Source organism: Maridesulfovibrio sp., assembly GCF_963677005.1.
Lineage (GTDB): Bacteria > Desulfobacterota > Desulfovibrionia > Desulfovibrionales > Desulfovibrionaceae > Maridesulfovibrio.
Genome location: NZ_OY781616.1, coordinates 858185 through 915223, shown reverse-complemented (window position 1 = coordinate 915223; position 57039 = coordinate 858185). Strand labels below are relative to the sequence as shown.

Annotated in this window: 56 protein-coding genes, 3 tRNA genes and 1 other RNA gene (2 of these 60 only partly in view); 17 read left to right on the top strand and 43 right to left on the bottom strand. The window is 47.7% G+C overall.

Going from position 1 to position 57039, the window contains the following annotated elements; genetic code table 11:
* Positions 1 to 647: the 3' portion of a tetratricopeptide repeat protein gene (locus ACKU4E_RS04185; protein ID WP_320169830.1), read on the top strand. The gene continues 3433 nt to the left of window position 1, outside the view; only the last 647 of its 4080 coding nucleotides appear in the window; its start codon lies off the left edge, out of view; its stop codon occupies positions 645 to 647.
* A 204-nt stretch (positions 648 to 851) separates the two neighbouring features.
* Here ACKU4E_RS04185 and ACKU4E_RS04180 read toward each other — a convergent pair whose 3' ends face one another.
* Positions 852 to 1676: an AbiJ-NTD4 domain-containing protein gene (locus tag ACKU4E_RS04180; RefSeq protein WP_320169829.1), complete on the bottom strand. Its 825-nt coding sequence runs from the start codon at positions 1674 to 1676 to the stop codon at positions 852 to 854.
* Positions 1677 to 1900: 224 nt separating this feature from the next.
* On the opposite strand from ACKU4E_RS04180, the gene ACKU4E_RS04175 reads away from it, so the two are divergent.
* From ACKU4E_RS04175 to ACKU4E_RS04155, 5 genes are all read left to right on the top strand, one after another.
* Positions 1901 to 3370, top strand: a complete 1470-nt coding sequence (locus ACKU4E_RS04175; RefSeq protein ID WP_320169828.1) for an N-6 DNA methylase — start codon at positions 1901 to 1903, stop codon at positions 3368 to 3370.
* Positions 3367 to 4605 carry a restriction endonuclease subunit S gene (locus tag ACKU4E_RS04170; RefSeq protein ID WP_320169827.1) on the top strand — a complete coding sequence of 413 codons (1239 nt, stop codon included), beginning with the start codon at positions 3367 to 3369 and terminating at the stop codon, positions 4603 to 4605. The genes ACKU4E_RS04175 and ACKU4E_RS04170 overlap by 4 nt, the downstream gene beginning before the upstream one ends.
* Complete coding sequence (gene hsdR, locus ACKU4E_RS04165) at positions 4605 to 6998, top strand: EcoAI/FtnUII family type I restriction enzme subunit R (protein ID WP_320169826.1); 2394 nt, start codon at positions 4605 to 4607, stop codon at positions 6996 to 6998. The genes ACKU4E_RS04170 and hsdR overlap by 1 nt, the downstream gene beginning before the upstream one ends.
* Before the next feature lie 56 nt (positions 6999 to 7054).
* On the top strand, positions 7055 to 7975 hold the full coding sequence (locus tag ACKU4E_RS04160; RefSeq protein ID WP_320169825.1) for a restriction endonuclease: 921 nt from the start codon (positions 7055 to 7057) through the stop codon (positions 7973 to 7975).
* 75 nt (positions 7976 to 8050) lie between these two features.
* Positions 8051 to 8482 carry a hypothetical protein gene (locus ACKU4E_RS04155; RefSeq protein WP_320169824.1) on the top strand — a complete coding sequence of 144 codons (432 nt, stop codon included), beginning with the start codon at positions 8051 to 8053 and terminating at the stop codon, positions 8480 to 8482.
* A gap of 163 nt (positions 8483 to 8645) precedes the next feature.
* Here the strand turns inward: ACKU4E_RS04155 and ACKU4E_RS04150 are convergent, their stop codons facing one another.
* The 12 genes from ACKU4E_RS04150 to ACKU4E_RS04095 form a co-directional block, all read right to left on the bottom strand.
* A complete protein-coding gene (locus tag ACKU4E_RS04150; protein WP_320169823.1) occupies positions 8646 to 9284 on the bottom strand; it encodes a hypothetical protein in 639 nt (212 codons plus the stop codon).
* 22 nt (positions 9285 to 9306) lie between these two features.
* Positions 9307 to 9585, bottom strand: a complete 279-nt coding sequence (locus ACKU4E_RS04145) for a type II toxin-antitoxin system RelE/ParE family toxin (protein ID WP_320169822.1) — start codon at positions 9583 to 9585, stop codon at positions 9307 to 9309.
* The gene (locus ACKU4E_RS04140) at positions 9572 to 9817 is read right to left on the bottom strand and encodes a ribbon-helix-helix protein, CopG family (RefSeq protein WP_320169821.1); all 246 of its coding nucleotides are present in this window, start codon (positions 9815 to 9817) and stop codon (positions 9572 to 9574) included. The genes ACKU4E_RS04145 and ACKU4E_RS04140 overlap by 14 nt, the downstream gene beginning before the upstream one ends.
* 72 nt (positions 9818 to 9889) lie before the next feature.
* Positions 9890 to 10642 (bottom strand): ankyrin repeat domain-containing protein, encoded by a 753-nt coding sequence (locus tag ACKU4E_RS04135; protein ID WP_320169820.1) that lies wholly within the window; start codon positions 10640 to 10642, stop codon positions 9890 to 9892.
* Between the two features lie 12 nt (positions 10643 to 10654).
* Positions 10655 to 12175 (bottom strand): relaxase/mobilization nuclease domain-containing protein, encoded by a 1521-nt coding sequence (locus ACKU4E_RS04130; RefSeq protein ID WP_320169819.1) that lies wholly within the window; start codon positions 12173 to 12175, stop codon positions 10655 to 10657.
* Positions 12166 to 12471 (bottom strand): plasmid mobilization protein, encoded by a 306-nt coding sequence (locus ACKU4E_RS04125; RefSeq protein WP_051249765.1) that lies wholly within the window; start codon positions 12469 to 12471, stop codon positions 12166 to 12168. The genes ACKU4E_RS04130 and ACKU4E_RS04125 overlap by 10 nt, the downstream gene beginning before the upstream one ends.
* A 267-nt stretch (positions 12472 to 12738) precedes the next feature.
* Positions 12739 to 14358 (bottom strand): DUF3987 domain-containing protein, encoded by a 1620-nt coding sequence (locus ACKU4E_RS04120; protein WP_320169818.1) that lies wholly within the window; start codon positions 14356 to 14358, stop codon positions 12739 to 12741.
* 1 nt (position 14359) lies between these two features.
* A complete protein-coding gene (locus ACKU4E_RS04115) occupies positions 14360 to 14584 on the bottom strand; it encodes an AlpA family phage regulatory protein (protein ID WP_320169817.1) in 225 nt (74 codons plus the stop codon).
* A 191-nt stretch (positions 14585 to 14775) separates the two neighbouring features.
* Positions 14776 to 15426 carry a hypothetical protein gene (locus ACKU4E_RS04110; protein WP_320169816.1) on the bottom strand — a complete coding sequence of 217 codons (651 nt, stop codon included), beginning with the start codon at positions 15424 to 15426 and terminating at the stop codon, positions 14776 to 14778.
* An 11-nt stretch (positions 15427 to 15437) separates the two neighbouring features.
* Entirely contained in the window at positions 15438 to 16634 is a 1197-nt protein-coding gene (locus ACKU4E_RS04105) for a phage integrase central domain-containing protein (RefSeq protein ID WP_320169815.1), read from the bottom strand.
* A 204-nt stretch (positions 16635 to 16838) separates the two neighbouring features.
* Positions 16839 to 17198: a transfer-messenger RNA gene (gene ssrA / locus ACKU4E_RS04100) on the bottom strand.
* A gap of 135 nt (positions 17199 to 17333) precedes the next feature.
* Positions 17334 to 17663 (bottom strand): hypothetical protein, encoded by a 330-nt coding sequence (locus ACKU4E_RS04095; RefSeq protein WP_320169814.1) that lies wholly within the window; start codon positions 17661 to 17663, stop codon positions 17334 to 17336.
* Positions 17664 to 17791: 128 nt separating this feature from the next.
* Between ACKU4E_RS04095 and ACKU4E_RS04090 the strand changes: the two genes are divergently transcribed.
* Positions 17792 to 17995: a hypothetical protein gene (locus ACKU4E_RS04090; protein WP_320169813.1), complete on the top strand. Its 204-nt coding sequence runs from the start codon at positions 17792 to 17794 to the stop codon at positions 17993 to 17995.
* Here the strand turns inward: ACKU4E_RS04090 and ACKU4E_RS04085 are convergent.
* The 10 genes from ACKU4E_RS04085 to ACKU4E_RS04040 all read right to left on the bottom strand — a co-directional run bounded on the left by ACKU4E_RS04085 (position 17940) and on the right by ACKU4E_RS04040 (position 27724).
* Positions 17940 to 19367 carry a response regulator gene (locus ACKU4E_RS04085; protein WP_320169812.1) on the bottom strand — a complete coding sequence of 476 codons (1428 nt, stop codon included), beginning with the start codon at positions 19365 to 19367 and terminating at the stop codon, positions 17940 to 17942. The two genes, ACKU4E_RS04090 and ACKU4E_RS04085, sit on opposite strands and share 56 nt — an antisense overlap.
* A gap of 147 nt (positions 19368 to 19514) precedes the next feature.
* Complete coding sequence (locus ACKU4E_RS04080) at positions 19515 to 20276, bottom strand: DUF4198 domain-containing protein (protein ID WP_320169811.1); 762 nt, start codon at positions 20274 to 20276, stop codon at positions 19515 to 19517.
* A gap of 28 nt (positions 20277 to 20304) precedes the next feature.
* Entirely contained in the window at positions 20305 to 20931 is a 627-nt protein-coding gene (locus ACKU4E_RS04075) for a hypothetical protein (RefSeq protein WP_320169810.1), read from the bottom strand.
* Positions 20932 to 21117: 186 nt separating this feature from the next.
* On the bottom strand, positions 21118 to 22548 hold the full coding sequence (locus ACKU4E_RS04070; RefSeq protein WP_320169809.1) for a hypothetical protein: 1431 nt from the start codon (positions 22546 to 22548) through the stop codon (positions 21118 to 21120).
* Positions 22549 to 22779: 231 nt separating this feature from the next.
* Positions 22780 to 23451: an adenylate kinase gene (locus ACKU4E_RS04065; RefSeq protein ID WP_320169808.1), complete on the bottom strand. Its 672-nt coding sequence runs from the start codon at positions 23449 to 23451 to the stop codon at positions 22780 to 22782.
* A 42-nt stretch (positions 23452 to 23493) separates the two neighbouring features.
* Positions 23494 to 24549: a tRNA lysidine(34) synthetase TilS gene (gene tilS, locus ACKU4E_RS04060; RefSeq protein ID WP_320169807.1), complete on the bottom strand. Its 1056-nt coding sequence runs from the start codon at positions 24547 to 24549 to the stop codon at positions 23494 to 23496.
* Positions 24550 to 24558: 9 nt separating this feature from the next.
* Positions 24559 to 24894, bottom strand: a complete 336-nt coding sequence (locus ACKU4E_RS04055; protein ID WP_320169806.1) for a hypothetical protein — start codon at positions 24892 to 24894, stop codon at positions 24559 to 24561.
* Positions 24895 to 24909: 15 nt separating this feature from the next.
* Positions 24910 to 26229, bottom strand: coding sequence for a glutamyl-tRNA reductase (gene hemA, locus ACKU4E_RS04050; RefSeq protein WP_320169805.1), 1320 nt, complete (start codon positions 26227 to 26229; stop codon positions 24910 to 24912).
* A gap of 3 nt (positions 26230 to 26232) precedes the next feature.
* Entirely contained in the window at positions 26233 to 27060 is an 828-nt protein-coding gene (locus ACKU4E_RS04045) for a cytochrome c biogenesis protein CcsA (RefSeq protein WP_320169804.1), read from the bottom strand.
* Positions 27047 to 27724 (bottom strand): bifunctional precorrin-2 dehydrogenase/sirohydrochlorin ferrochelatase, encoded by a 678-nt coding sequence (locus ACKU4E_RS04040; protein ID WP_320169803.1) that lies wholly within the window; start codon positions 27722 to 27724, stop codon positions 27047 to 27049. The genes ACKU4E_RS04045 and ACKU4E_RS04040 overlap by 14 nt, the downstream gene beginning before the upstream one ends.
* A 125-nt stretch (positions 27725 to 27849) precedes the next feature.
* On the opposite strand from ACKU4E_RS04040, the gene ACKU4E_RS04035 reads away from it, so the two are divergent.
* The 4 genes from ACKU4E_RS04035 to ACKU4E_RS04020 all read left to right on the top strand — a co-directional run bounded on the left by ACKU4E_RS04035 (position 27850) and on the right by ACKU4E_RS04020 (position 32753).
* A complete protein-coding gene (locus ACKU4E_RS04035) occupies positions 27850 to 29046 on the top strand; it encodes a glycosyltransferase family 9 protein (protein WP_320169802.1) in 1197 nt (398 codons plus the stop codon).
* Between the two features lie 178 nt (positions 29047 to 29224).
* Positions 29225 to 30499, top strand: coding sequence for a glycosyltransferase (locus ACKU4E_RS04030; RefSeq protein WP_320169801.1), 1275 nt, complete (start codon positions 29225 to 29227; stop codon positions 30497 to 30499).
* A gap of 131 nt (positions 30500 to 30630) precedes the next feature.
* Positions 30631 to 31527, top strand: a complete 897-nt coding sequence (locus tag ACKU4E_RS04025) for a protein-glutamate O-methyltransferase CheR (RefSeq protein ID WP_320169800.1) — start codon at positions 30631 to 30633, stop codon at positions 31525 to 31527.
* Positions 31528 to 31535: 8 nt separating this feature from the next.
* On the top strand, positions 31536 to 32753 hold the full coding sequence (locus tag ACKU4E_RS04020) for an HDOD domain-containing protein (protein ID WP_320169799.1): 1218 nt from the start codon (positions 31536 to 31538) through the stop codon (positions 32751 to 32753).
* Between the two features lie 8 nt (positions 32754 to 32761).
* On the opposite strand, the gene ACKU4E_RS04015 is transcribed toward ACKU4E_RS04020, so the two are convergent.
* The 11 genes from ACKU4E_RS04015 to xerD all read right to left on the bottom strand — a co-directional run bounded on the left by ACKU4E_RS04015 (position 32762) and on the right by xerD (position 46338).
* Positions 32762 to 33880, bottom strand: a complete 1119-nt coding sequence (locus tag ACKU4E_RS04015; RefSeq protein ID WP_320169798.1) for an ATP-binding protein — start codon at positions 33878 to 33880, stop codon at positions 32762 to 32764.
* An 87-nt stretch (positions 33881 to 33967) separates the two neighbouring features.
* On the bottom strand, positions 33968 to 35233 hold the full coding sequence (locus ACKU4E_RS04010; protein WP_320169797.1) for a replication-associated recombination protein A: 1266 nt from the start codon (positions 35231 to 35233) through the stop codon (positions 33968 to 33970).
* On the bottom strand, positions 35230 to 35970 hold the full coding sequence (locus ACKU4E_RS04005) for a 16S rRNA (uracil(1498)-N(3))-methyltransferase (RefSeq protein ID WP_320169796.1): 741 nt from the start codon (positions 35968 to 35970) through the stop codon (positions 35230 to 35232). The genes ACKU4E_RS04010 and ACKU4E_RS04005 overlap by 4 nt, the downstream gene beginning before the upstream one ends.
* 61 nt (positions 35971 to 36031) lie before the next feature.
* Positions 36032 to 37270, bottom strand: coding sequence for a diaminopimelate decarboxylase (gene lysA / locus ACKU4E_RS04000; protein ID WP_320169795.1), 1239 nt, complete (start codon positions 37268 to 37270; stop codon positions 36032 to 36034).
* Between the two features lie 23 nt (positions 37271 to 37293).
* Positions 37294 to 37740 (bottom strand): hypothetical protein, encoded by a 447-nt coding sequence (locus ACKU4E_RS03995; protein ID WP_320169794.1) that lies wholly within the window; start codon positions 37738 to 37740, stop codon positions 37294 to 37296.
* A complete protein-coding gene (gene mutS, locus ACKU4E_RS03990) occupies positions 37740 to 40373 on the bottom strand; it encodes a DNA mismatch repair protein MutS (RefSeq protein WP_320172613.1) in 2634 nt (877 codons plus the stop codon). Before mutS ends, ACKU4E_RS03995 begins: the two co-directional genes overlap by 1 nt.
* Before the next feature lie 41 nt (positions 40374 to 40414).
* Positions 40415 to 41458, bottom strand: coding sequence for a tetratricopeptide repeat protein (locus tag ACKU4E_RS03985; RefSeq protein WP_320169793.1), 1044 nt, complete (start codon positions 41456 to 41458; stop codon positions 40415 to 40417).
* A 123-nt stretch (positions 41459 to 41581) separates the two neighbouring features.
* The gene (locus ACKU4E_RS03980; RefSeq protein ID WP_320169792.1) at positions 41582 to 41941 is read right to left on the bottom strand and encodes a LapA family protein; all 360 of its coding nucleotides are present in this window, start codon (positions 41939 to 41941) and stop codon (positions 41582 to 41584) included.
* Positions 41942 to 41957: 16 nt separating this feature from the next.
* A complete protein-coding gene (locus ACKU4E_RS03975) occupies positions 41958 to 42449 on the bottom strand; it encodes an HIT domain-containing protein (RefSeq protein ID WP_320169791.1) in 492 nt (163 codons plus the stop codon).
* A gap of 306 nt (positions 42450 to 42755) precedes the next feature.
* Positions 42756 to 45413 carry a CBS domain-containing protein gene (locus ACKU4E_RS03970; protein WP_320169790.1) on the bottom strand — a complete coding sequence of 886 codons (2658 nt, stop codon included), beginning with the start codon at positions 45411 to 45413 and terminating at the stop codon, positions 42756 to 42758.
* Positions 45414 to 45423: 10 nt separating this feature from the next.
* Positions 45424 to 46338 (bottom strand): site-specific tyrosine recombinase XerD, encoded by a 915-nt coding sequence (gene xerD, locus ACKU4E_RS03965; RefSeq protein ID WP_320169789.1) that lies wholly within the window; start codon positions 46336 to 46338, stop codon positions 45424 to 45426.
* 116 nt (positions 46339 to 46454) lie between these two features.
* On the opposite strand from xerD, the gene ACKU4E_RS03960 reads away from it, so the two are divergent.
* From ACKU4E_RS03960 to ACKU4E_RS03940, 5 genes are all read left to right on the top strand, one after another.
* The gene (locus ACKU4E_RS03960; protein WP_320169788.1) at positions 46455 to 47621 is read left to right on the top strand and encodes an LL-diaminopimelate aminotransferase; all 1167 of its coding nucleotides are present in this window, start codon (positions 46455 to 46457) and stop codon (positions 47619 to 47621) included.
* Positions 47600 to 48115, top strand: a complete 516-nt coding sequence (gene folK, locus ACKU4E_RS03955; protein WP_320172612.1) for a 2-amino-4-hydroxy-6-hydroxymethyldihydropteridine diphosphokinase — start codon at positions 47600 to 47602, stop codon at positions 48113 to 48115. Before ACKU4E_RS03960 ends, folK begins: the two co-directional genes overlap by 22 nt.
* A 57-nt stretch (positions 48116 to 48172) precedes the next feature.
* Positions 48173 to 48439: a transcriptional regulator gene (locus ACKU4E_RS03950; protein WP_320169787.1), complete on the top strand. Its 267-nt coding sequence runs from the start codon at positions 48173 to 48175 to the stop codon at positions 48437 to 48439.
* A gap of 86 nt (positions 48440 to 48525) precedes the next feature.
* Entirely contained in the window at positions 48526 to 49107 is a 582-nt protein-coding gene (locus tag ACKU4E_RS03945) for a transaldolase family protein (protein ID WP_320169786.1), read from the top strand.
* Between the two features lie 643 nt (positions 49108 to 49750).
* Complete coding sequence (locus ACKU4E_RS03940) at positions 49751 to 51826, top strand: tetratricopeptide repeat protein (protein ID WP_320169785.1); 2076 nt, start codon at positions 49751 to 49753, stop codon at positions 51824 to 51826.
* A 218-nt stretch (positions 51827 to 52044) separates the two neighbouring features.
* On the opposite strand, the gene ACKU4E_RS03935 is transcribed toward ACKU4E_RS03940, so the two are convergent.
* Positions 52045 to 52233 (bottom strand): hypothetical protein, encoded by a 189-nt coding sequence (locus ACKU4E_RS03935; RefSeq protein WP_320169784.1) that lies wholly within the window; start codon positions 52231 to 52233, stop codon positions 52045 to 52047.
* A 132-nt stretch (positions 52234 to 52365) separates the two neighbouring features.
* On the opposite strand from ACKU4E_RS03935, the gene ACKU4E_RS03930 reads away from it, so the two are divergent.
* Positions 52366 to 52716 carry a DsrE family protein gene (locus tag ACKU4E_RS03930; protein WP_320169783.1) on the top strand — a complete coding sequence of 117 codons (351 nt, stop codon included), beginning with the start codon at positions 52366 to 52368 and terminating at the stop codon, positions 52714 to 52716.
* 66 nt (positions 52717 to 52782) lie between these two features.
* Here ACKU4E_RS03930 and ACKU4E_RS03925 read toward each other — a convergent pair whose 3' ends face one another.
* The 8 genes from ACKU4E_RS03925 to rimI all read right to left on the bottom strand — a co-directional run.
* Positions 52783 to 53262, bottom strand: a complete 480-nt coding sequence (locus tag ACKU4E_RS03925; protein ID WP_320169782.1) for a thermonuclease family protein — start codon at positions 53260 to 53262, stop codon at positions 52783 to 52785.
* A gap of 202 nt (positions 53263 to 53464) precedes the next feature.
* Positions 53465 to 53551: transfer RNA gene (locus ACKU4E_RS03920), tRNA-Leu, on the bottom strand.
* Between the two features lie 558 nt (positions 53552 to 54109).
* Positions 54110 to 54196 (bottom strand) — tRNA-Leu (locus ACKU4E_RS03915).
* A gap of 134 nt (positions 54197 to 54330) precedes the next feature.
* Positions 54331 to 54417, bottom strand: a tRNA-Leu gene (locus tag ACKU4E_RS03910).
* 61 nt (positions 54418 to 54478) lie between these two features.
* The gene (gene secG / locus ACKU4E_RS03905) at positions 54479 to 54832 is read right to left on the bottom strand and encodes a preprotein translocase subunit SecG (protein ID WP_320169781.1); all 354 of its coding nucleotides are present in this window, start codon (positions 54830 to 54832) and stop codon (positions 54479 to 54481) included.
* A gap of 42 nt (positions 54833 to 54874) precedes the next feature.
* Positions 54875 to 55630 carry a triose-phosphate isomerase gene (gene tpiA, locus ACKU4E_RS03900; RefSeq protein WP_320169780.1) on the bottom strand — a complete coding sequence of 252 codons (756 nt, stop codon included), beginning with the start codon at positions 55628 to 55630 and terminating at the stop codon, positions 54875 to 54877.
* Positions 55630 to 56820, bottom strand: a complete 1191-nt coding sequence (locus tag ACKU4E_RS03895; protein WP_320169779.1) for a phosphoglycerate kinase — start codon at positions 56818 to 56820, stop codon at positions 55630 to 55632. Before ACKU4E_RS03895 ends, tpiA begins: the two co-directional genes overlap by 1 nt.
* A gap of 38 nt (positions 56821 to 56858) precedes the next feature.
* Positions 56859 to 57039, bottom strand: the final stretch of a protein-coding gene (gene rimI / locus ACKU4E_RS03890; RefSeq protein ID WP_320169778.1) for a ribosomal protein S18-alanine N-acetyltransferase. The gene runs 257 nt beyond the window's last position; 181 of the gene's 438 nt are visible here — the last part of the coding sequence; its start codon lies beyond the right edge, outside the window — the gene reads right to left on this strand; it ends in the stop codon at positions 56859 to 56861.

Sequence of the window (57039 nt, the reverse complement as noted above, 5' to 3'; positions counted from 1 at the left end):
TTGGGGACATTGCAAGAATTTATACCGATAAGGGGAAAATTGAACAAGCTCTGGAATTGATGAACGAGGCTAAACTCATATTTGAGCAGCTTGGAGATACTAGATCAAGAGCCGTTACCCTTGGGGACATTGCAAGAATTTATAAAAATAAGGGGAAAATAGAACAAGCTCTGGAATTGCATCGTGAAAGACTCAAAGTATATGAGCAGCTTGGAGATACTAGAGAGAGAGCCGTTACCCTTGGGGACATTGCAAGAATTTATAAAAATAAGGGGAAAATTGAACAAGCTCTGGAATTGATGAACGAGGCTAAACTCATATATGAGCAGCTTGGAAATTTGGAAGGAATAGCTGCGACAAAATTTGATATTGCGCAGATCCATCTTGCCAGAGAAGAAGAGATACAGCCCTTGCCTTTGCTGAAAAGCTCATTTGAATTGTTTCTATCCATAGGGCGTGTTGATGGAATTTTAGCAGTAGGCCGGCGTTATGCCGATGTACTGTTTCATAGGAATGAATATGAACAGGCTCTGCCTGTACTTGATAACCTTGCAAAAGTTTATCAATCTCTGGGACAAACAGAAGAATCACAACAGCTCATGGGTGTAGCAGAGCAGATTCGTAAGGCTCTCCAACTGAACAGTTAAAAAAACGACCTGCCCGGAGCTTTATCACTGAACAAAAAATACCCCCCGTGCAATTTCATGAATTGCACGGGGGGTATTTTTTATAGAAAAATGGGGCTTATGGTGGAGGCGGGGGACATCGAATTGATGGTGTATGGTGTCGGGATTGTATGATTTTTTAGATTGGGGAAATTGGTGTACTCGTGTGGGTACTCGTGCTGAAAATTATTTTTTAAATTTTGCCGTAATAAAGTTGATTACAGCTGAGTTGGTAACGATAGCGAATTTAGCAGTGTCAAAATCAACGGGTGAATTCGAATCTTTGAGTGCATGCCTGATTCCTGCATCGTCATTAGTCCATCCGTAAAATTGGCTGATGGCTCCAGCGAGAGCTTTGTGTAAATCAAGTTGTTTTACAAGTTGTCCAAGTTTACCATTATCTTGTCCTGTAAGATGTCTTGCTAATGCTTCGACTGCGCTAATGCTTTCTTTAACTGCATTGGCATAGTCTGGATTATCTCTGTCGGAAAAAAGAACAACAGCCTTATTCATATGCAGTTTTACCGTTTCATAATTATTGTTTTGGGCTTCTTCTACTTCTTCTAGTTCTTTTTTATTTGTAATACGAACTAGCAAGCACTTTTTGTTCATTCTGTATCCTGAATTTTCTTGTTCAAGAATTTTATTCAGAATGATAATAAAAGCAATTTGTTCTTCAATTTTAGAAAAAGAAGATACTAAGATTTCTATAATGCTGTAACGTTGGTGCCATTCTAGATTTTTAAAAAAAGTACGAAAATTGTTGTGCATAAAGCTATAATATTCATCTAGTCTATGCATCTCGGTGTTAGTGAATGAAAAGGTTCCATATTCTTTTTTTAAAACGTGATGCATACGTTTTTCTATTGTTAATAATTTGTTGGTATTCAAGTATGTAAGATTATCAACACAAAGGTTGGCGAGTAAGCAACGAAGCTCATCGGTCATCCCATCTAGTTGCAAGAATTCAGGTGGGGCGGCATAACCCATGCGTTCTGAAAAAGAAGTCATAATTAAGTATCCTAATGCTTATCTGATTTGTTCGTGAAATTTTCTATAATCACTTTACCCACATAACACAACACCACCCCGCATAATCCTTCCCCGAACATTAAATCTTGCACTTTCCGGCCATGTGTACGAAATCTTCTGACGCAGCGTGTATTAATTCGGTTCTGATTATAGACACTGCTGTTATATTGTTATAAATACTAGCAAAACCAATAAGGATTTCAATGTTTGAGCAGACTTTTAAAAATATAGATGACGTTCTCTGGAAGGAAGCTGGTTGTTCCTCAGAGCTTGATTATACCGAGCAGACTTCGTGGATGCTGTTCCTTAAATATCTTGATGATCTTGAGCAGGATCGCGCCATGCAGGCTGAATTGCGTGGAGAAAGCTACGAGTTCATCATTGATGAAAAGCATCGCTGGTCCGTATGGGCTGCGCCTAAGAATGCTGACGGCAGTTTTGATCACGATACAGCCCTTACCGGTGATGACCTGATTTCATACGTTGATGAAGAGCTGTTCCCCTATCTGAAAGGATTCAAGCAGCGTGCTTCTTCGTCCGACACCATTGAATACAAGATCGGTGAAATTTTTGGGGAGATCAAAAACAAGTTTCAGTCCGGCTATTCCCTGCGGGATGCTCTGGAGCTGATGGATAAGCTTCAGTTCAAGTCCCAGAAGGAGAAGCACGAGCTTTCCCATCTGTACGAAACCAAGATCAAGAACATGGGCAACGCGGGCCGTAACGGTGGTGAGTACTACACCCCCAGACCGCTTATCCGGGCCATGATCAATGTGGTTAACCCGACCATTGGTGAAACCATTTATGACGGTGCTTGCGGTTCTGCGGGCTTCCTCTGTGAAAGTTTCGATTACCTGCGATATGGCGCGGACGGCAAAGGTGTTGATCTGAGTACCGGACAGCTTAAAGCTTTGCAGACCGCAACTTTCTACGGCAAAGAGAAAAAGTCACTCGCATACGTCATTGCCATCATGAACTTGATTCTACACGGCATTGATACCCCCAACATTTTGCATATCAATACCCTTGCCGAAAACCTTGCTGATGTTCAGGAAAAGGACCGTTATGACATTATCCTTGCCAACCCGCCATTCGGGGGCAAAGAGCGAAAGGAGATTCAGCAGAACTTCTCCATCAAGACCGGGGAAACCGCTTTTCTGTTCCTGCAGCATTTTATCAAGTACCTGAAAGCAGGCGGCAGGGCAGCTGTTGTTATCAAGAATACCTTTCTCTCCAACTCTGATAATGCATCCAAGGCATTACGGCAGGAACTTCTTGAGAGCTGCAACTTGCATACTGTCCTTGATTGTCCCGGCGGAACCTTCCTCGGTGCTGGAGTAAAAACCGTAGTGCTGTTCTTTGAAAAGGGCGCACCTACCCGCAAGACATGGTATTACCAGCTTGATCCCGGAAGGAGTCTTGGCAAGACCAATCCTCTGAATGACGATGATTTGAAAGAGTTTGTCGAGTTTCAGAAGAGTGGGAAAGAGTCTGAAAAGTCATGGACTGTTGATATCAAGGATGTTGATCAGGATTCATTTGATCTTTCTGTGAAGAATCCCAATGCGCCGGAAGAGGCTCCTTTGCGTTCGCCGGAAGAGATACTTGCGGAGATGGTGGAGCTGGATAAGGAGACCGCTGATATTTTGGGTGTTGTGCGGGGGATGTTGTGAGTTCATCAGGTAAGACACAACAGCTTGGTTCGGTATGTGAGCTTATTTCAGGTCAACATATTGCAGCAAAAGACTACAATACTTCCCGTGAAGGTATTGGATATTTGACTGGTCCATCTGATTTTGGCCACCTGAATCCTATGATTTCAAAATGGACAGAACACCCAAAAAAGACTGCTCTGGAAGGTGACATATTAATAACAGTAAAAGGCTCTGGGGTAGGCAAAACAAATGTCCTTAATCATAAAGAGGTTGCTATTAGTCGTCAGCTAGTGGCTGTTCGTGTGATTTCTGCAAATCCAAGTTATGTCTATGCGTATCTGCTGTCATGTTTTGACCATTTACAAGATTTAGCAACTGGCGCAGCTATTCCCGGATTATCTCGAAATCAAATTTTATCGCTGCCCATTGTACTCCCTCCACTCCAGGAACAAAAACGCATAGTGGCTATTTTCGACAAAGCTTTTGCGGCCATTGATAAAGCTATTGCCAATACTGAGAAGAATCTCGCTAATGCTCGGGAGTTGTTTGAGAGCTATTTGAATGGTGTTTTTGCGGAGCCGGGTGATGATTGGGAAGAAAAAAAACTTGATGAGTTAATTAAGATTACCCATGGGCATGCATTTAAAAGCAAAGATTTTGAAGTTAGTGACGATAATTCAAAACCAATTGTTTTAACACCGGGTAATTACTCCGAAGATGCTAAGTTAAAATTTAACAGCAAAAATACGAAAAGATTAATTTCTTCAATACCAGAAGGTTATTTATTCACAAAAGGCGATCTAACTGTGGTCATGACTGATTTATCCTCCAAAATGAAAATATTAGGGAAGCCTGCCATTATCGATACCAATAACATCCTTCATAATCAACGAATAGGAAAAATAATATTCAGTGAAGATAGACTGAAAAAACGTTTTTTATTTTATTTCCTTCAGTCACGCATCTTTTCAGACTCAATAAAAGCTACAGCAACAGGGACCATGGTTCGTCATACTGCTCCCAAACGAATATTGGCTAATAAAATTTGTTTTCCTAAAGATAAACAGGAACAACAAAAAATCATTGTCGAATTAGAGGAATTAAAAGCTAACGCTCAACAACTTGTATCTATCTACCAACAAAAACTAACCAACCTCCAAGACCTAAAACAATCCATCCTGCAAAAAGCCTTTGCGGGTGAACTTACCGCTTCTGCCGCGGCGGAAATGGTTGATCAACAAATGGAGAACTGATGCACCAGAACCTCAATGAAGCTGAAACCCGTGCTGAGTTGATTGATCCTGTCCTTGCTGCTTGCGGCTGGGGTAAGATTGATGAAAGCCGTGTTAAACGTGAAGTCATTACCCAAGGCCGCTTAGTTGGTGGGGGGAAGCGTGGAGATAGGGACATTGCTGATTATGTCCTTGTTTATCGCGGACAGAAGCTGGCTGTCATTGAGGCGAAGAAAGCATCTTTAGCTGATACTGAGGGCGTTGCGCAGGCCAAGCGGTATGCTGATAAACTGCAGGCTCGGTTTGCTTACTCCACTAACGGAATAGGTATCTACCGTATAGATATGGAAACCGGCGAGGAAGGTAATGTTGATTGCTTTCCTACGCCGGAAGAATTGTGGAACGATACCTTTGCGGAGGAAAACCGCTGGCGTGACCGTTTCGCGGCGGTTCCTTTTGAGGATAAGGGCGGTAGCTGGGAAGCGCGCTACTATCAGCATAATGCTATCAACCGTGCGCTTGAGGCCGTTGCAGCAGGGAATGACCGTATCCTGCTGACCCTTGCTACCGGAACAGGTAAGACCTTTATTGCGTTTCAGCTCTCGTGGAAGCTGTTCTATAGCCGCTGGAATATAAAAGAATGGCGGGACGGGGAAGAGATTACCCGCAGACCTCGGATTCTGTTTCTTGCGGATCGCAATATTCTGGCTGATCAGGCTTACAACTCATTCTCAGCTTTCCCGGAAGATGCGCTGGTACGTATTTCGCCGGATGCTATCCGTAAAAAAGGGATGGTCCCGAAGAATGGTAATATTTTCTTTACAATATTCCAGACCTTCATGAGCGGTAGGGACGCGGATGGTAATCCCGCTCCTAATTTCGGAGACTACCCGCCGGACTTCTTTGATTTTATCATCATCGATGAGTGCCACCGGGGCGGAGCTAGGGACGAAAGCAACTGGCGCGGTATTCTGGAATACTTTTCGCCTGCCGTCCAACTTGGACTGACCGCCACGCCGAAGCGCAAAGGTAACGTTGATACCTATGCTTACTTTGGTGAGCCGGTGTACATCTATTCCCTGAAAGATGGCATTAATGATGGCTTCCTTACTCCATTCAAGGTCGTTCAGATTGCTACTACGTTGGATGACTACGTTTATACCCCTGATGATTCGATTATTGAGGGCGAACCGGAAGAGGGTAAGCGTTATGGCGAGAATGATTTCAACCGTAAAATTGAGATCAGGGAACGTGAGAGCAACCGTGTGAATATCTTTATGGACTCCATTGACCAAAGCCAGAAGACGATAGTTTTCGGAGCTACTCAGGGCCATGCACGGGTGATCCGGGATCTTGTTAATCAGTGCAAATGTAGTACTGACCCGAACTATTGCGTACGCGTCGCCGCTGATGATGGTGCCGCCGGGGAGGCTTTCCTTCGTAAATTTCAGGATAACGATAAAACAATCCCGACCATTCTCACTACCTCGCAAAAGCTTTCCACTGGAGTTGATGCCCGTAACGTTCGCAACATTGTTCTGATGCGTCCGGTTAACTCCATGATCGAATTTAAGCAGATAGTAGGGCGCGGAACCCGCCTATTTGACGGGAAGGACTATTTTACTATCTATGATTTCGTAAAAGCATACGAGCATTTCAGCGATCCTGAATGGGATGGCGAACCGGTCGAGCCCGAACTGGGCACAGAAGGTCCGGGAATAGATATTAATCCTGCACGATGCTCAGTATGTGGCCATCGTCCTTGCATATGTGAGAAACCTAAATCTCCTTGCCCTAAATGCGGTGAAAATCCTTGTGTGTGCAAGAAAAAAGCAAAGATTAAGATCAAGCTTGCAGATGGCAAAGAGCGAATGATTCAGCACATGATGGCTACATCCTTCTGGAGTACTTCGGGTAAGCCGATCTCGGCGGCTCAGTTCATAGAACAGATGTATGGAGATTTGCCGGAACTGTTCAAAGATGAAGATGAACTCTGCGCACTCTGGGGCAAGCCGGATACCCGCAAGAAGCTCCTCGCTGGCCTTGAGGAAAAAGGATATGGGCAAGAACAGCTTAGAGAACTAAGCAAGATGATCAACGCTGAGAAGAGCGATCTTTTCGACGTCCTCGCATATGTTGCATTCTCCTTAGCTCCAATTAGCCGTGAAGAGCGGGTAGAAAGCCGCAAGGATCTAATTTTCCGGGAATACAATGACAAACAACAGCAGTTCCTGTCCTTCGTGCTCGCTCATTACGTATTTGAGGGCGTAAACGAGCTGGATCAGGATAAACTGCCCGACCTACTCGAACTGAAATACCAGTCTATTGGTGATGCCGTAGCAGAACTGGGAACAATTGCCGCAATCCGTGATGTTTTTGTTGGGTTTCAGGAGCGGTTGTACGTATCGATGTAGGGTTTAATTTATTCCGGCTATTGAATTTTGAAATGTTTATATAAGGGGTGAACTTCGTGGCTATTCCAGATTATCAAACATTGATGCTGCCTGTATTGAAAGTTGCGTCAGACCGAAAGGAACATAAGTTCAGAGATGCTGTAGAGTTGTTGGCAGACGAATTCTCTTTGTCTTCTGAAGAAAGAAACGAACTCCTTCCAAGTGGTAATCAGCCTTTATTCAATAACCGTGTTGGCTGGGCAAGATCATATTTAAAACAAGCAGGACTCTTAGCCGCACCAAAGCGTGGATTTTTCACCATAACTGAGCGGGGACTTGAGCTTTTAGCAACAAATCCAAGTGAGATTAATACTGAAACATTAAGTCAGTATCCCGAATTTCTTGAATTTAGAAATAGAAGAAAACCCAGTAAAGAAAAGGGGGATTCTGGGGAGTCCGAAAAGGCTGCCGAGTCTCTGCATACCCCTGAAGATGCTCTGGCATCAGCATATCAGAAGCTACGTAAAAGTCTTGAATCAGAACTGCTTACGATTGTTAAAGAAGCATCTCCATCATTTTTTGAAAAGCTGGTCGTCGATCTACTCGTAAATATGGGGTATGGCGGTAACCGTCAGGATGCAGGCAAAGCATTAGGGAAAAGTGGAGATGGCGGTATTGATGGAATTATCAATGAAGATAGGCTTGGATTAGATGTTATATTCATTCAGGCTAAACGCTGGGAAGGTCCGGTAGGTAGGCCCGAAATTCAAAAATTTGCCGGAGCACTTCAAGGCCAGCGCGCTAAAAAAGGCGTTTTCATTACAAGTTCCTCATTTACCAAAGCCGCTGAAGAATATGTCTCATTGATCGATACAAGGATCATTCTTATCGATGGAGAAAGGCTAGGCCGTCTCATGGTTGATCATAACGTAGGTGTTTCGACCGTAGGCAAGTATGAAGTCAAAAAGGTTGATTCCGACTATTTTGATAATGAGTAACGTTTTGCTTTGCGGTAATTAATGAGTTTATTCACCGCAAATAAAGACAAAAGTCATCTGTAGGGATATCTTGTTTTGGAAATAGGTTCGAATCATATTACATTGTTTATCTCGGTTATTAGTTTAGTCGTTATGTTGATTTTAGCATGGAGAGATAGGCCTAGACTCATGGTTTCCTCTGAAGCTTCAAAGGATGAAGGTGGTGATTATATCTGGTTTACAGTTCGCGCAACCAATAAAGGTAGGCGTCCTATAACTTTATTGACTCTTGTAGGGATATACTCCAATGGAGAACATCAAGGATTTTATTTGTCAGAAAAAGGGATAAAGATTGATGAAGGTGGTTTTTATGAAATTGAAGTTGGTGAAAGAATAGATGTTTTGTATACCACAAGTGTTGATGATTTTAGTGATATAACATTAAAAGATGTTTATTTTGAAAGTGCGTGTGGTAAAAAAATTAACATAAAAAATGCAAAGCATAATATAGCAAAATTAAATCTGTAAGATGTTTGGTTGACTAAAAAATTTTATTTCTTATCTTTTGTCATATTTGCCAACTATTTTATAATCACCGCAAAGTCTGCGGCAAATAGCACCTCGTTTCACCGCAAATTGTGCGGCGAATAGATCCTTTAGTTTAGTTGATGAAATGTATAAATTTTTGAAATCAAATATTTAGTTTTAAATAATCTTGCAATTTGATCAGCACATATATTAAGCCAATGTTGCCAAAGCTAAGTAAAGGGATAATCGGTTTGAATTTTTTGAAAAGAGTAATATTGCCCTTGCATACTATGGCGATACATTTTGTATAGCAAAAAATAGAAATAGGTAATTTGTTCTTAAATGCAAGCTTCAAAGAATAGTCACAAAAGTATAATATTCCAAAAAATATTAATGAGACTAAAAGTCTAGCCACAACAGACGCACTCCATCCTTCCTCAAATAAAAGTCGAATTGGTACATATAACATGAAGCCTGAGACTGTTGCACAGGATAGAATAGCATAGTTATACAATTCAATAATAAAAAAATTGTTGCATCTTATTAGATGGCCTAGCTTATATTGCTTTAAAAGTTCTTTCAAGAAGCGACAAAAACCATGGAGTAGGTATGGGATAACGAAGAAAAGAATTACATTTTCCATGCCTATGGAATCAACAATTGTATTTGAGATCGAAATTAAATTAAGCCTTAGCGATGTCTCTATTAATAAAGGCGGAATAAGAGCCCAAAATAAAATCTGTTCTAATTTTACAGGGGCAGCTTCTATCTGCTTTATGTATCTATAAATTTTAGTCAGCATAAGTTTTGCTGTTTTTTAATTATCAAATCTTCTGAGAAGAATGAAAAATATTAAGAATATCCACAGCATCACCCTGAATACGGTAGGGGATAATGTAAGGTGAGATAACAACTTCTCGTGTCATTGGAACTCGACCGGGACGGCCACTTTCTGGGAATTGTTTTAACCGCTGGCAGCCGTCCCATATGCGTTTCGCTTCGGACTCCATTACTTCTTCATCAGCTTGCTCGGCTAAATAGCGGCGGATAGAATTAAGATCTCTGATTGCGTTCTTTGTCCAATTGATTCTAGTCAGCTTCAACCTTTAATCCCCACTTTCCGAAAGCTTCTTCAACTTCGGATGCTGTCGCGAATTCGCCTCTATCGGCCTGCTCAAGGCTTTCAACCGTCTGGGCTATCTGCCATGCCTGTTCTTCAAGAAAACGCTCCAGCGCGCTTGCAACAAGAAAGGACTTGCTGCGATTTGTAGCCTTGGCAAGGGCATCAAGCTTTGATGCGGTTTCATCTGAAACTCGTGCGGTAACTGTGCTCATAGTTAACTCCTTTTAGACAATGTAGACATTGTATACATTGTAGTCAACTTCCGGCTAGAGAGCTCTTTTGCCCTAATTGTTAAGCTCTTCCTTTAGTCGCGCGGTTTCAATCAATTGCTTTTCAAATTCCTCAAGTAAAGGATTAACTTTTTGTTCTGCTTCGGTGGACTGACTGTTGGCTGCTTTCCGTCGCTCTTTGACCATTTCCTTAAAGGCTTCAAAGTCTCTACCGTTCTCGTCTTTGAGGGTAGGATCTGCTCCAAGCTTTAGAAGTAGCTTGACCGCTTCAAGTCTCTCACTCCCGTAAGCATAGTGAAGCAGGGGATGTCCCTCTATGCCGTTAACACTGAAGCCCATTGAGATGAACGCCAGCAACATTGCTTTGCAGTTCTCCGAAAGAAAGCTGTTATATACTGCCGGTAATCCTCCTTCTGAAGGCTCAGCATAAATATCAGCACCGAGAGCGACCATGGTCGTTACTGCTTCCACGGACAGACCGCAGGCCGCACGGTGTAGGGGAGGGCCGTAATTGCCATCTTCAACGGTTAAAGACGCGCCGTATTCATGCAGCATGATGATTGTTTCAGCTTTGCTCGCGTAGCATATGGGGGTGAGGTCTTCGGCGTTACGGGTATTAGGGTCTACGCCGACATCAAGCAGCAGCTTTGTGGCGTCGGTGTTATCATTTAACGCTGCGATATGGAGCAGTGAGTCTCCGTATTCAGTGATATGGCGGGGATTGCCGCCATGCTCCAGCCATTTCCATACGGCTTCTATGTCGTGTTTGCTGAGCGCATCTTCTATATTTCCTTCGTAATGATTCATTTACTGACTCCTTTACCTGCTCAATAGTTTATTAATTCCAGCTTTTAAAGTCTTTTTGCGGCTTCTGGGGTTCATAATCTTTTGGACTAGAGCTGAGCTAATTTTTCCAATTCGCTCAAAACTCGCTCCAATTCGCTCTGCAAGTCCCGGCAGCCCTGTATTTCCTTTTCCAGCTCGGTTATCTTTTGATCTTGTTCGTCCAGACGGCGTGCTTGTTCCTCTTCGATTCGGCTCAGCGCGTCCAATAAGCTCTTCTGTAATTCGTTCATGGCTTAATCCTTGAGTAAAATGGCGGGACGGTTTCCTGATTGCCAATTCTGATTCAGGCTTGTTCCGGCTGGTAGAACTATGAATCTGCGGTTGTTGTCCAGAAGGGGCGTTACTCCCCAGCTCACGAGCTTTTTCTCTATTGCCCTCTGGTGTTCTATCTTCTGGGAAAGTTCTGCTAGGTTTGTTCCCTGAAGATCTATCCAGAATAGAGTCCCCCCCACTAGGACCAGACAGCAAACGATTGTCACCGCTAATGATACTGCGACTGGGATCTTCAAGGATCGGTGCATGTCGCGGATTAAGGTTTGTTGAATTTTTGAGAGTTCTGCGGTCTCTGTTTTTATAGCGGTTTCGATGGTACTCAGCTCGTGTTTGGCGGATTTTAGAAACGCTTTTCTCAAGCTCTGCAATCCTTCTTGAATTATCAGCTTGGAGCTTTGCACTTGCTCTTCCATCTGCTCCTTCATTTTCTCGGCTAAGCTCAGCGCGTTGTTTGAATTGCTCGGCTGTCCATGAGCTTGCATAAAGTACTCCTTTTAGCCTAATGCGGCGGTTTTTTCGTTTCTGGGAAACAGTGCTGTTGTCGTTTTCTGGTAGTTCAATAGTTATATATTCTTTGCCTTGGCGCGGTACACCAAAGCCGAATTCCTCAAGAGTTCTGACGATGTCTTGCCGGTTATGAATAAGACCGGCTTCCACACCTTGAACGATCGCTTCAGTTACGGTCCGTCTTACCTCTGAAGCATTGCCGAACTTATAGCTCTGTATTGAGCTGCCCGGACTGACCAACCTTGCGCGTTTCATTTCATCAGGGCGTGCCCAGTTGTGACGACGATTGTGAAGTTCACACCATGGATTATATTGCTTCTCCCATCCCGGCGGGCAGGGATTAAGAGCTTTGTCTGATCGTAGTTCTGTGCGCGGAATTACAAAATGCATCTCATGATGGCCAGCATGGCTGTGACGCACCCAAAGGATTGAATATTGATCCGCTTCAAGTCCTGCAAAAGCGTATGATTCAAAGCTGTCCATGAGCTTTCTTTCGTCTTCAGGCGTGACCTTGTCCTCCGGAGCCCATGAGAGAACTCCGGAAGTGTATCGCCATTTACGGGTAGTGGTATCGATAAGGTCTGAGGTTAAGTCTGGATCTCCACGCAGTACTTCAGGTGGATTCTCCTTTCTTTTGGAGTCCTTTTTACCCGTCACATATTCAACGACCTTCGCCCCGCGTCCGACTCCGTGTCGGAATACTTTCATAAGCATTTGAGCTGCTCCTTTATTTCGAGGAGAGCTAGAACCACCTGTGCAGCTTCAGCATTTTTCTTATAAGTATTTGCCCAACGAGCTATTTGGTTCATGTTGTTGCCGATGCGGGCCAAGTGGATGACTTTTTGTCTTTCTGCTTTTGTTTTCCTGACTCGTGGGCGATTCAGTTTCTCGCGCACATAATCGCCTAGACTCATGTCTTCGGCTTCAGCCTGAAGCTTGAGTATTTTCTTTTCCGAAGGAGTGACACGTGTGTTCACGAACTCGGTGCGTTTCTCTTCATTATTCTTCATGGAGTCCAAACCTCGCAGAGAGTGGAGTGCTTGCACGGCTCTTAATCTTACGTGGGATCGAAGGGAGAGAATCTCCCTCGCCAGTTCCCAGTGTGCAACATTGGGTAAACTGGCTTGGACAGCTACAGCACATTACTATGTACGAATCTTGGTCTATCGTGCTGGCGCGAAATTGGGCTGCAGGTTTAACTCCATGAAGAAATGTGAGAGCCCTTGGACCCAAATAAGTATTGAACCCTAAAATACGTGTCATAGGTGTCATAGCCGTCATTCCTGTTGTAGGTCCTTGTTTTCATGACCATTTTTAGTAGTGACGCCTGATGACACCTGAAAAATAGGTGTCACCTTAGATGTCACTTGGTTATCACCCTGAAATTCTAAACTTTTATTGTTCCCAGTGACATCTGTGACGCCTATGACACCTTTTTCTACTGGGAAGTATCTTGAAAGCGTTTCGATGATTTCCGGGGTCAGTTTAGCGCCACGTTCTTTGCTGCTACGTCCGGTTTCGATGCCTAATTTTTTGTATGTTTTGCCAACTGCATCCGGCTTGATGTGAAATGATTCTGGCAATTCACGATTAAGGAATTCAACAATACGTGAGGTGGGAAGCAGAGCCTGATTTAGCTCTTTGGAAAGAGCAACAATTGCTTGCGCAACTCTCCGTTCAATGGCTGAAGCTTCCTGAAATTTATTCCCGGCAGAAAGTAGGGTCCAGACTTGTCTTTGTTGTTCCTGAAGCCATTCCATTAAAACAATGGTTCGCTGAATTGATTCATGATGAACAGGGCTCATCTCAGATTTGCCTGTGCTCCAGCAGTCCAACATGTGAATAATCAGGCAGATTTTGAAGAAAGCACCGCGTAACTTAGGTGCAAGAGATTCGAATTGTTCAAGCTCCGGTTGATACCAATGAGATAGAACCTGATTGTCGTACCAGTCTTTGACTTTGTGTTTGGCCGCATCGGATAGCTTTATTATTTCAGGGGAGTTCTCCGGACCAAAATTCAAGTCTAATGCCTGATGAATGAATCCATGGATATGCTCAGCCGGTTCTCCATCAAAACTTTCTGATGTCCATAGGGGCGGAGCTTCTTGCTCACAACGAATGAAAAGGAATCGAGGCAGGAAGCCGGAAACGGTATCCTTATGCTTGAAGAGTGATGGAAGCAGATCCGGCTGGACTGTCCCGAAGATAGAAACGCAGGCGTGCGGTATGTGAAGGGCATCTTTAGTGCTGCGAGATACTTTCCATGCACCACAATCGTATGCGGAAAGCAGACGAGCCTTGTCGCCTCCGTCACTGCCTTTATTGTCGTAGCGGCCTAGATCGGCCAGCAGGCCGGAAAGTTCATCACGGTACCAGAGAATGCCACGGGGATTATTGGACAGAATTGATCCCACGGCCTGCGTGGTACTGTCCTCAACGTAAATTTGCTCCCAAGTAGGGTAGATGGGTTTGTCTGGAAGTGTGTCGTTTTTGCGTTGAGCGCGAGCAAAAGAGCTTTGCCATTCCCTTAATTCCAGCTCGTATGCTTCTAACTCTCGCTTATGCTCTTTAAATGCAGCATTTTCTTGCTCATGAATTGGTTTCAATATGGCATTTGAGCACGGACTTTTACCCATGCCTGACCGCGCTACAAGGGCCCAGTATAGATTTGGGTGCGTGATCCAGCTTGGTTTAACTTCAAGGCCTCTGGTTCTTCCGACGGCTGCACCGATCACAGCAAGAAAGGTTACGGCAGGAACGGCAAAAGGAACCGTAAAAGCTGAAGCCGCTACAGATAGCGAGTCTTCAACACTGGCCGGAAGAACTCCTTGCGGGAAAGAGGTTGGCGAGGGGAGCAGGTTACTCCCCTCAAAAGCCATGGACGCCATATTAGACATGTTAGGCTTCGCTCTGATTTGGGAGTTCTTCAATCAGTCTACGAATATCACAAACACGCCATGCTGTTGTGCGCTCAGTGAGTTTGACCGGCTTCGGGAATCTTCCGGTCTGGATACCTTTCCACCATGTTGTTTTAGATACCGGGATGACCTTCAGGACATCTACAAGTCTCACAAAGCCCGTATTAGGCAAGTGGTATGAAGTCTGGTTTGATTCGGTTCTCATAAGCTTTCCTCCGTTTTTTGACGTTTGAGGAAAGCCTACAAGAATCGAATTTGTTTGCTAGACGGGTTGAAGGGGTAAAAGGGGTAAAAAATAAATGTTTTTTTCTAATATACTAAAAAGTTGGATCTTTTTTTGAGAGAAACAGTTTTATAATTTGGGTTTAAATTGAAATTTTTATCCGTATTATGCTGTCAGTCGTCGAGTTTTACCCCTTTTGGCATACAACTCCATGCTTCAGATAAAGCTGATCCAAATGGTTTACCCTTTAGATTTTTATAGTCGGGGTAGTGAGAAATTACACGAGCATAAAAGTCTTTTTGTTTGACTATGACACGGTCAGCCCTATGTGTAGTATTCTCTCTAATCGTATCAGCCATAGCTTTACACGCAGGATTAAACCACTTTTTCCAATTGTTTTTATTTATTGTTTCATGTGCTTCCTCAAGCTCGGCTCTTAATGATTCGACATGCTGCTCTAAGGCATTAATATATTCGTCTGTTGTTAAACCTTTTTCATGAAGTTGTGTTGCTATTTTTTCTTCTGACTCAATCTTTTGAGCATTAATGATACTTTTTCGTTCAAGCAATCTTCCTTCAATAACCTGTTCTAATGTTCTATGTAGCCATGCTTTTTCGTATGTAGTATGCGTGTACTTGCATGAGTAATAAAATAGAAGCATACTAAATATAATTATTGCTACCTGTGCTGTCGTGCTGATATCGATATATATAGCGTCAAGCATGGAAAGAGTAAAAAGCTGACCTAAGAGAATCATTACTTCAAAGATTATAAAAGTTAAAGCCGTCATTCTCAATGCTGTGCGTGTCAATTTAGCTATCATAGTTGATCTCCTTAAATGCTGGGTATCTCATCCTCATTCTTCAAAGCATCTAAATAATCAGCCCACCATTGCATCATCTTACGCCGTTCCGGGAGATAATCGGCATGGTTATAAGCTGCACGCACGCTGTTGCCTTCAACGTGAGCAAGCTGTCTTTCAATCACGTCTGGCTTCCAACCGTTTTCATTAAGGTTGGTTGAAGCCATGGAGCGGAAACCGTGTCCTGTGAGTTCTTCTTTGGTGTAGCCAAGGCGGCGCAACGCTCCGTTGACAGTGTTTTCACTCATGGGCGTTAGCTTGCTGCGTACACTTGGAAATAGAAACTCACCATCACCGGTCAGTGGTTTTAGTTCATATAAAATTTCTAAGGCTTGCCTGGATAATGGAACGATATGTGGGCGACGGGCTTTCATTTTACCCGCAGGGATTCGCCATTCTGCGGCTTCAAGGTCAACTTCACTCCATAAGCCGTGCCTCAGTTCTCCGGGACGGACGAAAACTAACGGAGCTAGTTGCAAAGCGCACTTGGTTATGTGTCTGCCTTCATATTCATCAATACTGTTGAGAAGGGGGCCGATTTGTTTAGGATCGGTTATTGTCGCCATGTGTTTGTGCTTCACTGGCGGAAGAGCACCTTTAAGGTCTGAAGTAGCGTCACGGGTGGCGCGGCCGGTGGCTACGGCATAACGTAAAACCTGACCGAGAATGCTGCGTACACGGTGGGCTGTTTCAAGCGCACCCCGGCTTTCAATTCTTCTGAGGACTTTTAAGATATCCGGCGGTTCAATCTCACTGACAATCATTTTGCCGATCCAAGGGAAACAGTTTAGTTCAAGACGGCTGAGAATAGTTTGGGCGTGTCCTACGGTCCATGTGTTTTTGAATTTGGTGTGCCATTCGCGGGCAATTGATTCAAATTCATTTTCTCCACTTGCCGCTGCTTGCTGGTCTTTTTTGTATTCGGAGGGGTTTATACCTCGTTCTAGAATTTTACGTTGTTCATCTCGCTTATCTCGTGCTTCTTTGAGGCTAGTCGCAGGGAATGAGCCTATGGCCATCATTTTTTCTTTGCCGTTAAAACGATACCGGTATCTCCATAATTTTGTGCCTGAGGGGGTGACTTCAAGACACAGTCCGTTTGAATCCCCAAGGCGGTACAATTTCTTTTTGGGTTTTGCGGCTTGAATCTGCTTTACGGTAAGAGCCATGCGGGTTCCTCCTTTTTGCGGGTAGATTGGATGAGTATTTGCGATATACTCGATCGTCTACCCATATCAAACCACGGATGTCAACGGGGTTAAGCGAACTATAACGAACGTAGAAGAAACGAAAAAAACCCTTGCTATTCGTATGAATAACAAGGGTTTAGCGTTCTTTGTGAAACTGTATGGGACAGCATGAAATCAATGAAATGGTGGAGGCGGGGGGAATCGAACCCCCGTCCGAGAATGCTCCACCAAGATGTCTACAGGTTTAGTTCAAGTATTGAATCTCGCCCACATGAACGCCCCTGAACAGGCAACACATGGACCAGCGCGTGCTGGGTTCTTACCTCCTTCTGGACGTGCAACAGAAGAATGGCCAGCCTGATGGGGTTGTTGTCAAAGCTAATATCAGACATCAAAGCTATGACATGGTCAGCTTAATTAAGCTGCCATTGCGTAATCGTAATTGTCGTTGGCAATTATGATTGTGCCGCTTTTTACGTGGCCAGCGGCGCCACGACCTGCAATCTTGGCTTCTTTCACCCCCGTCGAAACCAGTGCGCCCCCATTTCAAAGAACCTTTCACTGACTATATGATAATACAGCCTGAAAATGATGCAAGGGTGTCGGATCAAAAGAAACTGCCCCTGCAAGGTGAAGGAAGTTGTGATTATCCCATTGCCTGCCTGTTGGCAAGCTCTTTTACTTTATTTGTTTCCACCCGGCCTTGCAGGCCCCGCAAAGACGCTCGCACAACGAAGTTGAAAGAGGATCAAATCCTCCGGTGCGGACCTCTCCGGTCATCTCGTTGCGGCAGGAGTATTCGGCCTCATATTCGCACACCCAGGAAGCATTCATGGTTCCGACAGCATCGGTGCAGCGGATCTGGACAGTACCGAAATTGACCCGCTCGTCAATACAGCTGCCGGACTCTCCGCAGCGGTATATCGTGGTGCCGGCAAACGCCGATAGACACATAAGCTGCATCAGAAAAACAAGCATAAGCATTGCGGAAAAAAAACCGGACTTCATGACAACTCCTTGAAACATTCCGATTCAGGGTTCAGTATTTTGAAAATGTTACAGCAATACCCCTTCCTTGTCATTGCGCAAAGTGCTAGAAAAACCAAACAATAATTCATAAGAACAAGGGGAAAACAATGCAGAATCCTTTCAAATTCTATCTGTACGAAGACAACGCCTATATTTATGACACCAACCAGCAGAGGCTTTTTCAGATGGGAGTGGAAGAGAGCGGTGATGTTGACTGTGATATGGAAAAAACAATCCTCGCCGAGGCGGAAGAGATCAGCAAGGAGAAAGCGTGGGAAGTTTCCGGCCTGGACAAACTGCAGCCATGCTGATCCGCTTGACCGTTTCCGGTTGAAAATCACTCATAACGGCCTGAAAAGCTCTTGTGCATTCAGGGCATAATTCATTATCAGCCTTATCCTCAATAAATTCCATGGCCGCCTTGTGGGTAAAAGCCTTCTTGTAGGGCCGGTCTGTCGTCAGGGCATCGTACACGTCGGATACGGATATGATTCTGGCCCACAGGGGTATTTCTGTTGTTGTCAGCCCGTGCGGATAACCGCTTCCGTTCATCTTTTCATGATGATGCAGCACAGCAGGGATAATGTCTTCCATGCTTGGAATTGGCTTCAGTATTTCAGCACCAAGAATAGGGTGCTTTTTGATTACAGAAAATTCCTGCTCGCTGAGCGGCCCGTTTTTCAACAGGATATCGTCACGTATTCCTATTTTCCCAAGATCGTGCAGCTTTGCCGCAAACTCGATGCGCTCCACGTCCTTTTCCGGCAATCTCAGCTTTTCAGCAGTCTTTACGGATAGGAAAGAGACTGTATCCGAATGGCCGCGTGTATAGGAATCCCTTGCTTCCAGTGCCTGAACAAGACTGGTTATACTGCCCATGAGCAGGGTGCGCTCTTTCTTCAAAAGCTCGCGCTGCTGCAGGAGAATCCGGAAGTGATCGCTTAAAAGCTTTTCCGCGGTTATCACCAACTGGTCAATGTTGAACGGTTTTACCAGAAAAGCGGCTGCGCCTTTGTGCAGCAGTTCGCGCATTGTTCTGCGGTCGGAGCCCGAACTCATTATGACAAACGGAATATGCGAAAGATCGGGATGGTTCTGCACTTTCTCGCAGAACTCTATGCCGTCCATAACCGGCATACAGATATCGGACAGAATAAGGTCGGGAGCTACCTGGCTGACAATTTCAAATGCCTCGGCTCCATTGGACGCCGTAACCACCTTGAACCCGGCCGCAGAGAGACCTGCATCAACTATTTTAAGTATGTACTTGGAGTCATCAACAACCAGAACAAGACGGTCCCGCAGAATCTTGGACCGATTCAGAATTTCCTGAATATACGGAATCAGTTCCTGCCGGGCGTTGTTCTTGGTCACATATGCAGCCGCCCCGACTTCAAAACCTTTTTCGATATGTTCATTTTTTTCATTACTGGAAAGGATGATGACAGGAGTGGACTGGGTATCCGGGTTGTTTTTGATTTCAGAGCACAGCTGGTAGCCGTTGATGCCCGGCATGGTAATATCGGTAATGACCAGATCGTAGTGATTTTCACGGGTAAGGGCAAGCCCCTCAAGACCGTCCACAGCTTCCGTTACATCTATGGAATGGCGCTTGAGTTGGGAACAGATAACCGAGCGTATGGTTTTGCTGTCATCGACTATAAGGACCTGCGGGTTGCGCATCCAAACTCCGTGTTGTAACCGCCTGATCCAGCAGTTTTTACCCCAAAATAGATATCCTGATAACTGATCAATAAGGTTAGAAAGCGCAAATGTAAAGGCCGAAGCAAATGCCCCGGCCTTTACACTTAAATCGGTTTATAAATAGAACTATTTGGTTTTATAAGGAATCATTTCAATCCAAAGGACTGCGCCGAGTTCAACATCTTTACCTTTTATTTTGTAGTCGGCGTCATTGAGTCCGGCAAATCCCCACCAGCCTGCTTTCGGGCATACAAAGGTGAACACACCGTTGGCATCGCACAGAACTTCCTGGGTAACCATGCACTCGAAAGGAGCTACGTATTTGGAATCCTTGTTGTAGTATTCCACTTCAACGCGGGTATAAGGAGCGGGTTTGCCGTCCAGCATGACTACCCCCTGAAATACGTTTCCGGCATAGTTGCCCCAGGGACGGGTCAAAGGAATGATTTCAGTCTTCACGCCGAGAGGTTTGTTCCAGTCTTCACCTTCGTTGAACGCGGAGACAACGGTTTTGGTGTAATGAATGATGTAGTTGTCTTCAGCCGGTTCGGGGTAGGGGGTCGGTTCCATGAAAAATGTGTACATGCCCGGACGTTTGAACTTGTACTCCACTTTGAATGCATCATGATCCATGATTTTGGTTTTCTTCAAAGCAGAAAGAAGATCGGTTTCCTGACCATCATAATATACACTGAATTTTTTAGGGGTTACAAGATTCATTCCGTGCCCTTCAAAAGGATGTGAAAATGAAAGCTCAAGCCCGGCCGATTTTTTAGCAGGCAGGACAATGGAACTTTCGGGAATCAGCATACCGAAATGAGCCAGCGCGGAACCGCTGAAAGCCAGAACAAGTAAAGAAGCCACAAACAGCACAGTCAATTTACGCATCTACGCACTCCATTTGGTTTTAATATTTCTACGCCCTTTTTCGCGATGAGAAAAAAGCCGCAATTCCGAAAAGGCCGAGAATGTAGCCTATTCCGGAAATTATTTCATGAAATCCCGGTCCTTTTTCCTGCTGCTCAATAAGAAGATGCTTCACGGTATCCACCTTGGCATTGAGTTCTTTCAGCCTGGAATTCAGTTCGGAAAGTTCAGTGGAAGAGATAGAACTCTGAGCCTTTGATGCCGAACTTCCAGAAGAGGACGCTTCCGACTGAGATGCGGGCTCAACACTTTCTTCAGCTGCTTCCGAAGCCGGATAGAGCTCATCAGGAGCCAGCGTCCATTCACCGCGATGCCCCTCCGATGCATGAAGAACCAGATGCAGGCCGCATTTTGTCTTCTCAGCTTCTTCGGGAATGGCGAAATCGAATTTTCCGTCATCATCCGTTACTCCCGAGAGCAGCAGCTTGTCGTCCGCAGTACTGAAAACTTCTACCTTGCCCTGATGTACCCGCTTGCTTTTGCTGAAATAACTTTCAGTAAAAATCTTATTCCCCTCCACATAAGCAAAAATGCTTACCCTATGAGCATAGGCGGAAGTTCCGGCAAGCATGAACACAATAAGCAAAAACGCGACTCGAAAAGATAGTATTTTCAATTTCAAGCACCCTTTATGTTGATCAATAAAAAACACATCGTCAAGATGTGCTACCAGTGAAAAAATAGTAGTACACTCAACAATGTTCACAGTCAAGTTGGTGAAGGCAGATTCAAACAAAGGAGATAAAAAAAACAGCCGGTTATTACCGGCTGCCTGCTGCTGAATTCATTGGCGAGGAAAGGGTCAGTCGAAAGTGTATCCGAAGTTGATCGTGCTGTCGAAAAATCCGGACGGGTCATGTGATTTGGTGCCGAAAGTCTGCATGTATCTTAAATCTGCACCGATTGTGAACCCTGAATCAAATTCATAAAGCACTCCAGCACCGGCTCCGGCTACAGGAGCTCCATCAGAAATACTGAAAACAGTATCCGGATATGAAAAAATGGAATACCCTCCATGCAGGGCAACATAAGGCAGCCAGTTGGAATCACTGTAAAATCGATAAAGAAGTGCTGCCGTAAAGGTGTACGTGTCAAAACTTTTCGACTTGTAATCGTAAGCTGTTCCGTTTGTGGCGTTGGCGTCCGTCACTGTTCCAGATGTTCCGGAACCTCTGCTCATGGTAAAATCACCACCGATACCGAATCCGGAAGGGTAGAAGTGCCGGACGTTTACTCCTCCCATTGCTCCGAAAGAGGAATAAGGGACATTCCCAGAAGGCTCGGTTTTTACCTGCGTTCCCATGCCTCCCCCGACAAAGGTCTGGGATTTCTTTTTGGGAACAAAAAAACCGCCGTTTTTCCTGATTCTGGTTTTCTGCTGCACTTTGACTGCCAGTTCATAGTCCTGTTTGGCTATATCTCCGGCAACCTGCATCTGGTCCGAACTTTGTGCAGGTCCGGCAGTTTGTGCAACCTCATTCGCTGCCGTAGATGGTTGTGCAGAAGCCGGAGCAGAAGCCGGAGCAGAAGCAAAGGATGCAGACGGATTGCCTGATCCATAGCTGGAAATTCCGGGAGATACAGCCGGGACCGGAGCAGCAGCGGGACGGGCAGGCCAAAGACCCAACGGTTGCGCAGGCTGTACGGCATATCTGTAAACAGGACGGGATACAGGTGCGGGTTGTGGTTGTTGTCTTCTAACTACGGGCTGAGTCTGAACTGTTTCGGGTTGAGCTGCCGGAGGATCAAGCTCGGCAATTATTTTGTCCGCAGATGTTTCTTTCTGCGGTTCTGCTTCGGCAGGAATATTCTGAGGAGCAGTTGCCGCATCCGGCAGAGCTGTGCTGGAATCGACCGTTGCCGCTTCCTGGGCAGTTGGTGAATCCGGAGCTGCGGCAATACTCTGCACCACACCGGCATCAAGCAGATCTTTGGCCAGCGACTTTCCGTCAATGGTCACATCCGCCACAACAACGTCCCCGGACGAACTGAGTTCCCGGACATCAACATCCTTCATCAGCACTATATTGCTGCTTCCGAGCCTGGACTTGGCGGCAGTCATTCCTGCCGCCGGACTGACCCCTGCCAGCTTGACTTTGACCGGCTCCTGTCCGTTCTTGAGCACGACAAATGTATCTGCATTGTCAATTGCAACGATCTTTCCGGGCCAGGCCAAAGCCAATGCCGGAATCAAAATGAAGATAACAACTGCTGCTGAAATGAATTTGTTCATATCTGGACCGTCTGTTTTAACTTGTTCCACCTCATTACAACTATCGGCACAGTTGCGGTAAACTTAATGCGGGCAGAGACATAAATAATATTTAACACAAGAATCTGTTAAGGGAATGATAAAAAGACTGGCCGGGCATGAACAGCCGCAATTTCAAATTTAGTTGACCAAAAGAACAAAGGCCCGCAATCACGAGGATCACGGGCCTTATTATAAACAAGTTCAGTCGAACTAGGAAAGCTGAGACATGAGGGTCTCTTTGATGGAATCAATGGTGCCTTCACCGTTGAGTTCGATGTACTTGAAGCCAGCTTTAGGAGCCAGATCTTTGTAGAAGTATGCAGCAGCAATAGTTCCGGTCTTGTCATCATAGTAGATGTCGTGACGTTTGTTGATTGCATCTTCGTCCTGGTCGTCTGCGCGGGAGGAGAGAGCTCCGCCACATACGCGACATTTGTCGCCGTCAGGCTTGATGGCGTCGATGAATATGTTGTTGGGGTGGTTGGGATCGTTTTCACAGAGGCGACGGCCCATGATGCGGTTCTTGGCAACTTCGCGGGGCAGCAGGATTTCGATAACGTAGTCGAGTTTTACGCCGTCTTTTTCCAGAGCTTCCCAAAGCTTTTCAGCCTGAACGATGGAGCGGGGGAAACCGTCGAGGAGCCAGCCGTTTTCGCCGGAGGACTGCAGAACGTCAAGAACCATGGGGATGGTGATATCGTCAGGTACGAGTTCGCCCTTGTCGATATATGCCTTGGCCTTCATTCCGAGTTCGGTGCCGCCGCCGATGTGCTTGCGGAAGATAGCGCCTGATTCAATGTGATCGAGGTCGTATTTTTTCTTGGCGAGTGCGCCCTGAGTACCTTTACCGCTGCCGTTGGGTCCGAAAATAAGAATATTCATCTGTTGTCCTCCTAAAGAATTAGTAACAAATTTCACAAAGTTCTAAACCTTGCCGCTTTCCCTGTCAATGGTCTTTATCACTTTGAATAACAGTCCATTTTTATTTACAATTACGACCTTGCTGCCCGGAAATTGAACCGTTGAACCGGACTTTCGGCCTGAAAAAGCGGAATCAAGACGCTCAAGGGAATCGGAAAGCACATGTCCGTTGCCAAGTGATTCAAGAATTGTTTTGTAAACCCGGAACCTTAACGCAGGGTGAGACTTGTTCAAAACAGAACAAGGTACAAAAAATTCTCCGGAATCAAGGCCTTCAGCACAGGAAAGAATCCGGTTGACTTCGCCGGTCCAGAAATCATCGTCCAGCTCCGCCTGTGTCTTGAGCCTCCTGATTCCGTTTCCGAAACCGGGGTTTTCCTCAATAAGCAGGGGGACTATCTGATGGCGCACCCTGTTCCGGGTATATTGCATGGATAGATTGGATTCGTCTTCGCGCCAGGGACAGCCTACTGATTCAAGAAAGGAGCGCAATCTGTCCTTGGAGGTAAAAAGAAGGGGGCGCAGAAGCTTCCGCCCGGGATCTGCTGCGTCCATGCCGGAAAGGGCAGGCCAGCCGGTCCCGCGAATGAGCCGCATGACAACGTCTTCGCAAAGGTCCCCCAGATGATGGGCAAGAAGCAGGTAATCGGCATTGAACCTGTCCATGCACTCTTGATAAAAACCGTACCGCAGAATTCTTCCCGCTTCTTCCAGTCCAATGGAATGACTGCGCGCATAATCCCTTACGTCATAGCGGACAGATTCCATACGTACTCCGAGTTCAGCACACAGTTCTGCCACAAATTCAGCATCACCGGCAGCGCTTTCCCGCAGTCCGTGATTGACATGAGCACAAAAAACCCTGCCCCCGGATTTCCCGGCCAGCAGGGTGGAAATTATAAGCAGGGCAGTGGAGTCGATGCCTCCGGACACACCTACGAGCATATTTCCGGAACTGAAATCCGCCCCGGCCCGGCTCTTACCGAATTTTTCGATTTCAAGGCAGAGTCTGGCCTGTCTGGAGTTCAATTCCTGAATTGACTTTGGCAGTGAGAACATCGCGATCCTTTAAACGGCCACTCCCAGATCGGTAATAAACTGGTCAAGGTAGTTCATCATGTGATTGCGCTGTTCATCGCTGGCGTAGGAAATACAGGAACAGCGGATCTTATTGCGGGCACGGATAAGCAGTTCCACACGGATTGATGTTTCAAACACCTCAAGAGCCATGAAAAAAGGACCGCATTCGTCCATGTGTTCCTTCTGTTCCTCATTCAGCAAATCATCGGGAACAGGAAGATAGAAAATCCCTTCAATAGGCCCCTTGAAATCGAGTTCAGTCAGAGCGTCAGCGATTTTTTTAACATCCTGCTCGTATATCTCATCCAGAAGATAGTTTCTCATCGGCTTGAAATCCTTTTAATCCGTGTTGGTCTTGTTTTTCTTCCTCGCACAGTGGGCATCCGGAGGAATGGTATCATTATCCAGATTGAACATACGCCGGGCAAGGTCCACGAACCTTTCGGCCGCACCTTCCTCTTCAGTACGTCTCTTAAGGAAGGTCACCGGCTCGTGCAGAACCTTTCTTCCTATGGCCAGAGCCATGGTTTCAATGGCCTTTACAGTATCATCATCAACACTGCCGAGCCTTTTGAGTGTTCTGGCAAGCTCTTTCCTTGCAATATTCTCACTGCGGTCGAAAAGGTCGACGATAGTGGGTTGCAGGTCAAGGGAGTTGATCCAGTTTCCGAAGGACAGGGTTTCGAACTCCACGATGGAATCGGCCTTGACCGCCTCGTCCTTTCTCTGGGAACGGTTTTCTTCCACGACATCCTTGAGGTCATCGATATCATAGAGGTAAACGTTGTCCAGACCGTTCACGTCCGGGTCAATGTCGCGCGGAACGGCGATATCAATAAAGAACATCGGACGGAACTTGCGCTTCCGTATGACCTTCTTCATCTCCTTGGCCTTGATGACCGCATGCGGAGCACCGGTTGAACTGATTATGATATCGGTTTCAGCCAGGTGTTCGTAAAGATTTTCGAAGGAGACGGCCTGACCGCCCATGGCTTTTGCCAGTTCTTCGGCACGCGAAAAGGTACGGTTGGCAATGGAAATATGCTCGACACCGCTGTTCAGCAGATGTGTGGCCGCAAGTTCGGCCATCTCGCCTGCACCGATCAGCATGGCGCGCTGTCCTTTCAGTTCTCCGAAAATTTTCTTGGCCAGTTCCACTGCGGCGTAGCTTATGGAGACTGCACTGGAAGCGATTGATGTTTCCGTGCGGACCCTTTTGGCCACGAAGAACGATTTGTGCAGCATCCTGTTGATGATGACTCCGGCTGAATCAGCTTCAACCGCCTTACGGTATGAGCTCTTCAACTGCCCGAGAATCTGCGGTTCTCCGACAATCATGGAATCAAGGCTGCACGCCACCCGGAACAGATGCTTAACCGCCATAAGGTCCTTGTGGCAGTAAACATTCGGCTCAAGCTCCCCGACCGAGCCGCAGCATCTGCGGGCCCAATACTTCAACACATCTTTTTCGGAAAGGTCAGCAGGGCAGACCACCAGAATCTCGACCCTGTTGCAGGTGGAAAGGGCCATGACCTCGCGCATACCGGCTTCAAGCAGTCCGCTCTCGAACTCTTCCACATTGGTAAGGGCGTAACGTTCACGCACATCCACTCCGGCGGAGCGGTGGTTAAGACCTATCAGGTAAATATTATGGTCCATAAATCAGACTTTAAAGCTATGGTGAGTGGGCACAAAAAAATTGATGCCCCAAAGAGAAATCATGGTGATCGCAAAAACAACAATCACTAGAATTGCCGGTTTTCTTCCTCTCCAGCCCACGAGCATGCGCTGGTGAAAAAGAAAAGCAAATAAAAACCAGACCACCAGAGTGACGATCTCTTTGGGGTCCCATGAAAACATCTTGGAAAAAGCACTGCGCGCCCAGAGAAATCCGGCCGCAAGCCCCAGAGTGTAAAGGGGAAATCCGATGAGAATAGCCCAGTGGTTAACCTTGTCGAAAGTATTCAGAGAAGGCATGTCCCGTCCCATTGCGGACAGGTTGGCCTTGGTTTTTATCTTGTTGTTCAGATAAAGGAACGCGACACCGGCCCCGGCGGCCATTGCCATCAGGGCGATGCTCACAAAAATGGTGCCGATATGCAGCCCGATGAAAAGACCGGCAAGGTGCACGGGCAGAGTGACTTTAAGGCTTCTGGCCGCAAGGGAGACAAGAAAAAGCAGCAGGGCCAGCGGGGAGGCGGTCAGGGCGAAATAGGTGCTGCGCACCTTCCACCAAAGACCGAAATAGACCAGAATGATGCTCCAGCCGAGCAGGCTGAAATAGAAATACCCTCCGCTAAGGACCGTTCCCCGGTAAAGAGTAAGGGCCAGGACCAGGTCCACGGTATGCAGAACGAATCCGCCGACAGCGGCCATATTGCCGAGCCGCCCCATGGAATCGCTGTTCCTTATGCTTCCTGCGAAGAATAATCCCGTGCCCGTAAGATAGCAGGCAATAATGATAATCTGAAATATCTCAAATAAGCTCATTAATTAGCTCCGGTATTCGTGAAACGAGTTCATCCGGCAGAATCCGGCCGAGCTGTTCTTCAACAAGGCTCATGTTCCCGGCCTCCAATTCCTCTAAAACAGGGGAGGCAACAAGCTGCCTGAACAAAGCGGTGTTTTGGCTTGTTTCCTTGCCGAGGTCAAGGACCATAGGTCGGATTCTTCCCATTAAAGTGATGAATGCACCGTAATGCGGCCCGAAAATGACTTCCAGTTCCCGCCGTACCTTCCGGGTAAACGCAGGCGAAGCCCCGCCTGTTGATACGGCAAGTGTAAGCTCACCCTGCCGGACTACCGAGGGAACGATAAAATTACTCCCTTCCGGATAGTCGGCAATGTTGCAGAGAACGCTGCGCTCCCGGCACAATTCCGAAATCAGTCTGTTGACCTCGTTGTTGCTGGTGCATGCGAGAGCCAGAAAAATTCCGTCCAGATCCGCAGGAACAAAAGCCCGCTGTTCAAACCGGACTCTGGGGTCTTCCAGCAGCAGAAGCATGTCGCTTCCCGGTTCCGAAGTGTCGAGGACGGTAACAGACTCCGGTCCGCATTCCAGCAGCGACCCGAGTTTGCGTACCCCGACACTGCCGGCGCCGACCAGCAGGCATTTACGATTTTCAACTTTCAGAAAAACAGGGTAGTAGTTCATAGAACTTCTGCATAGCAAAAGTGTGCCCGCATTGTAAAATGACAAAGTGCCGGCAAAAGGTTATAGTCTGAATTCCAACCTCATTACATTAAAGGTTTTTTATGAATCGAGCCCTGATAATTCAGTTGACGCGGTTTGGAGATCTCGTCCAGACCAAACGGCTGATTCTGACCCTGCAGCAGCGTGAGTTCAAAGTTCATATCTGCGTGGACCGCTCGCTGACCGAACTTGCGAGCATATTGTTCCCGCAGGCAGTCATCCATTCACTGATTGCGCATGGCACCGGCGTCAAGGGAAGGGGAATCGATTCCGTACTGCCAACCAATATAAGAACGTTCGCGGAACTTGGAAGCATCGAATTCACGGAGATATACAACCTTAATTTTTCACCGATGAACTATGCTGCGGCAACCATGTTCGATCCGCAAAAAATAAAAGGGCATAAAACAGTAAACGGGCAACCGGTTAAATCCGCATGGTTTGATTTCGCATTCCGGCTTGCTGCGGAAAGGCGCTGCAATATAAATCTGGTAGATTACTGGGCCGCGCTCAGTCCCGAAATGATCGCCGCAGACAAAGTAAACCCGGTCGCCGTGCCGAAAGGCGGGGGTATCGGGGTTGTCCTTGCCGGAAGGGAAAGCAGGAGATCGTTACCGTACAAAGCTCTGGCACCTCTGGTGCTTGCGGCCCGCTCCGCGAACAAATGCAAGAAAATATTTCTGCTCGGCAGCAGCTCGGAAAGAGAGGCCGGAAGGCGGCTTCTCTCGGAATTCCCTGCGGCGGCCGTTGCGGATACCGTTAACCTGGCCGGTAAAACGGATTGGAAAGGTCTGGTGGAAACAGTCGGCACCCTTGACCGGATCATAACTCCAGACACTGGGACCATGCATCTTGCCGCGCACCTCGGGGTGCCGGTGACCGGATTCTTTCTGTCTTCCGCATGGTGTACGGAAACCGGACCCTATGGTGCCGGACATACCGTAATTCAGGCGGACACAGATTGTTCCCCGTGTGTTGAATCAAGCCCGTGCTATAACAGTCTGAAATGTCTGGAACCGTTTCGGAGTCCCGGCATGGCCAGATTCATAGCCACCGGCAAGCCGGAACATCTCCCTGACGGGCTGGATCTTTTCGAATCCGACTGCGATTTTCTGGGTACCGCGTTCTCGCTCCGGAAGGGAAACGACCGGACCGCTGAACAAAGGGACAGAATACGCCGTTTCGTAGCCTGTCATCTGGGGATTCTGGATATCGGTGAACACGGCCCGTTCCCGGAACTTGCGGAAAAATTCTACCGGGAAAAAGATTGGATCACGGCATGACGAGTATAGTGATTGCCTTGGTTCAGCATCTTTTGGACTTAGTAAGTATTTTCAAGACAACATCCCTAAACTGTTAGGGATTCCAAAGGCCCATCAGCCCTTGGGCGAAAAGCTTTGCTTCGAGTCTTAGGGATGTGGAGAGCAGATAAGTAACGCAACGTAAAAAAAGGATAATGAGATGAATACGGACAAGGTGCTGCGCATTCTGGTTGTGCTTCCGCTTTACGGAGGCTCTCTTCCTGTAGGCAGGTTTTGCGTTTCGGCACTGAAGGAACTTGGCCATCTGGTTGAGGTATTTGAAGCTCCTGATTTTTACGATGCCTACGGCGCTCTGGACAACCTTAAGGTGACTGCGGACAGGCATAAGTATTTACAGAACAGTTTTCTGCAGGTCCTTTCACAGGCTGTTCTTGCAAAAGTGGAAACATTCGAACCTGATATGGTTTTATCCATGGCTCAGGCTCCGCTAACCCACCAGGCTCTTAAAAGACTGCGCCGGGATAATGTGAAAACAGCCATGTGGTTTGTGGAGGATTTCAGACTTTTCACCTACTGGCAGGTTTTCGCCCGTTTTTACGATGTGTTTGCGGTAATCCAGAAGGAACCATTCTTTACCGAGCTTGAAAAGGTGGGGTCCGGAAAGGTTCTTTACCTGCCTCTGGCTGCCCAGCCGGACTTTCACAAACCGGTTGAGCTGACCCCGGCCGATGTCCGCAAATACGGTGGGGATGTTTCTTTTATGGGGGCAGGGTATCCCAACAGAAGGATGGCCTTCCGCAAACTTATCCACCACGGGCTCAAGATATGGGGCTCGGAATGGGACGGCGACCACGTGCTTGAGCCGTACCTGCAGTTGGGCGGTCGCAGGGTCTCGTCCGAGGAATGCGTAAAAATATTCAACGGAACCAAGGTCAACCTGAACCTGCACTCTTCCATACATGCCGACAAGCTGGTCAGCGGCGGGGACTTCATCAACCCCAGAACATTCGAACTTGCCGCGTGCGGAGCTTTTCAGCTTGTGGACAAAAGAACGCTTATGGATGAAGCTTTTTCCGAAGGGGAACTGGCCCATTTCGAAAGCCTTAAGGACCTTGATGAAAAAATCAGGTATTTTCTCAGCCATCCTGAGGAGAGAATGGAGTACGCCCAAAAAGCCCGTCAAAGGGTGCTGAAGGACCATACATACTCAAACAGGATGCAGACACTCATAGATTTCACGGCCCGACAGTTTCCCGACTGGCCTGAGGAAAAGGCAACCGATGATATCTTCGGTCCGGACTTTCCCGAGGAACTCAAAACCGATCTGCTCGGTTTGATTAAAAATCTCGGCCTTCCTGCAAACGTTGGATTCAGTGATCTTGTAACTGCGGTAAGGGCCAGGCATGGAGAATTGAGTCCGCTGGATGCCGGAATTCTTTTTCTGGATGAATGGAAAAAAACTTATAATCGGTAAAAACAGGCTGTCAGCGGCTTTACTTTTTAGACAGGTTTGTAAATATAGATAACAATCAAAACAAATAAACGGAACAGATAGAAATGACGGACAGGAAGTCCATTAAATAAAGCAGCTCATGAGAATCTCATATGGCGCAATTGTTTTCCCAAAGAGGATTCAGCGGAAGTATCAAGATCACTCCCGATGAATTCAGCAGATTTAAAGAACTAGTTTATAATCTTGCAGGAATTTTTCTGCAGGACAATCGCGCTTTTATGGTGGAAAACAGATTTTCGCACCGGCTTACGGAACTGGGTTTCAAAACTTATACCGAGTACATCAATTTTCTGAAAAACGGGGTAAAAGGCAAAGCGGAAGAAATAAATATGCTGGAACTGATTACCACCAACGAAACCAGCTTCTTCAGAGACGGCCCCCAGCTTGACGCCTTTCGCAATTATACGCTCAAGGAACTGATTGATATCGGCAACAAAACCGGACGAAGGGAATTACGTATCTGGTCTGCCGGTTGTTCTTCAGGCGAAGAGCCGTATACTCTGTCCATAATTCTGCACGAAACCTTAAAGAATGACTTTAATAAATGGAGAATCCGGATAACGGCCAACGATATTTCAACAAACGTGCTTAATCTGGCCAAAAGGGGCGTTTATACAAAATATGCCTTGAGGGCTACTCCGCAAAATATTATATCAAAATATTTCAAACAATTGGATGACAATGTTTTTGAAGTGAAACCGGAAGTCAAAAAGCTGGTCAGTTTCGGCAAGATAAACCTGAATGACGAAAGGGCAGTCCGGGTCATACCCAGGTCGCAGGTAGTATTCTGCAGGAATGTAATCATTTATTTTGACAGGGAAATGAAAAAAAAGGTTCTCAACGGGTTTTATTCAAACCTGCTTGATGATGGTCACTTATATGTAGGGCACTCGGAATCCCTGCATCTGATCACCAAAGATTTTAGAGCAAAGCAGCATAGAGGCGCTATCTCGTACCGAAAAGTCCAAGCACAGACCACTATCCCTTGAGGTGAAAGATGAAAAAAATCTTCATAGATGAAGTTAAGCCGGGAATGATATTAGGGGCGGATGTAAAGCAGTCGGGAAGGATGCTTTTACCTGCCGGATCGGTACTGACTCGCAGCAACATCGCGGTTTTCAAAAAACAGGGAATAGAAACAGTGGAAATCCTCACTGCCGAAAATCAGGAACCGGATGAGGCAAGTCTGGACAAGGCTTTTACCTATGTCCGGGATTACTTCATGTTTGTTGATCACAGCCATCCTACAAGCATTAAACTGTTTGATATCGCCGTGTACAAAACAGCCGTGAAACTCATGGAAGGTTGGAGGATTCCCACCCGCGAGGAACAGACCGTAACAGAACTGGATGATATGCGCGACCTGTTCTACCGCGATGAAGGCTCTGTAAAAGACATTGTGGATGATGAACTGAAGCTGGCTTCATTTCCGGATATATTTTTCAAAGTCAAGGAAGCGGTAACCGATCCGAATACCTCGGCACAGCAGATAGCGGAGGTCGTGGGGCTGGATGTAGGGCTGTCCACACAACTGCTTAAACTGGTCAACAGTCCTCTTTACGGCTTTCCATCTGAAATAAGCTCGCTGGTAAGAGCTGTTGCTCTGATCGGCGGGCGGGAGTTGTGCACTCTGGCACTGGGACTTTCCACCATCGGCTATTTTAGGGATATCCCGCCGGAATTGATCGACATGCGCACTTTCTGGCTGCATTCATTGACCTGTGCTGTTTTCAGCAAGGTCATAGCCGAGCAGATGGACGGAGTGGTGCCGGAGGAAATGTTCACCGCCGGACTGCTTCACGATGCTGGTCGGCTGATTCTGTTCAAGAAAATGCCTTGCAGCGCGGTGCAGACAATGATTCATGCCCGGGAAAATTTCATTCCGCTGGTGGAAGCCGAAGATATGGTACTCGGTTTCAATCATACCGAGGTTGCAAGGGCAATGTTTGAAAGATGGAGTTTCCCGGAATCACTGATCGATATTATCGCGTCCCACCATAACCCCAGCCTTTCAAACCACTACAAGGAAGCAGGAATACTGCAACTGGCCGACAATCTCGCACTTGCCGTCGGTCTGGCCGATGGAGGCATGTACGCTATTCCCGGCGTGGATGAAACTCTTCCGGAAAAACTGGGAGTGGATGAAGAAATGCTTGTTCAGATAGTACATGATTACGACAGCAGGATAAAAGAACTGTTTTCCAGTTTTTTCTGATAGGCAGGTCAGACATCGGCCCCGCAGCAATTATTTTCGGGGCAGGGCAGTTCAATGGTGACCGTTGTGCCTTTTCCCGGACCGGGGCTTTCCACGGTAAGTTTTCCGTGATGCTCGAAAATTATCTTTTTAACCCTCGAAAGTCCCATGCCGACCCCTTTGGCCTTGGTCGAAAAAAACGGGTCCAGCACATGTCCGAGGTATGGCTCGGCTATGCCCATGCCGTGGTCGATTATTCTGATCACCACTTTCTTGAAGATGCTTTCCACCTTTACATGGACATCCGTAACTTTTTCAGGAGTGAAATTGCTGGCGTTCAAAAGCAGTTCCACAACGGCCGTCATAAACAGGCTTTTTCCGACCATCATTGTATCGACCGAACAATCCAGCCTTAATTCTATGGCTTCGCCTATGCGGGACAGTATCCTGTTGGCGTTTATACCGGCTTCTATAAAAAAATCCCGCACGTGCACTTCCACAGGCTGCGGTTTGGGAATTTCCGAATAGGTCCGCACCGCAGCCACCAGTCCTTCCAGCTTGAGCGCTTCCTCGGTGATAATCTGCACGTCCCGCTTCAAAGGGTCTCCCTCGGGCAGCTTGCGCGAAATGATATTGGCCATTCCGCCGATGACTGTGGTCGGATTCAGTACCTGATGTGCTACAGCCTGAGCAAGAGAGTCCAGCCCTTCGATTCGTTCTTTTTGGAGTTCCACATTGCGGGACAGGATCTTCTTTTCACGCTGTTCGGCATTATAAATCTCGGTTATATCCTCAAACAGGAAAACCATGCCGATGTCGGTTTCATTCTCGGTAAGAAAAGAGGAGGTGATTGAAAGACGTTTAAGACAGACGTAGCCTTTCGGTCTGAATGGGACAACATGCTTCAGCCCTATGGACTGCTCCATAATCACATCCAATACGACCTGATTAAATTCCGCATTTGAAATTTCATCAGTAATAAACAGTTCGCCCCACCCAAAACCGAGGTGTTCTTCCCGGTTGAGTCCCAGTATCTCGCACACAGCCTTGTTGAGGTAAATAATCTTTCCCTCGTGGGACAGAACCATCAGGCCGACGTCAAGACTTTCGATTATATTTTCTATTATGATAGAATTGAATGAGGTCATTACCGCATCCCGGCACAGAAGTTTATTTTGAATAATACACCCCGTGACAGATACTGGCAATGATTTAGACGAAGATACCTGCAAAAACTACTTTTTCTTATTCCCCAGAGAATTGATATCCATCCGAGGACGCGAGGATCTCCGCTGTCCCTGCAGCCATGCATTCAACCGGGGCTCTTCACCCTGATCCTTGGGAGTATAAAAGGTCCGGTCCGCAATCTCCGGCGGCAGATATTCCTGATCCACATAGCCGCGGGGAAAAGAGTGGGGGTACTTGTAGTTTCGGCCATAGCCCCATTCCTTCTGCAGGTTTGTCGTTGCGTTGCGCAGATGCAGAGGAACAGGAAGCATTCCGTTCTGACGGATTTCCATCTTCACAGCGTGATAGGCGGCGTAGGAACTGTTACTTTTGGGAGCAAGGGCCAGATATACAGCCGTCTCAGACATGGGGATGAATCCTTCCGGCATGCCGATGAATTCCACAGCCTGCTGACATGATACGGCAAGAGTCATGGCATAAGGGTCGGCCAGCCCGATGTCTTCACCTGCGGAAATGATCAGCCTGCGGGTAATGAACTTGGGGTCCTCGCCGCTTTCTATCAGGCAGCCCAGATAGTAGAGGGCTGCATCCGGATCGCTGCCGCGAATGGATTTTATCAGCGCCGAAGCCAGCTCATAATGCGAATCTCCGTCCCGGTCACCGCGGATCACGGTATCCGGCAGAATCCCGCGCAGATTGTCGGCATGCCTTTTTTCTTCGGGCAGTTGGGCCGTGTATTCAAGAAGGTTAAGCAGAGTACGCCCGTCGCCTCCGGCAAGAGATGCAATGAGGCTCAGGCTGTCCGCTTCCAGTGTAATCTCCAGTTCTTCGCAGGCCCGTTTGCAGATGGCGATGAGATCAACCTTGGTAAGCGACCTCAGCCGAAGAACATGCAACCGGGAAAGCAGCTGCCTGGTTACACTGAAAGATGGGTTCTCGGTTGTGGTGGCCAGCAGAGTGATTTCGCCGGATTCCAGAATGGGCAAAAAGAAGTCCTGCTGCGCCTTGGAAAAACGGTGCAGTTCGTCAAGGATGAGAATGTCCATCCCCGCAAGCTGCTTGCGCAGGGCGGCTATTCCGGCCTCCGGAGCGCTGATGCGCACATAATGGCGCCCGGTGGATTTGGCAAGCAGCAACGCAAGCGTTGATTTTCCACACCCCGGAGGGCCGAACAGCAGAAGGCTGGGCAGTCTCTTGGAGCGTTCAAAGGCTTCGATTCTTTCCCGGATATGATTCTGTCCGACAAATTCATCTATATTTCCGGGCCGGATACGATCGGCCAGCGGCTGGGTATCGGTCAATTCCAGCTTCATTCTGATTCTCCCGGCATCGCTTTCTGCCGTTCCAGATAGGCAGCACCAAGACAGAGCAGGGCGGCTGTTTCCCACCTGAGAATACTTTTCCCCAGACTTATGGATCTGAAACCGCTCTCGATCATGAATTCTGCTTCGCGGGAACTGAATCCCCCCTCAGGACCGATTACGGCAAGAACGGATTCCCCGGCAAGGACGGAAAAGTCCGGAACGGATTCGTTATCCGCTTTTTCCCATAGCAGCAGCCGGTCCGAATATTCCTCGGAGACTTCAACCAAAGAGTCCATCGACCCTTTGACCACCATAAGTTCTGGCAACCACGAATTACCGCACTGCTTGGCGGCAGTGACCAGTTTTTCAGTCCACGAATCCTTGACTTCCGCGGGAATCTTTCCCTGACTGAACTCGCTTTGAAAAAAAATTATTCTCCGAGCCTCAAGCTCGACCGCCTTTTCGAGAATCCACCCGCGCCGCGAGGACTTGTTCCAGCCGATAGCCACGCTGAGTCCTCTGTGATCCGGATGAATTTTCTCTTCTTCAAGCTCAAGGGCAACACTCGTCCTGGTGAGGGAGGTGACTTTAAAAAGCCCGTCCCTGCCGCATCCGTCAAAAAGTCTGACAACATCTCCGGTGCGCGTCCGCAGGACTTTAATCATGTGCCGGGCCTCTCCGCCATCAAGTACAAATGGAGAGTGCCAGTTTTCCGGAGGAAGATAGAACGAATTGAGACGGGACATAGGCTACCGTTGAAAACACCACAGGCCGGAAAACATTTTCCGGCCTGTGAATGAATATTGTTTAAGCTTCGAGATTAAGCAAATCTTCGTAGGTTTCCCTTCTGCGGGCAATAATGACGTCATCTCCGTCTACAATGATTTCAGCAGCCCTGAGTCTGGAGTTGTAGTTGGATGACATTGAAAAACCGTACGCACCGGCGGAATATACGGCCAGCAGCTCTCCCTGTTTGATTTCAGGAAGTTTACGGTCCTTGGCAAGGAAATCGCCTGATTCGCAGATGGGACCGACCACGTCGTAGTCGACCTCAGGGCGCTCGTTCTTAACCACTTCCCCGATATTATGGTAGGACTGATACAGTGAAGGACGCACGAGGTCGTTCATTGCAGCGTCCACAATAAGAAAATCCTTGGTCGGGGTCTTCTTGGTGTAGACCACTTCCGTAACCAGAATTCCGGAGTTTCCGGCAATCACACGGCCCGGTTCAAGGATGACTTTAAGTCCCTTGCCGGCCAGAGCCTTGCTCAGGGCCTCGCCGAATTCTTTGGGATGAGGAGGAGTTTCCTCATCATAGGTGATACCGAGTCCTCCACCGAGGTCGAGATGTTCAATCGTGATTCCCATTGCGGAAAGTTCATCTCTGAAGGCGAGAAGTTTACCCAGAGCTTCCAGGAAAGGTTCGATGGTGGTCAGCTGTGAACCGATATGGCAGTCCATGCCCACCGGGTTTACGTTGGGGAGTTCTCCTGCGGTCTTGTAGGCTTCCTTGGCGGTTGCCATGTCCAGACCGAACTTGTTCTTTTTCATCCCCGTGGAAATGTAGGGGTGGGTCTTGGGGTCAACGTCCGGGTTGATGCGGAAGCTGATGCGTGCGGTCTTGTTCATGGACCCGGCAACTTCATTGATCTTGTGCAGTTCAGCCACGGATTCCACATTGAACATGAGAATGTCGGCCTTGAGGGCTTCTGCAATCTCGTAGGCTTTTTTACCTACGCCGGAGTACACGATTTTGCTTGCCGGAACACCTGCTTTCAAAGCCCGGTAGAGTTCTCCGCCGGAAACGATATCCATACCCGCGCCCATCTCGGCCAGAAGCTTGAGAACACTGAGGTTGGAGTTTGCCTTCACGGAGTAGCAGGTCATGTGCTCAAGTCCGGTGAATGCAGAGTCGAAGGCTTCAAAATGTCTGCGCAGGGTTGCGGCCGAATAAACGTAAAGGGGAGTTCCGTACTCGTTTGCGAGTTCGGGAATGCTGATATTTTCAGCATGAAGGACATTATCTTTGAATTCAAAATGATGCATGGTGGAAGAACTCCATAAATTAATTAAGGTATAGCCGTGTACACATCGGAGATAACTACCCCGAGTGCATCGTAAGCGTTACGCGCCACGACTCTCCAACGATAGCTTTTTGAGGGATCAAGTCCACATTCGCTGAATACGAAAGTGGGGCCGTCAGATTGAATACCTTCGGAGCCGGGCACAAAATCTTTGCGAATTGCCGGGAAAAAAGGACAGGAAGGACAGCCTTCTCCGGGACCGGAACCGTCGGCTTGGAATTGAAGACTTAAATTTTCCACATTTTGATATGCCCCGTCAACCTTTACAATGACTTTAATGCACTCGCCGACCCGTTTACCTTCAACAGAAACGAAAGAAAAGACATCGTCGCTTTTCCGGGGAGAAGGCCAGATGCTTACGCCGCAGCCGGAAACGGCAAGCAAAAGAACCAGCAGGACAGGCAGTATGTATCGTTTAACAGGATATTTCATCAATTATCTCCCAGTGATGTTTTCCACTGATTAAGCAGGGTAAGCGCTTCTATGGGCGAAAGCCCGTTAACATCAAGATCACGCAGGGCCTTGACCACGGCATGTTCTTCCGGCGGAACTCCGTTTTTCCTGTCGGAGCCGACGCAGCCCATGCCGGGCAGTACGGACTGAACAGCAGTCACATGTGAGCCGTGCCCGCCTTCCCCGGATTTTTCCTCCAGATCGGCCAGAATCTCCCTAGCCCTGACTACTACAGGTTTGGGTACCCCGGCAAGCCTTGCCACCTCGATGCCGTAGCTCTTGTCGGCAGGTCCGGGTACCAGCCTGCGCAGAAAAAGGATATCGCCTTTCCATTCCCGCACCGCAATATTGAAATTGCGCAGCCCCTCAATAACTCCCTCAAGGGAAGTCAATTCATGGTAGTGAGTAGCGAACAGAGTTCGGATTCCTCCTCGGGCCCGGCGGGAAAGCTCCTCTACAACGGCCCAGGCCAGAGCCAGACCGTCAAATGTGCTGGTTCCGCGGCCGATCTCATCAAGAATAACCAGGCTGCGCATGGAGGCCTGACGCAGTATGCGGGCCGTTTCCATCATTTCAACCATGAATGTGGACTGTCCCTGAGCAAGATTGTCAGAAGCCCCGACTCGTGAAAAGACACGGTCCATAAGCCCGATACGCCCCTTGTAGGCGGGGATGTACGAACCTATCTGGGCCATTATGCCCATAATCGCAATCTGGCGCAGAACTGTTGACTTACCGGCCATGTTGGGACCGGTTATCAGCAGTATCCGCCTTTTTTCGTCAATGGTCAGCGAGTTGGGTATGTAATTGGCCGATCCCTGTACGGCTTCCACAACCGGATGCCGTCCTTCTTCAATGACTATTTCCATGCCCGCATGCACTTCCGGGCAGACCCAGCGGTTAACCCTCGCGGCCTCGGCAAGTCCCTGCCAGAAATCAACAGCGGCAATGGCATCGGCCATGAACATGAACCGGCTGCGGTTGGCGGCTACTTCCTCACGGATTTTCTGGAACATACCGTATTCAAGGGTCTTGCGTTTTTCCGATGCGGAAAGAAGTTTGTCCTCAAGCTCCTTGAGCTGCGGAGTGATGTAACGCTCGCTGTTGACCAGAGTCTGACGGCGTTCGAAATACTCAGGCACCTGTCCCTTGAAAGCCTTGGAAAGCTCGAAATAATATCCGAAGACCTTGTTGAAACCCATTTTAAGCTTGGGAAGATCGTTGCTTTCCTTTTCACGCTCAAGCAGATCGGCCAGGGTGGATTCTCCGTGCTCGGTCAGTTGGATCAGCTCGTCCAGTTCGGGATTGAAACCGGTCTTGAAAAGACCTCCCTCGGTCATGACCGGAGGCGGGTTGTCCACGAGAGCCCTCTCAAGCAGATCTGCCACATCCTGCATGTTGTCCCATTTTGAAATGATGGACCGCAGGGCAGGGGCCATGCTCCGGCTTTCCTCGTCTGTCCGGCGGGCGGCCTGAAGCAGAAATTCCTGAATGGGGGGCAGAGTTTTCAGACTCTGTCGCAGCCCGATAAAATCTCTGGGAGTTGCCCGGCCGAGCACAACACGGGTGGAAAGACGTTCAAGGTCGTAAACGGTGTCCAGAAGTTCACGCACTCCGGAACGCAGGGAATCGTCTTCAAAGAAAAAAGTGACCGCTCTTTGGTTATGCTCAATGGGCGCAAGATCTCTCCACGGCTGTTTCAACCTTATATTCAGCAGCCTCCCGCCCATGGGGGTGATGGTTCTGTCCAGCACGGCCAGCAGGGTGCCTTTGCCTTTTTTACCGTCCAGACGTTTGAAAAGCTCAAGATTGCGCTCGGTGACTTCGTCCAGAATCATATGTTTGGTCAGGTTGAGCGGCCTGAATTCACCAAGATGAGAGAACTCCTGCATCTGCGTCTGGCGCAGGTAGGCCAGCAGGGCTCCGCAGGCCTGGGTCAGCTGCGGTTTGTCATCAAGGTCCAGAGAGCCGAGATCGGCCACTTTCTGCACTTCAAGAATATTGTCTCTGGCTGATTTGAGGCTGAAATATCCGGCAGAAGGAGCCGGAGTGATCCTGGCATCCAGATCGCCGTACTGGGGCGGTACTACCTTACCCTGCGGCAGGATCATTTCCCGGGGATTGACCTTGAGCGCCCACTGCCATAGTTCGCTCTCTGTCTTGCTGAAAAGCCCGCTCCACTGACCAGTGGAAAAGTCCATCCAGGCCAGCCCTCCGGCAGACTTGGATTCATCCCAGAGCAGGGCAGCCAGAAAATTATTCGACTTGGCTGTCAGAGTGTCGTCATCAACGACTGTTCCGGGGGTAAAGACATGGGTGACCGCACGTTTAACCAGCCCTTTGGCCTGCTTGGGATCTTCTATCTGATCGCAAAGAGTTATGGTGAACCCTTTTTCAACCAGCTGGGCAATATAGGATTTAGCAGCATGATGCGGAACACCGCACATGGGGACCTTGGATTCGGAATTGGGGTTGCGGCAGGTGAGTGCTATCTGCAACTCCCTGGAGGCTATTTCGGCATCCTCGAAAAACAGTTCGAAAAAATCCCCCATACGAAAAAAAAGCAATGAGTCCGGGTGGCTTTCCTTGATATCAAGGTACTGCTGGAACATGGGGGTGAGTTTTTGCTTGCTCACGGTATTATATCGGTGGATTACTGGTTCAGTTCTTTACGGAACGTTATGGAGTGCCAACTGCGGCATCTCGGGCAGACGAAAAATATTCTATCGCGCTTTATACCGCAACTGGAACAGGTAAATCTCTGTACTTTTCTGGCTATATTGACAAAGAAATCAAGCTGGTTCTTGAATGAAGGTGTAAGTTTCTGTTCCGACTGCGCAATCCCGAAAAGCTCCAGTCTGGCCAGCCAGAAATCCTGATTCAGCATCAGGGTCTTTTCAAGCCAGATTCCGGCTTCCTGCTCACGCCCGCAAAACTGCAGGAGCCTTGCGCCGTAGTAATGCATGATTACATCAGGATCGGATTTGGAAATTTCTTCAACCATTACTTCATAAAAAGGAAGATTGCGTTCCTGCCCCTGATCATTAACAACCTTGACGGTATCGCCGAAAACAAGAGATTCGGCCAAAAGACCTTCAATGATAACAAAACGCAGCTTGGTTGGAACCGAAGCAACGGCATCCCTGAATACACCGGCAAAGTCATCCAGAGAACCCTGCTTTTTCAGCCGGGTAAGCTTCAGCAGCCATGCTTCCGGAGACTGGAGGTAGACCTTCAGGGCCTTGGAAAGAGTGCGTCCGGCTTTGGCTTCCTCTCCGTTATTGAATTCATCCTCAGCCTGACAGGCCAGATAATGAGCTTCCTGAACCGGCATATGAAGACTTGAATAATATGATGCCGCCCGTTCAAATTCACGGCTTCTGGCGGCTATTTCCGCCAACTCCGTGATGATTTCCGGGGAATCTCCCTCTATTTCAGCGGCTTTTTCAAAAGCGCTGACCGCCCGGTCCAGAAAACCTCCGCGACTGAAATCTCGTCCCAGCTCATAAAGGGCGCGGGCCTTTGTTTCCGGAGCCAGACCGGGGCGCAGAATAAGACTGTTGCGTATCTGGGCGGCACGCTCGATCTCTCCCTGAGCCCGGTACAGGTTACCCAGCGCAAGATAGATTTCAACTGCCTCGGGGATATCCTTGACAACCTTGCTCAGCTCGTCAATGGCCGCGCGGGTGTCGGGCATTCCGGTCCCATCCTTGCGGGGGCCGGAAGTACAAGACGGTGCCCGAGACTCGGACACCGTCTTTTTCTTTTTAAATACGCTTAAAAAGGACACGTATACTCCGTATTCATGTTCAGCTTAAGCCTACTCTTCGGTTTTGTCGTCAGCAGCCACGGGAGTGGAGGGATAGTTGCCTTCATCAAGAGGCATGTTGCGCAGGGAGTTAACTTCCTGCTCAAGGTTGGCCATTCTGGTACGACAGGTGCGCAGCTGACCGGCAAGACGGATTTTGTCGCCCATGAAATAGAGCAGAGTAAGGATCGCGCCGATAGCAAAAGCGGTCAGGATCAGCAGATAATAGGGCAGAGACTGGCTGGTAAACTTATACTGCAGCAGCTCGATGGAAAGTGTGACTTCCTTGGAAAGTTCAGGAGTATTCTGAACAAAAAATACCATGGACAGGAAAAACAGGATTACCAGAGCCAAAACCTTCAAGTAACGCATGAAACCCTCCTTAGTGTTACTTAGCGACAATACTGTCAAAAAACGGCTTGAGCCTTTTATAAGTTGCGGTCAGGTGGTCGGGAATAACATTGGTTTCGCCGAACACCGCCATAAACGATGCATCCCCGTTCCAACGCGGAACGAGTTGAAAATGGAGGTGGGCGGCTATCCCAGCTCCGGCTGCTTCCCCTATATTCAGACCGACATTTATACCATGCGGATTGCATGCCCTGTCCAGAATATCGCAGCTTATAGTTATATACTTCATGATCTCAGAAGATTCTTCTTCCGTAAGATCAGTAAGTTTACTTACATGCCTGTAAGGCGTAACCATCAGATGACAGTTGTTGTACGGGAACTTGTTCATTATCACAAAGCAGTGTTCAGCCCTGTACAGAATAAGTCTTTCCTCATCTTCTTCAGTACCTTCCGGTACACAAAAAACACATTCGTCAGGCTTTGGTCCGAGAATGTAATCCATGCGCCACGGCGCCCATAATGCATCCATTTGAATACAACCTGTAAAATTATTTTTTCCCGGCAGCAGTTGCGACTATATTTACATCCTGCCCATCGAATAAAGAAAGCGGTGCAGCTATTTTATCGGACAATATAAAACTGCACTAATTAAATACGAACTAATTTTCAACAATTAATATGAAAAACAGCCCTTTTCGCATTAAAAAACATTTTCAAGCCAATTTCCCATTATAATCAAAAAGTGTGCATGTTCTACACGGGTTACACCACAAGGGCAAGTGAAACCCCACTTTTTTCCGGCGCTGATACCTTTTCTAAACCGAAAACAGAGCCTTTATACCTTGCCGATCATTTTTCTGAGATAACCAAGCTGCTCATCGCGTCCCTTGATTACTCCGTCAAGCACAGCCAGTTTGGTTCCGTTCAGCAATTCGGAATAAATCGGCCCCGGTTCGATTCCCATATTTTTAATGTCTTCACCGCTCACGTCAATTTCTCTCAGTCTCAGGCTGGTCAGATACTGGGAGATGAATTTCTTGACCATATCGCGCTTGGCCCTGGCCATGATGAAAAGAACACCTTCAAGCGGAACAGGACGCAGAATCTCGTAGATTTCACTGGGCTTAAGTTCCTGTTTGACATTCATTATATTTCCGGCCGCCCAGAAAATGGTATCGCGCATATGCACAAACTCCCGCCGTTCACTGGGAGAAAACGCGAACCGATCGTAAATCTGTTCCATTTTGGCTTTTGAAATTCCCATGCACATGCCCAGAAAATACGTTTTCCAGATATCAATTGGAGGGTCGAGGTAAAGCAGACTGTACCAGCTGAGCACTTTTTCCAGTTCGCTGATGACATTATCCCGGGAGACGTTCAACTCAAGCAGAGGATGGATGGCTGCCAGCACTCCGAGATCGTTCAGACGTTTGATACTGGCGTGTACGGCCTCCTCATCAAGAATCAGCCGCAGTTCATGCATAAGCCGGTATCCCGAAAGCCTGTTCACGAGATTAAGCTTGAGCGCGTTTCTGATCAGGTTCAATGTCTGGCCGCCGATGCGGAATCCGTAGCGCTGCTCAAAACGAACGGCGCGCATGATGCGGGTGGGGTCTTCAACAAAGCTGAGAGCATGAAGCACCCTGATGGTCCTGTCCTTGAGATCCCGCTGGGAACCGAAAAAATCCACCAGCTTGCCGAAACTGGCCGGGTTGATGTGTACAGCCAGTGCGTTGATGGTAAAATCCCTGCGGTACAAGTCCATCTTTATTGATGAAAGCTCCACCGTGGGCAGGGCAGCCGGATATTCGTAGTATTCAAGGCGGGCAGTGGCAACGTCCACCCGCTGACCGTCCGGAAGAATAACAACCGCAGTCTTGAATTTCTGGTGGTATTTGGCCCTGCCGTCTAGTTTACCTGCCAATTGTTTGGCAAAAGCTATTCCGTCTCCCTCAACCACAAGGTCAAGATCGAAATTGCTCTTGGTCAGCAGCAGGTCCCGCACAAAACCACCAACAACATAAGCCTCGGTTCCCGTTTCCGCAGCGATTTTTCCAGCCGCGTCCAGAATATCCAGAAGCTTGTTGGGCAGCCGGTTGCGCATGACATTGCGAATGTTGCGCTCCTGCTTTTTATCCGGAAAGAGGGACTCCGGAATGCGGGCAGGGTCCTTTACAAGCAGATTTATAAGATCCGTACGGGTCACAACGGCTATCAGCCGATCGTTTTCCACAACAGGAACCAGCCGCTGCTTCTGGCCCAAAATAATTTCCATGACCCGGTGCAGCGCCGAATCCGTTTTGATGGTGGAGAAGGGGTGCTGCATGTATATTTCAACTTCCATCGCTCCCAGATCATGAGAAAGGGCCTTGTCCGCGGTCTTATGCTCCAGAATGCCGACCACCCTCATATTGTCCATGGAATCAACAACAGGCACGCCTTTTAAGCTGTACTGGGTCATGCGTTCCACTGCCTGCCGGATAGTCGTGTCCCGGGCGATGGCCACCGGACTTCGGGACATGATGTTTTCCACGTTCATACGCGGGGAGACCTTGGAATAGAGCAGGGCGAAAAGCTCGTCGCGCACCTCGGCCAGTGTTCTGTCCTTGATTGTAGCCGAAGCGGCGTAAACGTGTCCTCCGCCTCCGAAACTTGTACATATGGCGCCCACATCAATATCGGGAGTGCGGGACCGGGCAACAAGGTGAATACGGTCATTCATTCTGGCCAGCGCAAAGAGCACCTTGATGTTCTCCACATCCATAAATTTATGAACCAGTACCGAAAAATCACCGACATAGTCGGGAGTGCTTATCTCACTGATCACCACTTCCAGATCATTTATGGAATGCGTGGAGGCTCCCTCAAGCAAACGCCCGAGAAGGGTGATCTGTTCCGCAGTCAGATCACGATTGAGCAGATCGGTTATGACATCCAGTTCCATCCCGTTCTGAAGCAGCCATTTACCGGCCTCGAAATCATATTCCGTAGTTGAGTTGAACCCGAACGACCCGGTGTCCTCGTAAAGGCCCAGCCCCATTATGGTGGCTTCTTCCTGATTGATCTCTATTCCCCGGCTGCGGATTTCGTGGGAAAGAATGGCCACGCTTGATCCCCAGGGCTTTTTGACCAGCACTTCCGGATTAAGATCGCATTCAGATTTCATGTGATGATCGTAAATATGGATACGCAAACCGGGATTTTCGAGCACAGGAGCGACATGGATGATTCTCTTTTTTCTTGAGGTATCAACGACCACCAGCAATTTTACGGAACTCTTGTCTATTTCCTTCAACTGTTTGAAGTTGAAAAAATAGGTCGCGCTCTCCATATAAAAATTACGCAGATTCTTTTCCTGACTTCCCGGAAACACAAGAGTGGCTTCCGGATAAAGCTTCCCGGCAGCCACAATTGCGGCCAGACAGTCGAAATCGGCATTAACATGGCCGGTGATTATTGTTTCGGCCTTAATAAGCTCATCATTTTTTGACATTATGAAAATCTCACATTACAGAACGCGGGTGAAAACGTTTGTGAAGTTGGACCAATCTTCCTGCTTGAATATGCGTGTATATTTCAGTAGCATTGATGTCCGAATGACCCAGAAGCAATTGGACGGTTCTGAGGTCCGCACCGCCATCCAGCAAGTGGGTGGCAAATGAATGCCTGAAAGTGTGCGGAGAAATGGAACGCTTTATTCCGGCTTCCAGGGTGAATTTCTTGATCATTTTCCAGACCCCCTGTCTGGTCAGCCCCTTTCCTGATCTGTTCAGGAAAATATTTTTTACTTTGGGGTTAAAGGCAGGACGCCAATCCTTAATGTATTGGTTTAAGTAATTTTGCGCCAAATAATGAATAGGCACCAGCCTTTCTTTTGATCCTTTACCGAATATAATGAGTACACCGGTTTGCGGGTCGTAGTCCTCGACTTTAAGGTCTACAAGCTCTGACACCCTCATCCCGGCCGCATAGAGAAGCTCAAGCATGGTCCTGTCCCGGAAACCGAGTTTTTCGGTCAGGATGGGAAGGGCGAGTATGCGTTTCACTTCTTCCGGTGAGAGGAACTCGGGAATTTTTCTGGGGAGCTTCGGATTCTCCAGCAGTACCGCAGGATTATCCTTAACGAATCCGCGGGAGGTACAGAATGCGAAGAATCCCCGCAATGAAGAAAGATGCCTTGCCAGCGAGGTTGATTTCAATGCTCTGGACCTCAGGTATGTGAGGTAGAGCAGCAGTGTCTGATCTGTTGTTTCTTCGATCCTTGCGGATCTTTCCTCCAGAAAGGACTGAAAAGATTCCAGATCTCTGAGATATCCGTCAAGACTGTTTTCGGAAAGCCCCCGCTCTACAAGCAGGTATTCCAGATAGCGGTCAATCCAGTGGTGTTTAACGGGAGTTTTGTTTTCGTTCTCGGTCATATTGAATATTCTTACACTTATGGCTTCATCACCTCAAGCTGATTGACAGAGCAAACAAGCCCAATTAAACAGTATCAATAAATAATCTAACCAAATTCCTTAAGGAGTATATCGAAATGCCGGAATTCAAACTTGCCGACAGGCTCGCCTCCCTGCCGCCTTATCTTTTCGCTGAAATTGACAGACTCAAAGCGGAAGTCGCTGCACAGGGTGTAGACATCATCAGCCTCGGCATCGGTGATCCTGACCTTCCTACTCCCGATTTCATCATCGAGGCTCTCTACAAATCCGCACAGAACCCGGTCAACCACCAGTACCCCTCCTACGTGGGACTGCTGACTTTCCGTCAGGCCGTTGCCGACTGGTATAAACAGAGATTCAATGTCGACCTTGACCCTAAAACCGAAGTCGTATCGCTGATCGGTTCCAAAGAAGGAATTGCACATTTTCCTCTGGCTTTTGTGAACCCCGGAGATTTAGTTCTGGTGGCTTCCCCCAACTACCCGGTCTATCCGGTAGCTTCCGGGTTTGCCGGAGCAGATGTACAAATCATCGACCTGCTGGAAGAAAACGATTTTCTGCCCGACCTTGATGCCATTGACGACGCAACCTGGGACAGAGCGAAAATCATGTTCGTCAACTATCCGAACAACCCGACTTCCGCCACTGCAACCCCCGAGTTCTATGCAAAACTCGTTGCAACTGCCCAAAAACACAATGTGATCATTGTAGCTGACGCAGCCTACACAGAAGTCTATTACGACGAAGACAAGAAACCCATCTCCATTCTGGAAACTCCCGGCGCAAAGGATGTCGCCATTGAATTCCATTCACTTTCCAAGACCTACAACATGACCGGTTGGCGCTGCGGTATGGCGGTCGGAAACCCGTCTCTGGTGGCCGGACTTGGAAAAATCAAGGAAAATGTCGACTCCGGTATCTTTCAGGCTGTACAGGAAGCCGGAATTGTTGCACTGAAAGAAGGCGAACCTTACGTCAAGGAATTCCGCAAGATCTACAAGGAACGTAGAGACTACGTTATCGAAGCACTTGAAAAGATCAATATTTCCTGCAAGGTGCCTGATGCGTCCATTTTTGTATGGGCCAAGACTCCGGAAGGCTATACTTCTTCCGAATTCGTCTCCAAGCTCCTCAAGGAAACAGGGGTGGTTGTTACTCCCGGCAATGGCTTCGGAAAAGCCGGAGAAGGGTATTTCAGAATTTCACTGACGGTTGATACCGAAAGACTCAAGGAGGCAGTATCACGGATTTCCCAACTATAGCAGTCTACGTCAGCCTGGGCTCCAATATAGGAGACACGGAAGATAACCTGAACCAGGCAGTGGCGAGACTTGAAAAATACGAGGGCATTGATCCCGAAGTCTGGTCCGAAACATATGAAACCGAACCGCAGGGACTCAAGGACCAAGCCTGGTTCAGCAACCAGGTTGTCCGCTTTGCGGTTGATCCGGAACTTTGGTCCGCCGAAGGCTTTCTGTCCACGCTGCAGGCAGTGGAAGGGCAGATGGACCGGGTCAGGGGAGTCAAGAACGGCCCCAGAACCATTGATCTGGACATCATTCTCTTCGGTGACAGGGTAATCGAAAGCGGAGAATATCTGACCGTCCCTCATCCGAGGGCGCTGGAAAGAGCGTTTGTGCTTTATCCGCTGGCAGAAATTGCGCCCGATCTGGTTTTTCCGGATGGAACAACCGTTGCCGAGGCACTCAAGAAGATCAATTTCCGCATTGACGGAAGCAAGATCTATCAGGACTGACAGACAGGCCGCACGACTGAACTTGTGCGGCCTGTTTTTGTTTTGAGGTGAAGAAACATGATCAAATTTATTGTATTGGCAGTTGCAGCCTTTGTTCTGTGGAAACTTTTCACCGGAGACCAGAAAAAGAAAGGCGAACAGACGGAAAAACAACGCGAACAGCAGATCAAGGCCGGAGAGATGGTCAAAGACCCGATTTGCGGAACGTATGTTAAAAAAGACAGCGATATCCGGGTTCGCAACGGAGAGAAGGTGGAATGCTTCTGCTCCTACGAATGCCGCGACAAGTACATCAAGCAGTTGGAATCCGAGCAGGACAAATAGCAGATTTGTGAATGCCGAGACGCCCTTTTGAACTTGCTTCGAAAGGGCTTTAATTTTGATGCGGTATTGCAGGGCAGGGGGAGTGTGTGAAAATTTATCTGAAATCCTGTTCACTTTTCGAAGTGAAAACGGCTGTTGAATACGGCCTGATCGACGGGATATCTTTTATGTCTGAAGACAGAGATGATCCCTGTGTTGCAACCGACAATGATTTTGCAGCCATCGCCAGAAGCAACTGCGGTCCGACATTCATACTGTCCGGCGAGAAAACAGCTGAAAAGATACTGGAGGAATCCAGAGAGCTGATCCGGCTGGGGCCGAATACAATCATAAAGGTTAAACTATCGCTTGAAGCCTTGAAGGCCTGCAAAATTCTAAGCTCCCAGCAGATTCCCGTGGCCGTTTACGGAATTTCAAACACAGCTCAGGCACTCATTGCGGCCAGGTCCGGTGCCGAATTTCTTTTTCTTGCTCCGAATCAGCACACAAATCAGGAACAGAACCTAGGCAAGAAGCCGAACGATGAACTACTGAAACAGCATGGATACAACGCACAGCTGATAGCATCCAGAACAAACGACATGCAGAGCCTCCATGCGCAGATTCAATCCGGAATCCAGGCCATAGAAGTTGATTACTCACAGCTTCTTAAACTTGTAGACGCTTAAAAACTTTTCCCTCCGACCAACCAGCAAGACAGCCCCGAATCATACAACGCTGTAATCTTCCTTGATTTGCCGTCAGGCAATCGAGGATTAATTTGTCACATCCTAAAAACGGCGCTCAGGAGATTTTTGATTCTCAGTGACCGCAACTAACCAAAAAACAGATTTAAGAGCTTAAACGGCAAATTTGAAACCGACCATAAATCTTAACAAGGTGGAATGAATTTTTAGACAAGTCCGACCAAAACTGCCTGAAGTTGACCGTGAAACTGAGTACGAAGAAGAAAACAACAAAAAACCATCAAACAAGCTGAAGAACAAGTCATAGGCTTAATTTAGTTAATAATTTAAGAATCTTATATAATTGTCTCATAATGTACATTATGTAAACTTTCATAATTTACGAAGACTGACTGCCGAGTGGAAACCATACTCTGCACATTTTAATCGATAACTTGTTTTCAATTTTAGTATTAAATTTAAACTAGTTATTGACTATCGATTATATTTAGGTATTATGAGCGACCTGACAAGGCTCCCTGTCCCGCAAGCAACGGGTTTGAATGCACGTATTTGCCTACTTCCGAGCTTTTCTTTATTGCTCATGGATAATTTGTGATCACTTCAAGGAGCTGATGAACTCGATATGGTAAAAAAAATATTCCGGTCACTGCTGGTTTTTCTGATTCTTGGTCAGGCTTTTTCGATGTCCGCTTTTGCCGCGTCCGACAACACGAAGGAACCGTTTGAAACGTGGCTCGAAAAATACGGAGCCTGGGACATTCTTGAAAAAAATTACTCTTCAAGCGAAGAATCTCCCGACCTTCTCCTCAAACGGGCCGATACAGCATTCAAACTTGGCAGGTTTACCTCCTGCCTGAACATACTTCAATCCACGCCTGCTTTTGCAGACAAGGAAATGGAGATAAACCGCCTTTGGCTTGGCGGCCGCTGCCAAAGAGCCCTTGGAGATCCGGTTAAGGCTGTGATCTGGTTCAGTCAGGCAGCCAGACTCATGGACGCTGACACTCTGGTAAAAAAATTCAATGCTGAGCCGCAGTTGAAGGTTATTTGGTTTGATGTCTGGAGATCCCTTTACTGGGGATATTTCGTAACCCCGGCATCAGCAAAGGAGGCCCGGCGCATGCTCCTTGTTCAGTCCTTTGAACAGGCAGAAAAAGTCTGGCCTACCTTATATTTTATTGTAAACGGCAAAAAGGAACTTAAAAGCCTGAACGGAACCGTTTCGGATTTGCCCATCACGGACAACTCGACACTCTTTACAGATGAAGGCCGGCTGACAATAGCCCAGTCTCTTGCTGCGGCAAGCCTTGGAGAATGGGATAAGTCCAACAGCATCCTGAAAACACTCGGCAACTCTACGGTCAGTGATTTCTGGCTATCCGTGAATTCATGGATGGAAAACGGTTCCGGGGCCGAGAAAACTGAAGAATTCGACAAGATGGCCTTGGTTCATCCGTCTGCATTTTTCAAGGCGGGTGTACTTGATCCCGTAACCGGCACCCCTGCCCTCTGGCTGCTGGCCTCCCCTTCCTCCCCTTCATGGAGCGTATTCAGAAAAAAACTGCTGGAAATGACTCCGGAAAACGCACTTGAGACAATTGATCGGGAAACCGGATCACTCCTACTTTCAAGTGAAATAGTAAACGCGCTCCAGAACTATCGTTTGGCTTTTGCTTTGCTCGGAGGGAATCTGGAACTCGCCGAAAACGTATGGAAAAGACTGGATAAGGATTCCCTGCCCATGAGCCTTCGAATCGCGGCCGGACTGATATTCAAACCGCCCTTTTCAAAAATGGTTAACAGCAGCGATTTCGGTCGGAATTCCCATATGCACATTATTTCGGACCTGTGTTCGGCAGCCGGATTAAACTACTTTCCGGACATGCAGGCCCCCTTCTGGGCTCTTCTGCAGGGAATAAGGCTTAATAATGCCATCAATGCAAAACCGCTGGACCGACTGCTGGTTTTCACCGATCTGGCTTCCGGAGCAGAAGGAAAAATGGATGAAACAGTGGCGCGCCGTAGCGCCTTTCTCTTCCCGGACTCAAGGCTCGGTGCCGAAAGCCTGATTTATCTTGCAGAACGTGCTGCCGCAGATCGGGATTTTCAGCTCTCGGCTTTCTATCTCAAAAGAGTGAATCAGGATAAGTTCGGACCGGAAATACGGCTGAAATGGCTGAAGGCTGCTGTCGATTACGACCTTGGAGCCGGAAACGATGCCAAGGCTCTTAATGCCTACAATGAAATTCTGGAATCCGGCGGCACCCTTTCCCCTGAAAAGGAACTAAAACTTGCCCTGATGATCCAGCAGAAAGGTGATTTGAAAAAAGCTCAAGCCATACTTGAAAGAATCTGGGAAAACGGCAAAACCCTGAACAACGAACTCAAAGCGGAAATACTGTTCTGGATAGCAGAGGGTGAGCATGCCATGGGGGAAAAGGAAAAAGCTCTGGGGCATTACCTGAAGCTTGCCTGGGAATTTCCGGAACAGAACATCTGGGCTGTCACCGCCATGTACCGGGCATCAATGATTTATGAGCACAAAGGCCAGTATGAAACAGCCAGACGTTTCTTGAAGACAGTCATCAAACGTGCGGACCGCAAAGCCCAGAAAGAAGCTGCAACGGCAAGGCTGAATGCCATAGACAGCAAGCTGGCAAAGATAGGAGATGACAAAGGAGCATCCTTTCCGTTCTAGCCTGCATTCTTATATCAAATAATCTGAAAACTGATGCATTTTGGTTCCCCTGATGGGAATTCATTTAAGGGCGTTGCCAAGAAAGGCAACGCCCATTTTTTTCTGCGGATTTGGCAATAGTTTTTGATCGGAAACAGGTCTCACCATCATACAGAGATTTTCAGCGAACCTCAGAAGCTGATAAGATATCATTGTCTGCTGAAGGCTTACTTATTATCTTATTCCTTATTTCCACCACGGGCTGAAATTTCCGTATGCGCCCTTCTCTTGGCATCTTCAAGAATAGGATGAAGCAACCCTACAATATTACGCACATTCAGATTTTCGGCTTCCTTGGAACAGAGCAGCACGTCCAGTGCGTCAAGACCGTGAAAAATGTACTCGACACTCTTCTTGATATCGCTCATTCTATTTCTCCTTTTTTGGTGAAAATATGTATGGTTTTTGTGATGAAAAGTGTATGGACAGTGCTGAACGTTGTCCACGAATAAATGATAGTTAACTATCATTTTTATCAACTTTAATTAAAGGGAAAAATAATGTCATACAAAGTGGTATTTCATGTCGATTGGGACGATGGACTTGCTCTGAAAATGGGCCTCACCAATATGGAGAATCTTCTCAAAAACCCGGGTACTGAAGATTCAGAAGTTCATATGGTGGTAAACGGGCAGGCCGTTCGCTTGTTCCGTAAGGAACTGGCTGAGGAAAATGTATCCATTATGAAAGATCTGAATGCCAGAGGCGTTCGTTTCTGCATCTGTAACAACTCTCTCACCAAGTTCAACTACGCCGAAAAAGACATGCTGGATCTATGCGAAATAGTTCCGGCAGGGATTGCGGAACTGTGCAAGCTTCAGGCATCCGGCTGTGCATACGTGAAACCGTAATGGAAAACCGGCGTACCACCCAGGTACGCCGGTTTTTTCATTTCCATACAGTCAGTTGGCTTCGATTTATCTTCTTTTCTTATTCTTCCTGAATTGCGCCGGGGTCATCTCCAGCCCACCATCGGCCCAGATACCGAGCTTTTCCTTTCTGGCCAGTTCTTCGGCTTTCCTGATTATTTCAAAATGCAGATGTGTTCTTGGGTAATATACAGCAAGGCAGTACCCGCGCCGGACAAGTTCATAGTTCAGCATTTTCCCTCTTCGCCAGACATAGCCAAGTACACGCCCGTACCGGTCCTGAGTCCTGTTGTCATACTCGATGTATGAAGGACCTTTTCTTAACCAGTTGTCCGTAAATTCACGGGCTTCCTTGCCATACTCCTGTCCATATTCCGGGCAGTCAACGGAGATGAGCCTCAAATCTATGTCCAGCCCTCTGAGCCGTATTAAAAATGAATCCCCGTCTTTGGGGCGCCTGTACTCGAACTGTTCAGCATGCCCGCTTTTAACCGGCAGGATAAGGACTGCTACAAATAAAATTACCATGCTCCAATGTAAAGCTGAACGGAACCTATGCATTCTTACCTCAGCACTCGCTATATATTTCAACCGTGGATTAGAAATCCGCACAATACGATTAATCTATTTTAATTAGTTATAAACAATTTTAATATAGATTTACATATTAATTATAGCGAGGCAACAAAAAAAGGGTTGAAGCTGAGCTTCAACCCTTTTCTCTGTTGCATGGTGCCGAGGGGGGGATTCGAACCCCCACGGAATTTCTTCCACTGCCCCCTCAAGACAGCGTGTCTACCAATTCCACCACCTCGGCCTGAGGTGTTCTGCAAAGAACGTCTCGGTGAAGAAGTGTTTACAAGTCTTGGCGGAGGTTTGCAAGATGTTTTTTGAAATAATTTAAATTTATTTTTAACTGCTTTTTACGAATGAAATCGCCGTGTTTGGCAGCCTGAAAAACTGATACTCAGCCCTGCATCACAAAGCTGCTGCAGAAGCTCTCCGGGCTTTAAATCGGATCATGGCGCATTACCGCAAATCCGCTCCACGATTAGCTGCTTATGTATTCTTAGGCCAAGTCACAATACGCAGGCTATCTGCTATGCAGAAAACGAAACAGAATGCTCACCTTTCAAATTTCAGATTGATGATGGGAACTGACAATTTGATTTGAAGCGTTTATAACCGGAATTCGCTGCTGTCAGCCAAAGGCCCAGTAGGAAGCTCGCTTCAAGCCTTAGGGATATGGATAGCAGAGATAGATAATCCACTTTGGAATCCCTTCAAATGCCTTAAATGCATTTTTGCGAAGTAAAGGAAATAGCCAGATAAAAAAAGGGTTGAAGTCTAAACTTCAACCCTTTTCTCTGTTGCGTGGTGCCGAGGGGGGGATTCGAACCCCCACGGAATTTCTTCCACTGCCCCCTCAAGACAGCGTGTCTACCAATTCCACCACCTCGGCTTGAGGTGTTGTGTTCAAAGAACGTCTCAACGAGGAAGTTTGTAACGATCTTTAAACTTATTTGCAAGCTTTTTTTGCAAATAATCGCTCATAATATTTAGGTTTTTTCTTTCGAAAGCACCCTCTTATTCAGATGGTGCCGAGGGGGGGATTCGAACCCCCACGGAATTTCTTCCACTGCCCCCTCAAGACAGCGTGTCTACCAATTCCACCACCTCGGCTCTGAAATATGAGCTGTATATATTAAAGAACTGTACTCAGTCTTTAAAGACTGTTTAAAAGCTACTCAGCAGATTTCTTTTCAGGAGCTGCAGCAGGTTTGGCTGCAGGCTCTTCAAAAGTGACCGCCGGCTTTTCCACTTCGGGGGTGACGATCGTATCGCCTTCCAGCATGATGGAATCATCAGAGATCTTGTTGCCGGAAAGAACGTTGTAGCTAAGAGAGGTAATCAGAAAAACCGCAGCCAGAAATGCCGTGATTTTAGCCAATGCTCCGCCTGCTCCGGTACTTCCGAAAACAGACCCACTTCCTCCGCCGAAAATTACCCCCATGTCTTCCTTGCCGCTCTGCAGGAGAACGAAAATGATTAGAAAAACACAGGCGATAACGTGTACAGTAATTACGAGCGTTTGCAAAGCTTTTTTTCCTTTTTTTTACACCGGGATTTGGACGTAGTCTTAGGCCAGCGCGATCTGGCTGAAACTTTCGCCCTCCAAGCTCGCGCCTCCTACCAGTACACCGTCCACATTGTCAAGTGCGATTATCTGGGCGCAATTCCCCGGCTTTACACTTCCACCGTATAAGATACGAATTTCACTGGCTTTTTCTGGAAAAATATTTTCCAGTTTTTTTCTAACAAAACCATGAGCCTCGACGATTTCATCCTCTCCGGCAACTTCTCCCGTCCCGATTGCCCAGACAGGTTCGTAGGCAACCACAACTGTCTCAGGAACAAAATCAGCGGGAACATCTTTGAGACCGGCTTCAAGCTGCCTGTCTATGACCTTCTGAACTTCTCCAGCCTTGCGCTCATCAATGGTCTCACCGATGCAGAGGATCATTGAAAGTCCGTTGGCAAGACCGAAAGCGACCTTCTCTCCGACCAATTCATCGGTTTCACCGATGATGGAACGGCGTTCGGAATGTCCGGCAAGAGCGTATGTGCAGCCTACATCCTTGAGCATAGCGGGTGAAATCTCTCCGGTAAATGCGCCCTGCTCCGCAGGATAAAGGTTTTCAGCGCTCAGGGAGCAACCCGCATTGCCTTCAAGCACTGCACCAACGGTTGCCAGAGCAGTATAGGGAGCGGCAATAACGACTTCACGGTCTTCGGGAAGCTTGCCTTTTATCCGGCTCACAAGTTCTTCCGCGGTTGCCTTGGCTTCAGCGCGGGTTTTATACATCTTCCAGTTTGCTGCCATTAATTTCTTCATCAGCTGTTCTCCTTGAGTGCCTTGAATGCGGGAAGTTCCTTGCCTTCGAGAAATTCAAGGAAGGATCCGCCACCGGTGGAAATGAATGTGAATTTGTCCTGAAGCCCGGCCTGGTGGACAACAGCGTCGGTATCTCCGCCGCCTACGATGGTTGTCGCATCATCAAGGTCGGCCATGGCCTGGCAGACTTTGAGGGAACCTTCGGCAAAGGCCGGTTTTTCAAAAAGTCCCATGGGACCGTTCCAGACGATGGTCTTCGATGCTTTTATGACATCGCAAAAGTTCTTAATTGTTTCAGGACCTATATCAAGGAGCATCCCGTCTTCAGGGACATTGCCGCCGTCGCATACGCCTTTGGCTGTTTCTATGTCGGTTCCCCAGACGAAATCCACAGGCAGATGCAGGGTTGTTCCGGAGGAAGCAGCCTTTTCCATGATTTCCTTTGCAGTATCCACAAGGCTTTCCTCAACCAAGGATTTGCCGACACCTTTGCCCTGCGCAAGCAGGAAAGTGTTGGCCATGGCTCCGCCGATGATGAAATCATCAACCTTGCCGATCAGATTGTTGAGAATTCCGAGCTTGGAAGAGACCTTTGCACCGCCGGAAACGGCAATATAGGGTTTTCTGGGAGCCTTGAGGGCTTCGCCGAGATATTCCCATTCAAGCTTGAGCAGAAAACCGGCACAACTTATTTTGGCAGCGTAAGGCACGTCCACGACAGAAGCGTTGGGACGATGAGCCACGCCGAAAGCATCGTTTACATAAATATCGGCAAGATCGGCGAGTTTTTTACCGAAATCACCCCTTTCTTCAGGTGTTTTGGCCTGTTCTTCGGCATGAAAACGCAAGTTTTCAAGCATCATGACCTGTCCGGGTTTCAATTCGGAGGCCATTTTTTCAACCTCGGGACCGATGCAGTCAGGAGCCAGGGGGACTTCCATTCCGAGGTATTCGCCAAGGCGCTTGGCAGCAGGCTTGAGGCTGAGGGACTCGACCCTTTTGCCTTTGGGTTTGCCCAGGTGGGCCATAACGATAACCGAAGCACCTTTTTCCAGAATATACTTGAAGGTGGGGACAGCGGCCTTGATGCGGTTGTCGTCAGTGATGGTTTCGCCGTCCAGTGGGACGTTGAAATCAACTCTCATCAGCAGTTTTTTTCCTGCAATGTCAAGTTGGTCAATGAAGCGCATGATCACTCCGTGTTTGCTGTTTAAATTGGTTAAAGCCGTCAGAATTCCAAGTCATAAAGATGGGCGTCTTCCCTGGTGTCGGGATAATAATTCTTCCTGATTCCGACTTTTTCAAAGCCCAGACTTTCGTACAGCGCAATAGCCGGATGATTACTTTCCTTTACATCCAGCAAGCCTCTTTTGATCTCCATTTCCCTGCACTTCTGCAATAACGAAAGC

Excerpts from the sequence above, each read along its gene's own strand:
- ACKU4E_RS04180 (WP_320169829.1), bottom strand. The coding sequence starts at position 1,676 with ATGACTTCTTTTTCAGAACGCATGGGTTATGCCGCCCCACCTGAATTC.
- ACKU4E_RS04175 (WP_320169828.1), top strand. The coding sequence starts at position 1,901 with ATGTTTGAGCAGACTTTTAAAAATATAGATGACGTTCTCTGGAAGGAA.
- hsdR (WP_320169826.1), top strand. The coding sequence starts at position 4,605 with ATGCACCAGAACCTCAATGAAGCTGAAACCCGTGCTGAGTTGATTGAT.
- ACKU4E_RS04150 (WP_320169823.1), bottom strand. The coding sequence starts at position 9,284 with ATGCTGACTAAAATTTATAGATACATAAAGCAGATAGAAGCTGCCCCT.
- ACKU4E_RS04140 (WP_320169821.1), bottom strand. The coding sequence starts at position 9,817 with ATGAGCACAGTTACCGCACGAGTTTCAGATGAAACCGCATCAAAGCTT.
- ACKU4E_RS04135 (WP_320169820.1), bottom strand. The coding sequence starts at position 10,642 with ATGAATCATTACGAAGGAAATATAGAAGATGCGCTCAGCAAACACGAC.
- ACKU4E_RS04130 (WP_320169819.1), bottom strand. The coding sequence starts at position 12,175 with ATGCTTATGAAAGTATTCCGACACGGAGTCGGACGCGGGGCGAAGGTC.
- ACKU4E_RS04125 (WP_051249765.1), bottom strand. The coding sequence starts at position 12,471 with ATGAAGAATAATGAAGAGAAACGCACCGAGTTCGTGAACACACGTGTC.
- ACKU4E_RS04120 (WP_320169818.1), bottom strand. The coding sequence starts at position 14,358 with ATGTCTAATATGGCGTCCATGGCTTTTGAGGGGAGTAACCTGCTCCCC.
- ACKU4E_RS04115 (WP_320169817.1), bottom strand. The coding sequence starts at position 14,584 with ATGAGAACCGAATCAAACCAGACTTCATACCACTTGCCTAATACGGGC.
- ACKU4E_RS04110 (WP_320169816.1), bottom strand. The coding sequence starts at position 15,426 with ATGATAGCTAAATTGACACGCACAGCATTGAGAATGACGGCTTTAACT.
- ACKU4E_RS04105 (WP_320169815.1), bottom strand. The coding sequence starts at position 16,634 with ATGGCTCTTACCGTAAAGCAGATTCAAGCCGCAAAACCCAAAAAGAAA.
- ACKU4E_RS04095 (WP_320169814.1), bottom strand. The coding sequence starts at position 17,663 with ATGAAGTCCGGTTTTTTTTCCGCAATGCTTATGCTTGTTTTTCTGATG.
- ACKU4E_RS04090 (WP_320169813.1), top strand. The coding sequence starts at position 17,792 with ATGCAGAATCCTTTCAAATTCTATCTGTACGAAGACAACGCCTATATT.
- ACKU4E_RS04085 (WP_320169812.1), bottom strand. The coding sequence starts at position 19,367 with ATGCGCAACCCGCAGGTCCTTATAGTCGATGACAGCAAAACCATACGC.
- ACKU4E_RS04080 (WP_320169811.1), bottom strand. The coding sequence starts at position 20,276 with ATGCGTAAATTGACTGTGCTGTTTGTGGCTTCTTTACTTGTTCTGGCT.
- ACKU4E_RS04070 (WP_320169809.1), bottom strand. The coding sequence starts at position 22,548 with ATGAACAAATTCATTTCAGCAGCAGTTGTTATCTTCATTTTGATTCCG.
- ACKU4E_RS04065 (WP_320169808.1), bottom strand. The coding sequence starts at position 23,451 with ATGAATATTCTTATTTTCGGACCCAACGGCAGCGGTAAAGGTACTCAG.
- tilS (WP_320169807.1), bottom strand. The coding sequence starts at position 24,549 with ATGTTCTCACTGCCAAAGTCAATTCAGGAATTGAACTCCAGACAGGCC.
- ACKU4E_RS04055 (WP_320169806.1), bottom strand. The coding sequence starts at position 24,894 with ATGAGAAACTATCTTCTGGATGAGATATACGAGCAGGATGTTAAAAAA.
- hemA (WP_320169805.1), bottom strand. The coding sequence starts at position 26,229 with ATGGACCATAATATTTACCTGATAGGTCTTAACCACCGCTCCGCCGGA.
- ACKU4E_RS04045 (WP_320169804.1), bottom strand. The coding sequence starts at position 27,060 with ATGAGCTTATTTGAGATATTTCAGATTATCATTATTGCCTGCTATCTT.
- ACKU4E_RS04040 (WP_320169803.1), bottom strand. The coding sequence starts at position 27,724 with ATGAACTACTACCCTGTTTTTCTGAAAGTTGAAAATCGTAAATGCCTG.
- ACKU4E_RS04030 (WP_320169801.1), top strand. The coding sequence starts at position 29,225 with ATGAATACGGACAAGGTGCTGCGCATTCTGGTTGTGCTTCCGCTTTAC.
- ACKU4E_RS04025 (WP_320169800.1), top strand. The coding sequence starts at position 30,631 with ATGGCGCAATTGTTTTCCCAAAGAGGATTCAGCGGAAGTATCAAGATC.
- ACKU4E_RS04020 (WP_320169799.1), top strand. The coding sequence starts at position 31,536 with ATGAAAAAAATCTTCATAGATGAAGTTAAGCCGGGAATGATATTAGGG.
- ACKU4E_RS04015 (WP_320169798.1), bottom strand. The coding sequence starts at position 33,880 with ATGACCTCATTCAATTCTATCATAATAGAAAATATAATCGAAAGTCTT.
- ACKU4E_RS04010 (WP_320169797.1), bottom strand. The coding sequence starts at position 35,233 with ATGAAGCTGGAATTGACCGATACCCAGCCGCTGGCCGATCGTATCCGG.
- ACKU4E_RS04005 (WP_320169796.1), bottom strand. The coding sequence starts at position 35,970 with ATGTCCCGTCTCAATTCGTTCTATCTTCCTCCGGAAAACTGGCACTCT.
- lysA (WP_320169795.1), bottom strand. The coding sequence starts at position 37,270 with ATGCATCATTTTGAATTCAAAGATAATGTCCTTCATGCTGAAAATATC.
- ACKU4E_RS03995 (WP_320169794.1), bottom strand. The coding sequence starts at position 37,740 with ATGAAATATCCTGTTAAACGATACATACTGCCTGTCCTGCTGGTTCTT.
- mutS (WP_320172613.1), bottom strand. The coding sequence starts at position 40,373 with ATGTTCCAGCAGTACCTTGATATCAAGGAAAGCCACCCGGACTCATTG.
- ACKU4E_RS03985 (WP_320169793.1), bottom strand. The coding sequence starts at position 41,458 with ATGCCCGACACCCGCGCGGCCATTGACGAGCTGAGCAAGGTTGTCAAG.
- ACKU4E_RS03980 (WP_320169792.1), bottom strand. The coding sequence starts at position 41,941 with ATGCGTTACTTGAAGGTTTTGGCTCTGGTAATCCTGTTTTTCCTGTCC.
- ACKU4E_RS03975 (WP_320169791.1), bottom strand. The coding sequence starts at position 42,449 with ATGGATGCATTATGGGCGCCGTGGCGCATGGATTACATTCTCGGACCA.
- ACKU4E_RS03970 (WP_320169790.1), bottom strand. The coding sequence starts at position 45,413 with ATGTCAAAAAATGATGAGCTTATTAAGGCCGAAACAATAATCACCGGC.
- xerD (WP_320169789.1), bottom strand. The coding sequence starts at position 46,338 with ATGACCGAGAACGAAAACAAAACTCCCGTTAAACACCACTGGATTGAC.
- ACKU4E_RS03960 (WP_320169788.1), top strand. The coding sequence starts at position 46,455 with ATGCCGGAATTCAAACTTGCCGACAGGCTCGCCTCCCTGCCGCCTTAT.
- ACKU4E_RS03950 (WP_320169787.1), top strand. The coding sequence starts at position 48,173 with ATGATCAAATTTATTGTATTGGCAGTTGCAGCCTTTGTTCTGTGGAAA.
- ACKU4E_RS03940 (WP_320169785.1), top strand. The coding sequence starts at position 49,751 with ATGGTAAAAAAAATATTCCGGTCACTGCTGGTTTTTCTGATTCTTGGT.
- ACKU4E_RS03935 (WP_320169784.1), bottom strand. The coding sequence starts at position 52,233 with ATGAGCGATATCAAGAAGAGTGTCGAGTACATTTTTCACGGTCTTGAC.
- ACKU4E_RS03930 (WP_320169783.1), top strand. The coding sequence starts at position 52,366 with ATGTCATACAAAGTGGTATTTCATGTCGATTGGGACGATGGACTTGCT.
- ACKU4E_RS03925 (WP_320169782.1), bottom strand. The coding sequence starts at position 53,262 with ATGGTAATTTTATTTGTAGCAGTCCTTATCCTGCCGGTTAAAAGCGGG.
- tpiA (WP_320169780.1), bottom strand. The coding sequence starts at position 55,630 with ATGAAGAAATTAATGGCAGCAAACTGGAAGATGTATAAAACCCGCGCT.
- ACKU4E_RS03895 (WP_320169779.1), bottom strand. The coding sequence starts at position 56,820 with ATGCGCTTCATTGACCAACTTGACATTGCAGGAAAAAAACTGCTGATG.